Origin of the sequence: Sinorhizobium chiapasense, from assembly GCF_045277575.1 — a bacterium.
Taxonomy (GTDB): domain Bacteria; phylum Pseudomonadota; class Alphaproteobacteria; order Rhizobiales; family Rhizobiaceae; genus Ensifer; species Ensifer chiapasense_A.
Genome location: NZ_CP144205.1, coordinates 1,928,200 through 1,982,003, shown reverse-complemented (window position 1 = coordinate 1,982,003; position 53,804 = coordinate 1,928,200). Strand labels below are relative to the sequence as shown.

General features: G+C 63.4%; 58 protein-coding genes and 2 tRNA genes (1 of these 60 running past the window's edge). 33 read left to right on the top strand and 27 right to left on the bottom strand.

All coding sequences use genetic code 11. The features are described 5' to 3' along the window. Positions 1–1,597, bottom strand: partial view of a DUF3604 domain-containing protein gene (locus QM996_RS09680; protein ID WP_500267285.1) — the 5' portion only. 344 nt of this gene lie to the left of the window's left edge; only the first 1,597 of its 1,941 coding nucleotides appear in the window; it begins with the start codon at positions 1,595–1,597; the stop codon falls past the left edge of the window. Positions 1,598–1,878: 281 nt separating this feature from the next. Here QM996_RS09680 and QM996_RS09675 point away from each other — a divergent pair, with 281 nt between their 5' ends. Both QM996_RS09675 and QM996_RS09670 read left to right on the top strand, forming a co-directional pair. Then, positions 1,879–2,151 carry a DUF3302 domain-containing protein gene (locus tag QM996_RS09675; protein WP_500267284.1) on the top strand — a complete coding sequence of 91 codons (273 nt, stop codon included), beginning with the start codon at positions 1,879–1,881 and terminating at the stop codon, positions 2,149–2,151. Further along, positions 2,148–3,089, top strand: coding sequence for an HlyD family secretion protein (locus QM996_RS09670; protein WP_500267283.1), 942 nt, complete (start codon positions 2,148–2,150; stop codon positions 3,087–3,089). Before QM996_RS09675 ends, QM996_RS09670 begins: the two co-directional genes overlap by 4 nt. Before the next feature lie 84 nt (positions 3,090–3,173). Here QM996_RS09670 and QM996_RS09665 read toward each other — a convergent pair whose 3' ends face one another. Beyond that, positions 3,174–4,187 carry an aldo/keto reductase gene (locus tag QM996_RS09665; RefSeq protein ID WP_500267282.1) on the bottom strand — a complete coding sequence of 338 codons (1,014 nt, stop codon included), beginning with the start codon at positions 4,185–4,187 and terminating at the stop codon, positions 3,174–3,176. Between the two features lie 298 nt (positions 4,188–4,485). Between QM996_RS09665 and QM996_RS09660 the strand changes: the two genes are divergently transcribed. The 3 genes from QM996_RS09660 (at position 4,486) to QM996_RS09650 (ending at position 7,866) form a co-directional block, all read left to right on the top strand. Beyond that, complete coding sequence (locus QM996_RS09660; RefSeq protein ID WP_500267281.1) at positions 4,486–5,124, top strand: glutathione S-transferase family protein; 639 nt, start codon at positions 4,486–4,488, stop codon at positions 5,122–5,124. A gap of 260 nt (positions 5,125–5,384) precedes the next feature. Continuing rightward, positions 5,385–6,857 (top strand): nucleobase:cation symporter-2 family protein, encoded by a 1,473-nt coding sequence (locus QM996_RS09655; RefSeq protein ID WP_500267280.1) that lies wholly within the window; start codon positions 5,385–5,387, stop codon positions 6,855–6,857. A gap of 403 nt (positions 6,858–7,260) precedes the next feature. Then, a complete protein-coding gene (locus QM996_RS09650; protein WP_500270244.1) occupies positions 7,261–7,866 on the top strand; it encodes a tRNA-specific adenosine deaminase in 606 nt (201 codons plus the stop codon). Between the two features lie 99 nt (positions 7,867–7,965). Here the strand turns inward: QM996_RS09650 and QM996_RS09645 are convergent, their stop codons facing one another. Both QM996_RS09645 and QM996_RS09640 read right to left on the bottom strand, forming a co-directional pair. Beyond that, positions 7,966–8,616: a pyridoxamine 5'-phosphate oxidase family protein gene (locus QM996_RS09645; RefSeq protein WP_500270243.1), complete on the bottom strand. Its 651-nt coding sequence runs from the start codon at positions 8,614–8,616 to the stop codon at positions 7,966–7,968. Between the two features lie 310 nt (positions 8,617–8,926). Continuing rightward, the gene (locus QM996_RS09640) at positions 8,927–9,517 is read right to left on the bottom strand and encodes a TetR/AcrR family transcriptional regulator (protein ID WP_500270242.1); all 591 of its coding nucleotides are present in this window, start codon (positions 9,515–9,517) and stop codon (positions 8,927–8,929) included. A gap of 170 nt (positions 9,518–9,687) precedes the next feature. On the opposite strand from QM996_RS09640, the gene QM996_RS09635 reads away from it, so the two are divergent. Both QM996_RS09635 and QM996_RS09630 read left to right on the top strand, forming a co-directional pair. Then, positions 9,688–10,110 (top strand): RidA family protein, encoded by a 423-nt coding sequence (locus tag QM996_RS09635; RefSeq protein ID WP_500270241.1) that lies wholly within the window; start codon positions 9,688–9,690, stop codon positions 10,108–10,110. 164 nt (positions 10,111–10,274) lie between these two features. Beyond that, entirely contained in the window at positions 10,275–10,847 is a 573-nt protein-coding gene (locus QM996_RS09630) for a hypothetical protein (protein WP_500270240.1), read from the top strand. 56 nt (positions 10,848–10,903) lie between these two features. Here QM996_RS09630 and QM996_RS09625 read toward each other — a convergent pair whose 3' ends face one another. Together QM996_RS09625 and QM996_RS09620 are read right to left on the bottom strand one after the other, a co-directional pair. After that, positions 10,904–11,761, bottom strand: coding sequence for a sigma-70 family RNA polymerase sigma factor (locus QM996_RS09625; RefSeq protein WP_500270239.1), 858 nt, complete (start codon positions 11,759–11,761; stop codon positions 10,904–10,906). After that, complete coding sequence (locus QM996_RS09620; protein ID WP_500270238.1) at positions 11,761–12,228, bottom strand: carboxymuconolactone decarboxylase family protein; 468 nt, start codon at positions 12,226–12,228, stop codon at positions 11,761–11,763. The genes QM996_RS09625 and QM996_RS09620 overlap by 1 nt, the downstream gene beginning before the upstream one ends. A 175-nt stretch (positions 12,229–12,403) precedes the next feature. Between QM996_RS09620 and QM996_RS09615 the strand changes: the two genes are divergently transcribed. The 3 genes from QM996_RS09615 to QM996_RS09605 are packed head-to-tail and all read left to right on the top strand — an operon-like array spanning position 12,404 to position 16,208. Continuing rightward, positions 12,404–13,384 (top strand): ABC transporter substrate-binding protein, encoded by a 981-nt coding sequence (locus QM996_RS09615; RefSeq protein ID WP_500270237.1) that lies wholly within the window; start codon positions 12,404–12,406, stop codon positions 13,382–13,384. Positions 13,385–13,392: 8 nt separating this feature from the next. Then, the gene (locus QM996_RS09610) at positions 13,393–15,165 is read left to right on the top strand and encodes an ABC transporter permease (RefSeq protein ID WP_500270236.1); all 1,773 of its coding nucleotides are present in this window, start codon (positions 13,393–13,395) and stop codon (positions 15,163–15,165) included. Beyond that, entirely contained in the window at positions 15,153–16,208 is a 1,056-nt protein-coding gene (locus tag QM996_RS09605; protein WP_500270235.1) for an ABC transporter ATP-binding protein, read from the top strand. Before QM996_RS09610 ends, QM996_RS09605 begins: the two co-directional genes overlap by 13 nt. 8 nt (positions 16,209–16,216) lie before the next feature. Here QM996_RS09605 and QM996_RS09600 read toward each other — a convergent pair whose 3' ends face one another. Beyond that, the gene (locus tag QM996_RS09600) at positions 16,217–16,513 is read right to left on the bottom strand and encodes a hypothetical protein (protein ID WP_500270234.1); all 297 of its coding nucleotides are present in this window, start codon (positions 16,511–16,513) and stop codon (positions 16,217–16,219) included. A gap of 230 nt (positions 16,514–16,743) precedes the next feature. Here QM996_RS09600 and QM996_RS09595 point away from each other — a divergent pair, with 230 nt between their 5' ends. The 3 genes from QM996_RS09595 (at position 16,744) to QM996_RS09585 (ending at position 19,542) form a co-directional block, all read left to right on the top strand. After that, complete coding sequence (locus QM996_RS09595) at positions 16,744–17,352, top strand: glutathione S-transferase family protein (RefSeq protein ID WP_500270233.1); 609 nt, start codon at positions 16,744–16,746, stop codon at positions 17,350–17,352. A gap of 458 nt (positions 17,353–17,810) precedes the next feature. Beyond that, positions 17,811–18,845: a cell division protein FtsZ gene (gene ftsZ, locus QM996_RS09590; protein ID WP_500270232.1), complete on the top strand. Its 1,035-nt coding sequence runs from the start codon at positions 17,811–17,813 to the stop codon at positions 18,843–18,845. A gap of 364 nt (positions 18,846–19,209) precedes the next feature. Then, entirely contained in the window at positions 19,210–19,542 is a 333-nt protein-coding gene (locus QM996_RS09585; protein ID WP_500270231.1) for a hypothetical protein, read from the top strand. A 35-nt stretch (positions 19,543–19,577) separates the two neighbouring features. Here the strand turns inward: QM996_RS09585 and QM996_RS09580 are convergent, their stop codons facing one another. From QM996_RS09580 to QM996_RS09565, 4 genes are all read right to left on the bottom strand, one after another. After that, on the bottom strand, positions 19,578–21,173 hold the full coding sequence (locus QM996_RS09580) for an ArnT family glycosyltransferase (protein WP_500270230.1): 1,596 nt from the start codon (positions 21,171–21,173) through the stop codon (positions 19,578–19,580). A 407-nt stretch (positions 21,174–21,580) separates the two neighbouring features. Continuing rightward, entirely contained in the window at positions 21,581–21,964 is a 384-nt protein-coding gene (locus QM996_RS09575) for a hypothetical protein (RefSeq protein WP_500270229.1), read from the bottom strand. A 474-nt stretch (positions 21,965–22,438) separates the two neighbouring features. Beyond that, positions 22,439–22,561 carry a hypothetical protein gene (locus tag QM996_RS09570; protein ID WP_500270228.1) on the bottom strand — a complete coding sequence of 41 codons (123 nt, stop codon included), beginning with the start codon at positions 22,559–22,561 and terminating at the stop codon, positions 22,439–22,441. Between the two features lie 304 nt (positions 22,562–22,865). Beyond that, on the bottom strand, positions 22,866–25,148 hold the full coding sequence (locus QM996_RS09565; protein WP_500270227.1) for a mechanosensitive ion channel family protein: 2,283 nt from the start codon (positions 25,146–25,148) through the stop codon (positions 22,866–22,868). 477 nt (positions 25,149–25,625) lie between these two features. Here QM996_RS09565 and QM996_RS09560 point away from each other — a divergent pair, with 477 nt between their 5' ends. Then, positions 25,626–26,120, top strand: a complete 495-nt coding sequence (locus QM996_RS09560) for a nucleoside deaminase (RefSeq protein WP_500270226.1) — start codon at positions 25,626–25,628, stop codon at positions 26,118–26,120. Between the two features lie 635 nt (positions 26,121–26,755). On the opposite strand, the gene QM996_RS09555 is transcribed toward QM996_RS09560, so the two are convergent. Beyond that, complete coding sequence (locus QM996_RS09555) at positions 26,756–27,529, bottom strand: SDR family oxidoreductase (RefSeq protein WP_500270225.1); 774 nt, start codon at positions 27,527–27,529, stop codon at positions 26,756–26,758. Between the two features lie 278 nt (positions 27,530–27,807). On the opposite strand from QM996_RS09555, the gene QM996_RS09550 reads away from it, so the two are divergent. Beyond that, positions 27,808–28,710 (top strand): LysR family transcriptional regulator, encoded by a 903-nt coding sequence (locus QM996_RS09550; RefSeq protein ID WP_500270224.1) that lies wholly within the window; start codon positions 27,808–27,810, stop codon positions 28,708–28,710. A 339-nt stretch (positions 28,711–29,049) separates the two neighbouring features. Here QM996_RS09550 and QM996_RS09545 read toward each other — a convergent pair whose 3' ends face one another. The 3 genes from QM996_RS09545 to QM996_RS09535 all read right to left on the bottom strand — a co-directional run bounded on the left by QM996_RS09545 (position 29,050) and on the right by QM996_RS09535 (position 31,104). After that, the gene (locus QM996_RS09545; RefSeq protein WP_500270223.1) at positions 29,050–29,469 is read right to left on the bottom strand and encodes a DUF2750 domain-containing protein; all 420 of its coding nucleotides are present in this window, start codon (positions 29,467–29,469) and stop codon (positions 29,050–29,052) included. A gap of 30 nt (positions 29,470–29,499) precedes the next feature. Next, a complete protein-coding gene (locus tag QM996_RS09540; RefSeq protein ID WP_500270281.1) occupies positions 29,500–29,997 on the bottom strand; it encodes a GNAT family N-acetyltransferase in 498 nt (165 codons plus the stop codon). Positions 29,998–30,396: 399 nt separating this feature from the next. Next, positions 30,397–31,104 carry an SDR family oxidoreductase gene (locus QM996_RS09535; RefSeq protein ID WP_500270222.1) on the bottom strand — a complete coding sequence of 236 codons (708 nt, stop codon included), beginning with the start codon at positions 31,102–31,104 and terminating at the stop codon, positions 30,397–30,399. 125 nt (positions 31,105–31,229) lie between these two features. Between QM996_RS09535 and gcvA the strand changes: the two genes are divergently transcribed. Continuing rightward, on the top strand, positions 31,230–32,138 hold the full coding sequence (gcvA, locus tag QM996_RS09530) for a LysR family transcriptional regulator (RefSeq protein WP_500270221.1): 909 nt from the start codon (positions 31,230–31,232) through the stop codon (positions 32,136–32,138). 195 nt (positions 32,139–32,333) lie between these two features. Then, positions 32,334–32,816, top strand: a complete 483-nt coding sequence (gene greA / locus QM996_RS09525; protein WP_500270220.1) for a GreA/GreB family elongation factor — start codon at positions 32,334–32,336, stop codon at positions 32,814–32,816. Positions 32,817–32,841: 25 nt separating this feature from the next. Here the strand turns inward: greA and QM996_RS09520 are convergent, their stop codons facing one another. Further along, positions 32,842–33,330 carry a MarR family winged helix-turn-helix transcriptional regulator gene (locus tag QM996_RS09520; RefSeq protein ID WP_500270219.1) on the bottom strand — a complete coding sequence of 163 codons (489 nt, stop codon included), beginning with the start codon at positions 33,328–33,330 and terminating at the stop codon, positions 32,842–32,844. 154 nt (positions 33,331–33,484) lie between these two features. Between QM996_RS09520 and QM996_RS09515 the strand changes: the two genes are divergently transcribed. The 5 genes from QM996_RS09515 (at position 33,485) to dapA (ending at position 38,633) form a co-directional block, all read left to right on the top strand. After that, on the top strand, positions 33,485–33,880 hold the full coding sequence (locus tag QM996_RS09515) for an OsmC family protein (RefSeq protein ID WP_500270218.1): 396 nt from the start codon (positions 33,485–33,487) through the stop codon (positions 33,878–33,880). 236 nt (positions 33,881–34,116) lie between these two features. Further along, positions 34,117–34,572, top strand: a complete 456-nt coding sequence (locus QM996_RS09510; RefSeq protein WP_500270217.1) for a (2Fe-2S)-binding protein — start codon at positions 34,117–34,119, stop codon at positions 34,570–34,572. 4 nt (positions 34,573–34,576) lie between these two features. Next, entirely contained in the window at positions 34,577–36,730 is a 2,154-nt protein-coding gene (locus QM996_RS09505) for a xanthine dehydrogenase family protein molybdopterin-binding subunit (protein WP_500270216.1), read from the top strand. Between the two features lie 2 nt (positions 36,731–36,732). Beyond that, on the top strand, positions 36,733–37,374 hold the full coding sequence (locus tag QM996_RS09500; protein ID WP_500270215.1) for an Isoquinoline 1-oxidoreductase subunit: 642 nt from the start codon (positions 36,733–36,735) through the stop codon (positions 37,372–37,374). A 344-nt stretch (positions 37,375–37,718) separates the two neighbouring features. Beyond that, on the top strand, positions 37,719–38,633 hold the full coding sequence (gene dapA, locus QM996_RS09495) for a 4-hydroxy-tetrahydrodipicolinate synthase family protein (protein ID WP_500270214.1): 915 nt from the start codon (positions 37,719–37,721) through the stop codon (positions 38,631–38,633). A gap of 30 nt (positions 38,634–38,663) precedes the next feature. Here dapA and QM996_RS09490 read toward each other — a convergent pair whose 3' ends face one another. After that, a complete protein-coding gene (locus tag QM996_RS09490) occupies positions 38,664–40,115 on the bottom strand; it encodes a CYTH and CHAD domain-containing protein (RefSeq protein WP_500270213.1) in 1,452 nt (483 codons plus the stop codon). A gap of 422 nt (positions 40,116–40,537) precedes the next feature. Here QM996_RS09490 and QM996_RS09485 point away from each other — a divergent pair, with 422 nt between their 5' ends. The 3 genes from QM996_RS09485 to QM996_RS09475 all read left to right on the top strand — a co-directional run bounded on the left by QM996_RS09485 (position 40,538) and on the right by QM996_RS09475 (position 43,534). Beyond that, on the top strand, positions 40,538–41,644 hold the full coding sequence (locus QM996_RS09485; protein ID WP_500270212.1) for an endonuclease/exonuclease/phosphatase family protein: 1,107 nt from the start codon (positions 40,538–40,540) through the stop codon (positions 41,642–41,644). A gap of 2 nt (positions 41,645–41,646) precedes the next feature. After that, positions 41,647–42,387, top strand: coding sequence for an NUDIX hydrolase (locus QM996_RS09480; RefSeq protein ID WP_500270211.1), 741 nt, complete (start codon positions 41,647–41,649; stop codon positions 42,385–42,387). 229 nt (positions 42,388–42,616) lie between these two features. Then, positions 42,617–43,534 (top strand): PhzF family phenazine biosynthesis protein, encoded by a 918-nt coding sequence (locus tag QM996_RS09475; RefSeq protein WP_500270210.1) that lies wholly within the window; start codon positions 42,617–42,619, stop codon positions 43,532–43,534. Between the two features lie 76 nt (positions 43,535–43,610). On the opposite strand, the gene QM996_RS09470 is transcribed toward QM996_RS09475, so the two are convergent. Continuing rightward, a tRNA-Lys gene (locus QM996_RS09470) sits at positions 43,611–43,686 on the bottom strand. Between the two features lie 376 nt (positions 43,687–44,062). Here QM996_RS09470 and QM996_RS09465 point away from each other — a divergent pair. Then, positions 44,063–44,138: transfer RNA gene (locus tag QM996_RS09465), tRNA-Lys, on the top strand. 46 nt (positions 44,139–44,184) lie between these two features. Here the strand turns inward: QM996_RS09465 and QM996_RS09460 are convergent. Further along, positions 44,185–44,442 carry a hypothetical protein gene (locus QM996_RS09460; protein WP_500270209.1) on the bottom strand — a complete coding sequence of 86 codons (258 nt, stop codon included), beginning with the start codon at positions 44,440–44,442 and terminating at the stop codon, positions 44,185–44,187. 611 nt (positions 44,443–45,053) lie between these two features. On the opposite strand from QM996_RS09460, the gene QM996_RS09455 reads away from it, so the two are divergent. Further along, positions 45,054–45,314, top strand: coding sequence for a DUF1127 domain-containing protein (locus QM996_RS09455; protein ID WP_500270208.1), 261 nt, complete (start codon positions 45,054–45,056; stop codon positions 45,312–45,314). A 160-nt stretch (positions 45,315–45,474) separates the two neighbouring features. Here the strand turns inward: QM996_RS09455 and QM996_RS09450 are convergent, their stop codons facing one another. Beyond that, entirely contained in the window at positions 45,475–45,726 is a 252-nt protein-coding gene (locus QM996_RS09450; protein ID WP_500270207.1) for a hypothetical protein, read from the bottom strand. A 98-nt stretch (positions 45,727–45,824) separates the two neighbouring features. On the opposite strand from QM996_RS09450, the gene QM996_RS09445 reads away from it, so the two are divergent. Further along, a complete protein-coding gene (locus QM996_RS09445) occupies positions 45,825–46,196 on the top strand; it encodes an Imm8 family immunity protein (protein WP_500270206.1) in 372 nt (123 codons plus the stop codon). A gap of 144 nt (positions 46,197–46,340) precedes the next feature. On the opposite strand, the gene QM996_RS09440 is transcribed toward QM996_RS09445, so the two are convergent. Then, positions 46,341–46,607, bottom strand: coding sequence for a dynamin (locus tag QM996_RS09440; protein ID WP_500270205.1), 267 nt, complete (start codon positions 46,605–46,607; stop codon positions 46,341–46,343). A gap of 279 nt (positions 46,608–46,886) precedes the next feature. After that, positions 46,887–47,864 carry a glycosyltransferase family 2 protein gene (locus QM996_RS09435; protein WP_500270280.1) on the bottom strand — a complete coding sequence of 326 codons (978 nt, stop codon included), beginning with the start codon at positions 47,862–47,864 and terminating at the stop codon, positions 46,887–46,889. Positions 47,865–48,133: 269 nt separating this feature from the next. On the opposite strand from QM996_RS09435, the gene QM996_RS09430 reads away from it, so the two are divergent. From QM996_RS09430 to QM996_RS09415, 4 genes are all read left to right on the top strand, one after another. Further along, positions 48,134–48,841 (top strand): FkbM family methyltransferase, encoded by a 708-nt coding sequence (locus tag QM996_RS09430; protein WP_500270204.1) that lies wholly within the window; start codon positions 48,134–48,136, stop codon positions 48,839–48,841. A 130-nt stretch (positions 48,842–48,971) separates the two neighbouring features. Next, complete coding sequence (locus tag QM996_RS09425) at positions 48,972–49,322, top strand: hypothetical protein (RefSeq protein WP_500270203.1); 351 nt, start codon at positions 48,972–48,974, stop codon at positions 49,320–49,322. Positions 49,323–49,477: 155 nt separating this feature from the next. Then, on the top strand, positions 49,478–49,894 hold the full coding sequence (locus tag QM996_RS09420) for a hypothetical protein (protein WP_500270202.1): 417 nt from the start codon (positions 49,478–49,480) through the stop codon (positions 49,892–49,894). 470 nt (positions 49,895–50,364) lie between these two features. After that, a complete protein-coding gene (locus tag QM996_RS09415) occupies positions 50,365–50,520 on the top strand; it encodes an entericidin (RefSeq protein WP_500270201.1) in 156 nt (51 codons plus the stop codon). 150 nt (positions 50,521–50,670) lie between these two features. Here the strand turns inward: QM996_RS09415 and QM996_RS09410 are convergent, their stop codons facing one another. The 3 genes from QM996_RS09410 to QM996_RS09400 all read right to left on the bottom strand — a co-directional run bounded on the left by QM996_RS09410 (position 50,671) and on the right by QM996_RS09400 (position 51,824). Then, the gene (locus QM996_RS09410) at positions 50,671–51,075 is read right to left on the bottom strand and encodes a hypothetical protein (RefSeq protein WP_500270200.1); all 405 of its coding nucleotides are present in this window, start codon (positions 51,073–51,075) and stop codon (positions 50,671–50,673) included. Positions 51,076–51,201: 126 nt separating this feature from the next. Continuing rightward, positions 51,202–51,411, bottom strand: a complete 210-nt coding sequence (locus QM996_RS09405) for a hypothetical protein (protein ID WP_500270199.1) — start codon at positions 51,409–51,411, stop codon at positions 51,202–51,204. Then, positions 51,408–51,824 (bottom strand): hypothetical protein, encoded by a 417-nt coding sequence (locus tag QM996_RS09400; protein ID WP_500270198.1) that lies wholly within the window; start codon positions 51,822–51,824, stop codon positions 51,408–51,410. Before QM996_RS09400 ends, QM996_RS09405 begins: the two co-directional genes overlap by 4 nt. A gap of 257 nt (positions 51,825–52,081) precedes the next feature. Between QM996_RS09400 and QM996_RS09395 the strand changes: the two genes are divergently transcribed. Continuing rightward, entirely contained in the window at positions 52,082–52,330 is a 249-nt protein-coding gene (locus QM996_RS09395) for a hypothetical protein (protein WP_500270197.1), read from the top strand. A 221-nt stretch (positions 52,331–52,551) separates the two neighbouring features. On the opposite strand, the gene QM996_RS09390 is transcribed toward QM996_RS09395, so the two are convergent. Both QM996_RS09390 and QM996_RS09385 read right to left on the bottom strand, forming a co-directional pair. Beyond that, complete coding sequence (locus QM996_RS09390; protein WP_500270196.1) at positions 52,552–52,788, bottom strand: hypothetical protein; 237 nt, start codon at positions 52,786–52,788, stop codon at positions 52,552–52,554. Positions 52,789–52,864: 76 nt separating this feature from the next. After that, positions 52,865–53,515, bottom strand: a complete 651-nt coding sequence (locus QM996_RS09385) for a S24 family peptidase (RefSeq protein ID WP_500270195.1) — start codon at positions 53,513–53,515, stop codon at positions 52,865–52,867. Positions 53,516–53,804: the final 289 nt, after the last annotated feature.

Sequence of the window (53,804 nt, the reverse complement as noted above, 5' to 3'; positions counted from 1 at the left end):
AACCCTTGACGATCTGGTAGCGGTCGAGATTGGCGCCGATCGGATCCCTGAGCGCGGCAACGAGGAATGTCGGGGACTTGCCCTCGGGTGCCGCCGTCAGGTCGCCGCCCATCGGCACTCCCTTGGCATAGCCGATGGCGCCGGGGTTGCGGTTTTCGGCATCGGCCGGCCCGAAGTCCCAGCCGCCGAAGAAGCGCACCAGCATGCGCGGCCCGGTCGTCGCATAGGTCTCCTTGCGCTGCATGGCATCCCAGAGGGATTCGCGGGTATTCTCTTCGGCCCAGACGGCCGCGTAACCTGCCGCGCCGACCTCCCAGTCCATCACGGTGATGTTGGTCTTGGGGTCCTTGATGAAGGTCGCCGTCAGCCGTTCCGGGCTCGGCTCCTGCGGGGTGGTCTTGCCGAAGAAGTTGTCTTCCTCCATGGCCGTCAGGCCGGTATGGGAGTCCGAGCTTCCCACCAGCCCGAACTTGTAGGGGTTGGTGCCGAGTTGCGCCTCGAGCTTGAGGCCGTTCTTGAAGGCTGAGCGGGCATATTCGAATTCGAGCATGTCAGGTGTCTTGCGCTCGCTGGCATCGAGGTTGCCGAAGTCCCAGATCTCGAAGTTCGCGAACTCGTCATTGGGCGAAAGCGCCGGGTGCGCCTCGCCGGTGCCCTTGGTCTGGGTCGTCTCATAGAGCCGTTCCCAGCGGGCCCGTTGCTCGACATAGTCCTTGTCGACCGGTTTGCCGGTGAAGGATTCGATCATCGGGAACATGCGCCCGTTGGACAGGTTGCCGTTGTGGGCGATCGCCAGCACACTGCCGCCGGTCTTGTCCTCGTAGGCCTGCATCCACTTCCACAGGTCGCGGGGATTGTCGCTGCCGAGCGGCTTCAGCGTCGTATAGGGCACCACCTCGCTCGCCTTGTCGGCATTGTCGCGGAAGATGACGTTGCGGTGCAGGTTATTGCCCGCCGTGTTCGATGTCCATTCATAGCCGATGAAGGCGGTGAAGCGACCGGGCTCGTTATATTCCTCGGCCGCCTTGATCGTGTCCTGCCAGGCATTCTTGTAGGGGCGGGTGTCGGGTCCGTAGATCATCGACTGCGGCAAGGTACCCTTGCTGAAGCCGACAATGATTTCCAGCGCCGCCTTCCCACCCTGGCCCGATTTGATCATCTCGTACCAGGTCTTGGCCTGCGGGTCGGCGATGACGTCCGGCTTGCCGGCAAAGAGATCGGGGAACATGCCCATATTGTCGGAATGGTCGGCGACCACCAGGAAGTCGAGCGGGCGCGCCAGCTTGGCGGGCTGGCCGCTCGACGCCATGACCTCTTCGCCGCGGGCAAAGCGATAGGCATCGCGCGGTGTCAGTCGCGCGCCAAAGGCTCCGGCGTCGAACGAGGCTCCGGTGTGAAGATGCGTGTCGCCGAACAGCGGACGGGTCGGAAAATTGCGACCCGCATAGGGCGAATAGAGCGGCTTGGCGGCAAAGGCCCTTTCGGCCTTGGCGGCGTCCAGCGTGCCGGTATCGCCGTGGTCCTGCGCGGCTGCCGAAAGCGCCGGACCGAGGCTCAGAATGCTTGCAAGAAGGAATTTCGCAGACTTGTTTCTCATCGCATTCCCCTCCGTGCGGCACGGCCGCTTCGCGAAAGTCTGACTGCTGCGCGCAAACAATCGCACGGGGCAGCCGCGATTTCCTTGACATTCATCAATATGACCAAAGTGATTAGTCGGCGTAGCCTCCGGATCAGAGCAGCCGGAAAGGCGGACAAAGGTCCGCTAAAGCACGCTGTTGCTCGTTGCTCGCGTGCCTGGGCACGATGGTAACCGTTACGTACTTCCGTACGCTCGAAGTCCGGGTCTAGCGTCCCTGTCATGAAGGGGAGCGGAACGTCATGAGCTTCATCGATCTTTTCGCCTGGATCGTGCTGATCGTGCTCGTGGTGAGCACGGTCGCGGTTCTCATCTTTCTCGCCATGCTGCCGGGGTCGATCGCCAGGCGACGCAACCACCCCTCAGCCGAGGCCGTCAATGTCGCCGGTTGGGTGACGCTGTTCCTCGGTTTTGCGCTGTGGCCGATCGCGCTTGTCTGGGCCTATGTCGACGTGCCGCGGCCGAACACGGCGCATCCAGCCGAGGCCCGTCCAATCGAGGCGGGTCAGCCATGATCGTCTTCCTCTTCAACGTCTATCTGGCGATCCTCTTCCTGCTGGTGAAGCTCAGGATCGTCACCTTCAACCTTTTCTGGAAGATCTCACCGGCGATCGTGTTCCTGCTGCTCCTCGTCGGCCTGTTCATTCCGATGAACTGGGGGGCGCCGCAGGGCAAGGCGCTGGTGGTGCGCAATTCCGTGGCGATCGTGCCCGATGTCGCCGGCGAGGTGGTGGAAGTGCCGGTCGTCTCCAACAGCCCACTCAAGGCCGGCGACGTGCTCTTCCGCATCGACCCCGTGCCTTACAAAGCCAAGGTTGACGCGCTGCAGGCGCAGCTCTCGCTGGAGGAACTTCGGCTTTCGCAGATGACGCGGCTGCAGTCGCGCGATGCCGCGACCGAGTTCGATGTCCAGCAGCGGCAGGCGGATGTTGACAATCTGAAAGCGCAGATCACCAACGCCGAATGGGAGCTCGACAAGACGACCGTTCGGGCGCCGGCTGATGGTTACGTGACCAACCTTGCACTCCGGAAGGGGGCGCGCGTCGCGACCCTGCCGCTGTCGCCGGCCATGGCCTTCATCGACACGTCCGAAACGATCATCGGCGTCGAGATCAACCAGATCGACGCGCGCTACATTCAGCCCGGCCAGATGGTGGAGGCGACCTTCAAGTTTGCGCCCGGCGAAACCTATACCGGCAAGGTCGAAAGCGTGCTGCAGGCGATCGCCTCCGGGCAGGCCCGCGTCTCCGGTACGGCGGTGACGCCGGAGGCGGTCTCGGCCGCGCCGTTCGTCGTGCGGGTGAAACTTGACGATCAGGCCTTCGCCGCAAGGCTGCCGGCCGGCGCGACCGGGGATGCGGCCATCTTCACCGACCGGGTGAAGGCGGCGCATGTGATCCGCCGGGTGCTATTGCGCCAGATCGCGATCACCAACTACGTCAATCCGTTCTGACCCTTTGTCTTCCGCGGGCGGGCGGCACGGTGCGGCCGGCTGCCCCGCCCGCAGGGTGAAGGGCGGGGAGGCGGAGGTGAGCGCTCAGCCGGCGATCGGCAGCGGTGCCTCGGGGTTGACGAGACCGGCGGCCCTCAAGTCCCGCCAGAAGTCGGCCGGCACGGCCTCGTTCAAGGCGGCGCGGTCCTCGGCGATGCGGCTCGGCTGGCTGGCGCCAGGGATAACGGCGGCGACCGCGGGATTGGCGAGCGAGAATTGCAGGCCGGCCGCCTTCATGCTGATGCCGTAACGGTCGGCGATCGCCTTGATGCGCGCGACCTTGTCGAGGATTGCCGGTGTGGCCGGGGCATATTCGAAGTTCGGTCCGCCGACGAGCGCGCCGGAACTGTAGGGACCGCCGACGACGATGCCGAGGCCACGTTTCGTCACCTCAGGCATGACGCGCTGGAGCGCGCGGTCATGGTCGAGCAGGGTGTAGCGGCCGGCAAGCAGGAAGCCGTCGGGACGTGGGCCTTCGAGCGCCAGAAGCAATTCGATCGGCTCCACCCGGTTGACGCCGAGACCCCAGGCCTTGATCACGCCCTCGTCGCGTAAGCCGTCGAGCGCCCTAAAGGCGCCCTTGCGTGCGTTCTCGAAGACATCGAGCCATTCGTCGCCATAGAAATCCTGGGCAACGTCGTGGACGAAGGCGATCTCGATCCGGTCGGTTTTCAGGCGCTTCAGACTGTCCTCGATCGACCGCAGGGTCGCGTCATGGGAATAATCGTTGACGATCTTGTTGGGGCGGCCATAGCGGAAGACATCGCCTTTTTCGCCAAGGTCGCGGGCGCTGACATCCTCGATCTCGTCGAGGATTACCCGGCCCACCTTGGTGCTGATGACGTATTCGGCGCGCGGGCGTCCGGCGAGCGCCTCGCCCATGCGGATCTCGGCAAGGCCGGCGCCGTAGAAGGGGGCGTTGTCGAAATAGCGGATGCCGTCGTTCCAGGCAGCTTCGACGGTCGCAAGGGCCTCTTTTTCGGGGATTTCACGGAACATGTTGCCGAGCGGCGCGGCTCCGAAACCAAGCTTTCCGGGCAGAATATCCTTGAGTGTCATTGTCCTGTCCTTTCCTGTGCAATGGCAGGTCGTACGGGTCTGATGTGCGGTACTGCGATCGGTGAGGGGTATCGCTGTCGGGCAAAGAAATAGGTCGAGCTGCGGATCGGCGGTAGGCAGGCAGACTTCGCAGGATTTGAGAAACGAATTCACAGATGATTGGTTGGAAACCGCACCGTCGGCTTTTGATCGTCGGTTGTGAGCATTCGCCGCCGATCGCCGATTTCGCTTGTTTCCGGGTGTCGGCAAACGCCGCCTTCGTTCGTCTTCATGGAGTGTAACCAGGGAGCGATGTCGCATGAAGCTTTATTTCAGCCGCAACCCCAATCCGCGCCTGGCGGTTTCCGTCGCACGGTTTCTGAAGGCGGAGGTTGCCTTTGAATTTGCCGAGCCGCTGGCGCCGGGGCAGGCCGCGCGCTATCGGGCGCTCAATCCCAATCTGCTTCTGCCAATCCTGGAGCGTCCCGGCCGGCCGCTCTGGGAGACGGATGCGATTGCCTGTTATCTTTCCCGGCATACCGGCTCCAACTTCTGGCGCAGGGATGACGACGAACCGGAGATGATCCGCTGGGTGAGCTGGGGCAAGGAGAACTTCGTCAGAGCATGCGACATGGTGCATTGGGAGCGGGGCACCAAGCTGCGCTACGGCATCGGCCCGTGCGACGAAGCGATGGTGGAGGAGGGGCTCAAGGCCTTTCACAAGGCGGCCGGGATCCTCGAGGCGGAACTCTCCGGTCGCGCCTGGCTGGTCGGCGACACGGTGTCCTTTGCCGATTTCCGCATGGGGACGTTCCTGCCTTTCAATGATGCCGCGCGGCTGCCGATCGGCGACTATCCGGCGCTCACGCGCTGGGCCGGGCAACTCGACGAGATCGGGGCCTGGCGCGATCCGTTCCGCGGGCTGGCAGCACCGGAACTGCCACCGATACCGAGCTGAACGGGCGTTTGCGCATCGTCGCGCCCTGTTGCATGATGGCGCGCATCGGGCGCCAGCCGCGTCCCGTCACGCGCTGCAATCGGCGGTCCGGCCGGCGTTTGCGGAGGGTCGCAAGGGCCAGATGGCGGCCGCACCCATTCCCGGTCGAATCCCGAAAGGTGTTTCGCTTTTTTTAGGAAAGCGGGATTTGCCGTCCTTCAGTACCCTTTTGGTTGTCCCGCGGGAGACGGGGCAATCACAAAGGTATGGAGGAGATACCCTTGGCAAGCATTGCAGAGGAAAACGCACTACCGGAGAATCCCGAAGACGAACGGCTGAGCATCGGCGCCAATCTGGCCTATGGCCTGCAGCACGTCTTGACCATGTATGGCGGCATCGTCGCCGTTCCCCTGATCCTCGGCCAGGCGGCCGGGCTTAATTCCAGCGATGTCGGCCTGCTCGTCACCGCCTCGCTCTTTGCCGGCGGTCTCGCGACCATCCTGCAGACGATCGGCCTGCCGTTCTTCGGCAGCCGCCTGCCGCTGGTGCAGGGCGTTTCGTTCTCGGGTGTGGCGACGATGATCGCGATATCCGGCAATGGCGGCATTCCGGCGATCCTTGGCGCCGTCATCGCCGCCTCGCTGATCGGCCTCCTGATCACGCCGGTATTTTCGCGCGTCACGCGCTTCTTTCCGCCGCTGGTGACCGGCATCGTCATCACCACCATCGGCCTCACGCTGATGCCGGTGGCAGCTTTCTGGGCCATGGGCGGCAACAAGGCGGCGCCGAACTTCGGCAGCACCGCCAATATCCAGCTTGCGGCGGTGACGCTGATCATCGTTTTGCTGCTCAGCAAGCTCGGCAATGCCGCGATCTCCAGGCTTTCGATCCTGCTGTCGATCGTGATCGGCACCGGCATCGCCTATATCGCCGGCATGACCGATTTTTCGCAGGTTGCGAATGGCCCGGTCTTCGCGCTGCCGAAGATCTTCCATTTCGGCTATCCGACCTTCGAGCTTGCCGCGATCATCTCCATGCTGATCGTCATCATGGTGACGCTGGTCGAAACCTCGGCCGACATTCTCGCCGTCGGTGAGATCGTCGAGACCAAGGTGGATTCGCGCCGGCTCGGCGACGGGCTTCGCGCCGACATGCTGTCGAGCATCCTGGCACCGATCGTCGGCTCCTTCACCCAGAGCGCCTTTGCCCAGAATGTCGGCCTGGTGGCGGTCACCGGCGTCAAGAGCCGCTATGTGGTGGCAACGGGCGGCCTGTTCCTGGTGACGCTCGGCCTCCTGCCGATCATGGGGCGCGTCGTTGCTTCCGTTCCGACCTCCGTCCTCGGCGGCGCCGGCCTGGTGCTCTTCGGCACGGTCGCGGCCAGCGGCATCCGCACGCTTTCCAAGGTCGAGTACAATAACAACATGAACCTGGTGATCGTCGCCACCTCGATCGGCTTCGGCATGATCCCGATCGCAGCGCCCGGCTTCTACGAGCATTTCCCGACCTGGGTCGCGACGATCTTCCATTCGGGCATCTCGTCGGCCGCCGTGATGGCGATCCTGCTCAACCTGCTGTTCAACCACCTCACGGCAGGCAATTCCGATCAACAGTCGGTCTTCGTCGCGGCAACAGAGCGGACGATCCGCTACCAGGACATCGCCCGCCTGCACGATGGCGACTACTTCCTTAACGGCAAGCTCTACGATGCCAAGGGCATCGAGGTGCCGCTGGTTGCGGCGGAGGCGCATTGAGCCGGCTCGATCTTTGGAACACGCAATCCCGGACCACAAAACCGGGATTGCTTTGAACCTCGCAATCCCCAGGAAAACCGCTTCGCACTTTTCCTGGAATTGCTTTTGAAATACGCAATCCCGGACGGAAAACCGCTTCGCACTTTTCCTGGGATTGCTCTGAGACCCGCAATCCCGGACGGAAAACCGCTTCGCACTTTTCCTGGGATTGTTTTGAAACCCGCAATCCCGGACGGAAAACCGCTTCGCACTTTTCCTGGGATTGCTCTGAGACCCGCAATTCCGGACGGAAAACCGCTTCGCACTTTTCCTGGAATTGCTTTTGAAACCCGCCATTCCGGGCAGGAAGCCGCTTCCTGTTTTTCCTGGCGTTGATTGAAAACCCGACAAAAGGACATTGGGAATGACACAAGAGACCGACAACTACCAACTCCTCGACGCGCTGCTCGGCACCATGGAGCGCGGCATCATTCCGGCAACGGAAGCGGGCGTTGCCGCCGGCAACAAGATCTTCGGCGCGGCACTCATGCGCAAGTCCGACCTTTCTACCGTGCTCGTCGAGACCAACAACGAGACGGAAAACCCGCTCTGGCACGGCGAAGTGCACACGCTGAAGCGCTTCTACGAGATCGAGGGTACCGATCGGCCGGATAGCCGCGACCTCATCTTTCTCTCCACGCACGAGCCCTGCTCGATGTGTCTGTCGGCGATCACCTGGGCGGGCTTCGACAATTTCTATTACTTCTTCAGCCACGAGGATTCCCGTGACTCGTTCTCCATCCCGCACGATCTCAAGATCCTGAAGGAGGTCTTCACGCTGGAGCCCGGCGGCTACAACCGGACGAACGCGTTCTGGAAGGGCCAGTCGATCCACGCGCTGATCGATGGCCTGCCCGAGGCGCAGCGGAAGGAACTGAAGTCCCGCGCCGATGCGATCCGCGCCAAATATGACGAACTCTCGGCCGCCTATCAGGATAGCAAAGAAGGCAATGCCATTCCGTTGAACTAGAGCGCCGTGCATTCTTATGAACGCACCAAGGTCGCTCTAGCCCTTTGATTCTAGAGCATCTTTCCGCTCTCAAGTGATTTCACTTGAGAGCGGGATGCTCTAGTAAAGCGTTCTGCGATAATCCTCTTCCAGATCGTCGTCCATTTTGCGCATCTCATCCTTATCCGTGGGTGCGCCAGTTGTTTCGTCCAGAATGATTTTTACGAGTGACGGCATCTCGGCCCGATTTTGGAAATGATCCGGGTTCCACAAATGAGAGCGCCGAAAGGCCTTGGCGCAGTGCATGAAAACCTCACGCACCCTAACCACGATCGCGAGTTTAGGCGCGCGATCATTGACAATCATGGTCTTCAGAAGTTCAGGATCATTGACCAGAGTGGCCTGCCCATTCACGCGTAACGTATCGTCAAATCCCGGAACGATGAACAGCAGCCCGACGCTCGGATTGGCGATGATATTGACCAGGCTGTCGAGGCGGTTGTTGCCCGGTCGATCGGGTATCGCCAGCGTGTGCTCATTCAGGATTTTGACAAAACCGGCAGGGTCGCCGCGAGGACTGACGTCTGCTTTCCCATCCAGATTTTGTGTGCCGATGCACAAGAAGGGCGAACGCCTAATAAACTCTTGCGCGTGTTCCCCGAGAGTGTCCTGACATTTCAGTATTGCCAGACCATGTGTCGCATCAAAAAGACTTCTGAGAGATTGTTCATCCGTTATCGTGAATTCTTTATTGAGCTTGAGCCCCTTCATTGCCCTGCCTTTCGAAATTGGCTTGATCAGTCAGTTCCTCGGGATTCCCTAGCCAGCGCCCAGTTCCTCAACGTTTCCGATGCGCGCTTCATCAATGAGGTACGTACCTCATGTGCAGCAGTATCGTCAAATCTCGATGCGGTCAAGAAGGCCAAGTTTGACCGATTACTGAAGTTGCAGAGCCGATACAGACCGCATTTGTGCAAGCGTCATTCCGGCGCAACGCCGAAAACCTGTTACGGCTTTCTCGATGAAGGGAGGTCGTAGGGGCGCTGGGTCGAGCGCATCCTGTCCGAGACGCGCGGGCGCTTCAGCGTTCCGCCAGAAAGCCGGAAACCATCGACCGGAAGGCGTCGATCGCCTTCGGCAGCACGGCCTTCGGATCGTCGCTGGCAGCCACCCAGAGGGCGGCGTTGAGAGCGGCGCCGCTCAAGAGCCTTGCCGCGGCTTCCGGATCGACCGGCTTCAGGATGCCCTGTTCGAGCAGGCGCTCGACGGTCTGCCGCGTCGCCAGCAGGCAGCTGTTCTGGCTCGGCCATTTCGAGGGGTCGCCGAGCACCGCTGGCCCGTCGAGCAGCACGATCCGCTGCACCTCCGGATCGAGCGCCATCTCGATATAGGCTGTGCCTTCGGCGAGCATCGCCTGCCAGCCGTCTTCGCTGCCGCTGCCGATCTCCTTGGCGCGCGCAGCCATTTCGCTGTCGATCTGGTTGACGACGGCGGCGAGCAGGCCGCGCTTGTCGCCGAAATTGTGGTAGAGCGCGCCGCGCGTCAGGCCGACATCGGCGGTGAGTTCATCCATCGAGGCGGCGGCATAGCCCTTTTCCGCGAAGGCCTTCCGGCCAGCCGCGATCAGCTTGGCGCGGTTTTCTTCCATCGTCTCCTGGCGGCGTCTGGCCATGCGGTCCTCAAATTCATATACGGCGCGTATATGAATTTGACATACGCGTCGTATTTGGTTAGTTCATATACGCGGCGTATATCAAATGGAGCGGGTTTTGTGAAGTTCTGCCTGATCGGGCAGCGCGTGCCCGTCTCTGCGCCCTGGATTTCAAGAAAAGGACCAGACCGATGACTCCACGCGACGCAATCTTTCCTGCAAACCGCCACGCGCTCTACGAGGCGCACGGCTATTCCGCCGCGATCCGCTCCGAGGACCTGCTGTTCGTTTCCGGCCAGGTCGGCAGCCGCGAGGACGGCACGCCCGAGCCGGATTTCGCCCGCCAGGTCGAGCGCGCCTTCGACAATCTCGGGGCAACGCTGAAGGCGGCCGGCTGCAGTTTCGACGACATTGTCGACGTCACGACCTTCCACACCGACCCGGAAAACCAGTTCGAGACGATCATGGCCGTCAAGAACCGGATCTTCTCCGAAAAGCCCTATCCGAACTGGACCGCCATCGGCGTCAATTGGCTCGCCGGCTTCGACTTCGAGATCAAGGTGATCGCGCGGATTCCGGCGAGCGCGGGAGTTGGGCGCGATCGGGCAGTGTGAGTTCGCGCGCCATACGGAGTAATAGGGCGGCGTCGCATCCCTTGCGCCGCCGCCGGGCGCACATGAATTAGGCCGGCAAGAAGCCCTTTTGCGACGCTCTTGAGTCCACAACCTTCGGTATGCCAAAGAGTAGTTGAGGGATTTCTTTGGGCAAAGTGGGGCTCATGGCTGATGCAAACGAGGATATAGCGCAGAAGAAGCTGCCTGGCCGGGCCCTTTTTCTGCGTGCTGTCTTGCTGTTTTCCGCTGCTGCCCTGCCTATTTTCGCGAGGATATTTGGCCATCAGTTTCTGCCGTCGATCGAATGGGCGGCGAGGACAAACATTCCTGGGATCGCCACTGGCCTGATATTTGGGGTGACCTTCCTGTGGATCGCCTGCAGGAGCAACTATCGCGTTCAGGGCAGCGCGCTGAAGAGAGCCGTGGCGTTCGTAGGCTCGCCGTTAATCGGTTACGTCGTTGGAAGCAGTTTGGTTGTCCTTGCCGGCCCGATGGTCCTCGCGTCGATCGCGGGCCATCAAGTCGAGCTTCTTTTCACCGTGGAGGACGTCCCTCGCCATGGTTACGGTGGATGCCGATCGGTGATCGAACTGCACGACCTTCCGATGCTCTTCAACAGCCTATGCAGCGTTCCGGACGATTTCAGGCGCGGTCTCGAACCGGGCGACCGGATCCTTTTAATTGGCCGCGGCACCAGCTTGGGCCTGTATGTCGAGCGCCTTCGGCGGACCGATTGAAAGGCGTGACCGCTTTGGAGCAAAGCGGTCGAATGCTCTGCCGCCCAATCCCGAACCTAATGCAGATGTGCAAGCTTGTCCGGGTTGCGCACCACGTAAATCGCCACGACCTTGCCGTCCTCGATTTCGAGCGCGGTCGACTGCAGCTCGCCGTCCGCTTCGCGCGTGACGAAGCCGGGGAGGCCGTTGATGAAGCCGGTGCGCACGAGCGTCGACCCATGTTTGGCGAAGAGGGCGGCGAGTTGCTCGTGCACCTTCATCACGGCGTCGAAGCCGAGGATCGGCCGCATCGCCGCCGGGCGTTTGCCGCCGCCGTCGGAATGCACGCTGACATCGGCTGCGAGCATGGCGCCGAGCTTCTTCATGTCGCCGCTGCGGGAGGCGGCGTAGAAGGCGTTGGCGATTTCGAGGCCGCGCTGCTGCTCGATCTGGAAGCGCGGCCGCTCCTCGCGTACATGGGTGCGGGCGCGGGCCGCAAGCTGGCGGCAGGCGGCGGCGTCGCGTTCGATTGTCGCCGCGACTTCGTCGAAGCTCAGGCCGAAGACGTCGTGCAGCAGGAAGGCGGCGCGTTCCAGCGGCGAGAGCCGCTCGAGCGCCAGCATCAGCGGCAGGGTGACGTCATCCTCCGGCTCCTCCTCGACGACCGGATCGGGAAGCCAGGGGCCGACATAGGTCTCGCGCTTAAGCCGGGCGGATTTCAACTGATCGAGGCAGAGCCTGGTCACCGTGCGGCGCAGGAACGCTTCGGGTTCGCGCACCGCCGTGCGGTCGGCCCCCATCCAGCGGATGAAGGCCTCCTGCACCATGTCCTCCGCATCGGCGACCGAGCCGAGCATGCGATAAGCGACACGGATCAGCTTCGGACGCAGCGGGTCGAAAGCGGCCGCTGCGTCCTCCTGGGGCGAACTCCCCATCAGGCGGCGGCCTGCGCGGCCTTGGCTTCCGCCGGATCGACCCAGAGGCCGAAGCCGACCGCGAGGCGGTTCCAGCCATTGATGACGTTGATCATCAGCGTGAGCTTCACCTGTTCCTCCTCGGTGAAATGTTGCTTCAGCGCTTCGTAGGCCTTTTCGTGGGCGTGGCCTTCCGAAAGCCTGGTCAGCGCTTCGGTCCAGCCTAGCGCGGCGCGTTCGCGATCGGAATAGCAGGGCGCCTCACGCCAGGCGGAAAGCAGGTAGATGCGCTGCTCGGTTTCGCCCTTCTCGCGGGCTTCCTGCGTGTGCATGTTGATGCAGTTGGCGCAGCCGTTGATCTGCGACGCGCGGATCTTGACGAGCTCGATGATGGTCTGGTCGAGGCTCGCGGCGACGGCGACGGATGTACCCATCCAGTTCTTCATCAGTTGCGGTGCGGCGGCGAAAAGGTCGATCTTGGCAGTCATGGTTCCGTTTCCTTTCGTTGGTTCCGATACCATGACGAGCGAGCTACGGCCGGTGTGACATCGGCGCGAAATTTTTTGGATTTCTTGGGACAGGCTGCATGTAGTTCGGCCTGTCACACCCCTGTAAAAAGGCGGCTCTATCCCTCGGCGCCAGTTTCAACACGAGGGTATATTCATGAAATCGTTCGTTTCCGTCCTTGTCGGCGCGCTTACCGCAGCCCTGCTTTCGACCGCCGCTTACGCCGAAAACCTGGTGCTCTATACCAGCCAGCCGAACGAGGATGCGCAGGCGACCGTCGATGCCTTCCAGGCGGCCAATCCCGGCATCGAGGTGGAGTGGGTGCGCGAGGGCACGACGAAGATCATGGCCAAGCTGATGGCCGAGATCGAGGCCGGCAATCCGGTCGCCGACGTGCTGCTGATCGCCGATACCGTGACCATGCAGCGGCTGAAGGAAGCCGGGCATCTGGAAAACTACAAGTCGCCGGAAGCGGCGAGCTACGATGCCTCGCTCTATGATGCCGACGGCGCCTATTACTCCACCAAGATGATCACGACCGGCATCGTCTACAATACCTCCGCCGCGATGAAGCCCGCGGGCTGGCAGGATCTCAGCAAACCCGAAGCCAAGGGCCTCGTCACCATGCCGAGCCCGCTGACCTCGGGCGCGGCGCTGATCCATGCGCAGACGCTGACCGGCATCGACGGTCTCGGCTGGGATTATTACAAGGCGCTCGCCGCAAACGGCGCCACCGCCGCCGGCGGCAATGGCGGCGTCTTGAAGGCGGTGGCAACCGGCGAGAAGGCCTATGGCATGCTCGTCGATTTCATGGCGATCCGCGAGAAGGCCAAGGGCACGCCGGTGGAATTCGTCTTCCCCGCCGAGGGCGTTTCGGCCGTGACCGAGCCGGTCGGCATCCTGAAGACCGCCAAGAACGTCGAGGCCGCGAAGAAGTTCGTCGACTTCCTCTTGTCCGAGGAGGGCCAGAAGACGGCGGCGGAGATGGGCTACATTCCGGCCCGCAACGGCGTGGCGCTGCCGGAGGGCTATCCGGCGCGCGAGACGATCAAGGTGCTGCCGGTCAATGCGGCGGAAGCGGTGAAGAACTCCGACACGGACCTCAAAACCTTCTCCGGCATCTTCGGCACGAACTGATCGCTGGAATGCTCGAACGCAACGATTTTCGCAGCCGGCCCCGCTGGCTGCGCTTTCCCTTTCAAGGCCGGGCGAAGGGCGTGCCGCCGGTGCGGGCGGGGGCGAGCCCCGCTGCCGAGCCGCGCTGGCTGGTGCCCTTCGTTATCGCCTACCTGTTTCTGCTCTGCCTGCTGCCGCTGATCAGCCTGGCGAAGGCCGGCTTTGCGGGGCTCATCTCCGGTCAATCCATTGGCGTGCTCACCGAGCCCGCGACATCAGCGGCGATCCGCAACACACTGATAACGGCCACCGGCGGCATGGTCGTTTCTGTCGTCATCGGCGCGCTCTTCGCCTTCTCGGTGGCGCTGACCGATGTGCGCGGCAAGCTCACCCTGAGTTTTTCCTTCATGCTGCCGATGATGATCCCGCCGCAGGTGACGGCACTTGCCTGGGTGGAGATGACCGGGCCGGCAAGCCCGCTGTTAAAGACGCTTGGGCTCGCGCCGCCGCTCGGCAGCCCGCAGCCGCTCTATTCGCTTGGCGGCATTTCGCTGCTGCTCGGCGTCCAACACGCGCCGTTGGTTTTCCTGGCCCTGAAAGCGGGGCTCAACGCTTCCCCGCGCGACGGGGTGGAGGCGGCAAGGCTTGCGGGCGCTTCGCCGTTCCGCGTCATCAGCGACATCGTCGCGCCGCTGTCGCTGCCGGGGCTGATTGCCGGTGCCGCGATCGCGTTCGTTTCCGGCGTCGGCAATTTCGGCATACCGGCGATCCTCGGCATTCCCGCCGGGATCGAGGTGCTGCCGACCCTGATCTATACGCGGCTCGCGAGCTTCGGCGCCGACACTTTCGGCGAGATCGCGTTGCTTTCCAGCCTGATCGCTGTGATTGCCGCGGCCGGGCTGATTCTGCAACAGCGCGCCCTTTCCGGCCGGGACTATCGCATCATCGGTCTCGCCGGCGCGAATGCCGCCTTTTCGCTCGGCCGATTCCGCCCGGTCGTGGAACTGGCGCTGGCGGCGATCCTGTTTCTCGTGCTGGTGGCGCCATTGGCAGCCCTCGTCGCGAGTTCGCTGGTGCCGGCCTATGGCGTGCCGCTCAATTGGCAAACCGTGTCGCTGCGCGCTTACGAGGAAATCCTCTTCCGCCAGTCGATGACGCTGAAAGCATTTGCCAACTCGATGTTCCTTGCGATCGCTTCGGCCTTCGGCCTTCTCGCCGTTTCGGTGCCGGCCGCTTACCTGATGACCCGGCGCAAGGGGTGGCTTGCCGATGCGCTCGGCATCCTCATCGAAATTCCCTATGCGCTGCCGGGCATCGTGCTTGCCGTCGCCTTCATCCTCACCTTTGCAGCGCCGCTGCCACTCCTCAACGTCTCGCTCTACGGCACGATCTGGATCATCCTGATCGCCTATTTCTCCTCGTTCCTGGCCGTCAGCCTCAAGCCTGTGATGAGCGCCTTCCTGCAGATGGACCCGTCGCTCGAAGAGGCCGCACGGCTCTCGGGCGCCGGTTTCCTGCGGCGCATGGGCGACGTGATCCTGCCCTTGGTGGCGCCGGCTGCGGGGGCTGCGATCATCCTCGTCTTCCTGATCGCCGCAAACGAACTCACGGTCTCGGCGCTGCTCTGGTCGGCCGGAACGCAGACGCTCGGTGTCGCCATCTTCAATCTCGACGACAGCGGCTCTTCGGACCTTGCCGCAGCACTCTCCGTGCTCGTCGTGGTGATGGTCGTCGCCTTGATGGCCGCGCTCGAGGCGCTTGCAAAATATCTTCCCGAGGGCGTGCTGCCGTGGCGCAACTGATCCTCAACCACCTCACCAAAGATTTCGGCGGCGGCCGGCCGGCGGTTTCCGATGTTTCGCTGACGGTGCGGGAAGGCGGCTTCCTGGCGCTGCTCGGGCCATCCGGCTGCGGCAAGACGACGGTGCTGCGCATGATCGCCGGCTTCGAGCGCCCGAGCGACGGCTCGATCGATTTCGGCGAAAGGCGCCTTTCCGACGCGTCGCGGGCGCTGCCGCCGGAGCGGCGTAACATGGCGATGGTGTTCCAGTCCTATGCGCTCTGGCCGCATATGACGGTGGCCGAAAATGTCGGCTATCCCTTGAAGGTGCGCGGCATTTCCGGGGAGGCGTGGCGCAGAAGCGTCGGCGAGGCGCTGGCGCTGGTGAAGCTCACCGACTATGCCGAACGCCGGCCGGCCGCCCTTTCCGGCGGCCAGCGCCAGCGCGTCGCCTTGGCCCGCTGCCTGGTGACCTCGCCCGACGTGGTGCTGCTCGACGAGCCGCTTGCCAATCTCGACCAGCATCTGCGCAAGTCGATGGAGGAGACCTTCCGCATCTTCCACGAACGCTCCGGCGCGACGATGATCTATGTGACGCACGACCAGGCGGAAGCGATGGCGCTTGCGACCGACGTGGCGGTCATGTCCGAGGGGCGGCTGATGCAGATGGCGCCGCCGGCCGAAATCTACGCAAGGCCCGAAGGCGCCGTCGTCGGCGGCCTGATCGGCCGCGGCTCGGTGCTCAAGCTGGCCGTGCCGGAGGGGGCGCTAAGGGCGTTGGAATGGCCGATGCTGCGGGCAGCCCTTGGCGGCATCGGCGAGGCGGCTGCGGGCAATGGGGCAGTGCGCGACGTGCCAGTTCGCGACGTGCTCGTGCGGCCGGAGCATGTGCGCCGCGACGGCGAGGGGATGGCGTTTCGGGTCATATCCTGCGTGTTCGAGGGCGAACGTTTTGCGCTGACGCTGGCGCTCTCTGACGGGCAGGTGCTGAAAGCCTATGGCGAAAGCGCGATGAAGCCGGGGGAGATGGCGCGGTTCGTGATAAGCCGGGGCTGGCGGCTCTAGCTTCGGCCTCAATCGCAATCGGGCTTGTCGAGCTGGACCTCGAATTGCCGCGGGCCGACCAGGCCTGGCTTTGACGGCAGCCCGACGATCTTCGCGATGACCGTGCATTTTCCGGCGATGACCGCATAGCGGTCGCGGCCCTGGCTGATGACCTTGTCGATCGGATATTTGGGAACGGCGACGGCGACCGCGTTGATGACGGCGTTCAACTCGCGGGCGCGCTGATAGTTCGGCGCAAGGGCTGCTGCGGCTTGACTGGCGACGAGGAGGACGACGAGGCAAAGGGCGGCAGACCGGGCGAACATGGCAAGGCTCCTGTTTTACGGAGGCAAGCATGATGGCCGGCGATATTCAAGCTGCCCCGCTTCCGCTTCATCCTTCGTAATGGGAAACCGGGAGCAGAGTTCAAGAATTTCGGCCCTGCTGAAATGAACCGTTGAGTAATATGCAACCGGTTGCTATAAACAATCAGTATTCCGCTTGAAGTGCGGTTGAGGAGAAACGAGGCGGGTGACCTCATCGACAGGAGGATCAGATGAAGCTCTATCAGGGCATAGGACCGAATTCGTATCGCGTGCGCATCTTCCTGGCGGAGAAGGGGATTTCGCTGCCGATGGTGAATGTCGATTTCGCCAAGGGTGAGCACCGGGCGCCGGAGTTCCTGGCGGTCAATTCACTCGGCCAGATTCCGGTGCTGGAGCTCGACGACGGCACGATCATTACCGAGAGCGTCGCGATTTGCCGTTATCTCGAGGAGACGAAGCGCGAGCCGCAGCTCTTCGGTCACGATGCCGTCAGCCGCGCCAAGGTGGAGATGTGGAACCGACGCGCCGAGTTGGTGATCCTCGGCACCGTCGGCAATGTGGCGCTGCATTCGGATGCCTTCTTTGCCGAGCGGCTGACGCAGTTTCCGGCCTTTGCCGAGACCGAGCGGCTGGCGGTGCCGAAGAAATGGGGCTGGCTCGACGACGAGCTTTCGGACGGGCGGCCGTTCCTGGCGGGCGACGAATTCTCGATCGCCGACATCACCGCCGGCGTCACCGCCTGGCTCTGCGACGTCTTCGGCCTGGAGATCCCGGCTTCGGCGAAAAATGTCCAGCGCTGGCTGGAACGGGTGCGCTCGCGGCCGAGTTTTGAGGCGTAAGGCTCAACAAGCGCAGGCGGACTTCGTCTATGTGGCTCATGGGGCGTGCCCCTCATCCGGCCTGCCGGCCACCTTCTCCCCGTTTTGACGGGGAGAAGGAGACTCGCGGCGGCCGCTGGTTCTACCTCGGCCAAGCTCGGCCGCCGTCTTCACTGCCGGCACGTCTCGGTTTGGGAGCCGGCCGTCATCCGCGTCCCCTCTCCCCGCCTGCGGGGAGAGGGTTAGGGTGAGGGGCAGACGCGTTCTAAGCCTTTGATTGCTAATCTGATTTATTCATTCTGTGGCCGAAGTCCGGAGCCTGATTTCCCCCTTTTCCGGCCCCGCTAAAATACTTATGTGGATAGGTGTTCCGACCTTTTTTCTTGCCTTCTCCATGGCTTTTTTCAATTCCTAAAATAATAGCTGCCCGATTCGCCCGCCGTCGGCGCCTGCAGGGCGTCGGCTCTAGGAGACAAGCCATGAACGATTTCAAGAAGCCCACGATCACCGAAATGCGCCCGAAGATCACCGTCATCGGGGTCGGCGGCGGTGGCGGCAACGCCATCAACAACATGATCAATGAAGGGCTTCAGGGCGTCGATTTCGTGGTGGCCAATACGGACGCGCAGGCGCTCGCCATGTCGAAGTCGTCGCGCATCATCCAGCTTGGCGCCGCCGTCACCGAGGGCCTCGGTGCCGGTTCGCTGCCGGATGTTGGCCGGGCGGCGGCGGAAGAATCGATCGACGAGATCATGGATCACCTCGGCGGCACGCATATGTGCTTCGTCACCGCCGGCATGGGCGGCGGCACGGGTACGGGTGCGGCTCCGGTGATTGCGGCAGCGGCGCGCAAGGCCGGCATCCTCACCGTCGGCGTCGTCACCAAGCCCTTCAGCTTCGAGGGCAAGCGCCGCATGGAAACGGCGGAAGCTGGCATCGAGCGGCTGCGTGAGGCGGCCGACACCGTGATCGTCATCCCCAACCAGAACCTCTTCCGCATCGCCGATGCCAAGACCACCTTTGCCGATGCCTTCGTGATCGCCGACCGGGTGCTTTACTCCGGCGTCGGCTGCATCACCGACCTGATCGTCAAGGAAGGCCTGATCAACCTCGACTTCGCCGACGTGAAATCGGTGATGAAGGGCATGGGCCGGGCGATGATGGGCACCGGCGAGGCAACCGGCGAGGGCCGGGCGCTGAAGGCGGCGGAAGCGGCGATCGCCAACCCGCTGCTCGACGAAGTGTCGATGCGCGGCGCCAAGGGCGTCCTGATCTCGATTTCCGGCGGCATGGACATGACGCTGTTCGAGGTGGACGAGGCTGCGACCCGCATCCGCGAAGAGGTCTATGACGAGGCCGACATCGTCGTCGGCTCGATCTTCGACCGCACGCTCGACGGCACCTTCCGCGTCTCCGTCGTCGCGACCGGCCTCGACTCCGCCCGTTCGGCCAACAATGCCGCGGGTGCTGCCGCCGGCCAGCCCGCACCGGCCCCGACCCGCACGCTGCAGTAGCTTGCGGATCCATCGCCTCCTTCAAGGATCCTCCCGATGTGAACCCCATATCGGGGGGATTCTTGCGTTTGGAGGCTTGAATGAGGATGAGCCGGAACGCGGTGATTGGCCGGCAGGCAAGGCTTGGTGTAATGCCGAACCGTATCCAGGCGGTGCGATCTGGAGAAATGGACGGGTATCGCCGAACAGCACAGCTAGACTGAGTTCGCGCGAAGCGTCGTTGCCAAAGCGCTAACTATAAATTGCAAATACGAACGCAGGCAATCAGGCCAATAACCTGTTGGCATGAGCGCGCGCGGTAGACGCCAGCATCAAGACGACGGCCCAAAAGACCTTCTTCGAGGTTGGCCGGATTGGAGGGCGGATGGTGCGCGGTTTGATGTTTGTGTTGGGGTTAGCGTTGACCGTCGCCGGCGTTTTGCTTCGCCCTTTCTGGCTGTCTGAATGGGGACCATATGCCTTTATTTTGCTCCTCTGGCTAATCACGTCGCTGGTGACGAGCTACGGTGGAAGTGGGAAACCATGGTCCTTCCGGTTCGGGTTCATCTTGGGCAGCGGACTTGCGCTAGGTCTCTTGGTTACACTCCACACCAATGCGTATGTCGGCCTCGGTGTGATATTCGCGCTCGGCTATCTTGGTTTCAAAACCAAGTTCTTTGTTCGGCGAAGCGAGCAATTGCGCGACGCGGCCGAGTAAAGGGCCGGTGACGATCGCGTTTGACGGTTCGAACATTAGTTCGAAGCCGCCGCATCTACCCGAGGCGCCAACCGGTAGATCAGCATCGTGTCGTCGTCGACGACGCGCTCGGCCGTGCGGTCGAGATGCGCGATCAGGCCCCTGTTGTATTCGAGGAACCTGCGCCGCTGCATGTCGCGGGCGTTCTTGGTGATGCCGAACCAGGTGGCGTTGCGGGCGCGCAGGTCCTCCAGCGCCGCGATCGCGTCGTCGTCCTCCAGCAGCATCGACCATTCGGTCTCGCCGCCGCCGGGCGGGAAGACCCAGCCGCGGCGGCGGCTGTAATAGATCGCCACGGGATCGCCGATCGTCGGCGTCGCGGTGATGACGAGATCGCCGGGGCGGCTGAGCTCACTGAGCCTGGTGCCGAGCTTTTCGCCGTGGTCGGCATAGGGCGTCTTCATCAGCGTGAGGCCGGGGATGCTGCCGCCGATGACGACGACGGCGGCGATCGCCGTAAGCCGCAGCGCACGGGTGAAAAACCCCTGTTCGCGGCCGATGCCGACCAGCAGGATCAGCCCGCGGCCGGCAAGTGCTGCGACGGCCACGTTGAAGATATGGAAGTTCCAGGGGTTGGTCTTGATCTCGCGGGCGGCAAGCACATAGACGATAGCCGCCCCTAGGAACCAGACATGGAAGAACCAGGGCGCACGAGCGGACCCTGCCTGCGTCTCCGCATCGCTGGCCGCCGGCGGCGCGGTCAGGAGCGCGATGCCTGCCAGCACCACCACCGGCAGAGTGAAGAGCCAGTTGCTGGCGATCTTCCAGGTGGCGGGGATGTAGAAGGCTTCGTCGAAAAACCTCGAAAGCCCATCGCTCCAGAGATAGCCGCTGCCGGCGACATGGTAAGGCGGATAGTTGGTGCCGAGATAGTGGGCCCACCAGTAATAGCTGAGGATGAGCGCGCCGGCGGCGAGGGCGACCGGCAGGATTGCCAGGAGGCGGCCAAGGCTGAGCCTGCCGCGCCGCTTGAGGATGGCGAAGGTCGCGTAGCTCATCGGCACGACAACCGCGATGCCCGGCAGCTTCGCAAGCACGCCTGTGGTGGTGACGAGGCCTGCGATGATCAGAAGCGACAGGCGGTCGTTCTGCAGATAGGCGACATAGGCCCAGGCGCCGGTCGTCACCAGCGCCAGCATGGCCGGATCCGGCAGGAAGGAGCGGTCGATCATCACCGCACCCGGCATGATCGCCAGCAGCAGCGCGCCGGCATGGACGTGGGCCTCGTCCCAAAGCCGCGCGATCAGCCGATGCAGCGCCAAGACGCCAAAGACGCCGAAGGCGATGGCGACCAGCCGGCCCCAGGTCTCATCCCAGCCGAACACGGCATAGAGGAGGGCGGTGATATAGGAGACGACCTGGAGCTCGCGGCCCTGATAGGAGGGGTCGGGTCCGGTCCAGCTCACCTCCGGAAAGAAGATGTTCCAGCTGCGCAGGAAGAAGTTGTCGGCCATCATTGCCGTACTCGCCTCGCGCCAGCTGAAGGCATCGACGAGCGGCTGCCGGACATCATGCAGGCGGAAGAGGGCGGCAAGCACCAGGATCGCGGCGAGCGCCGCAGCATTCATGTGCCTGTGATCGAACCCCGACATATGCCTCCCCAGGCGCGCCGAACGACCCTGACGACGACCGCGAGCGAGATGGGTGCTTTGCGGAAGGTTTCCGCCGGGCACCGGTCCTGCGGCCGCCAGTCTAGGCGACTATAATTAAGTAATCGCTGATTGTCTTGGCGTGAAAAGCTGGAAACCGGCCCTGCTTTCCGGCCTCGAAATGTTGCCGAAACTAATCCCTGGCCTGTGCCGTAACCCAAAGGGACAGCTTGTCCAGAAACACGGCCGGTCCTATAAAGTTAATATAAGCAAACTGTTGAGCACGACGCTCGCAGTCGCAAGCTGCTTTCGACTTTGACCACGGATGTACTGGCACGAGTTTTGAGAGCGAAAGAAAAGGAAGGCCGGAGCCGCGCGCTCCGGCCTTCTTGTTGTGGGCGATCTTGCCGTCATCGCGGGAAGCGCGGCGGCCGGCGTTCGGCTTCCTCGATCACCGAGAGTGGAAGAAGGCCGGGGCGGTTGATCTCCTCGAGCGTGAGCCTGCCGTCGATCATCACCTTGAAAAAACGCCGGCAGAGGTCTTGCGCCATCTCGGCCCGGTTGGAATAGCGCGTTCCCTCAAGCTGCGACTCGGTGAGTGCGGCTTCGATGTCCGGCGCACATAGCTCTACGAACTCCCGCGCGGCACCGGGGCGCTTGCGCAGTGCGGGCAGTCCCCACTCGTACTCGGAATAGCTTATCATCGTTGGTTCCGTTCGAGGTGCGAACAGAATGATTGCGATTGCGCACAACAGCGCGATGGACATACCGCCGGCGACGAAACGAAGGCTCATGATGGCGATCGTATAAATTGTCTATCCTTGTTTTCTATCGCAACTTTACCGTTTGGCAAGGTGCCTGAAGATCCCTCGCGCGTCGCGCTCTTCCGGCTTCGCGCCTTGCGGTTTAAGCCTTTGATCTTTCGCGATCTCGTCATCGCAAGACCGCTGCGCACTTCTCGGACAACAGGGGCGAGGAGGCGTGACGCCGGGCCGGTCGACGGCCCGGTCTCGCATGGTTCGCTTTCACGAATTGTTCCTCACCCATTTGGGGAAGGCGAGTGAGATGAGACCGCTTTCGTGCTTGGAGCGTTCCCTCATCGTTCGTCGCGTATTAGCGGTTGCGCAATTGGGCGCGACCAATTTCGCGCACTGGGAGAGTGAGAGACGGGGGGGAAGAGAGAGGCGGATCTATTTTCGCGGGTGACGGATCGGGCGGTTTGAGCGGTTCCGCGTCATTGAGAGCTGACCGCTGCCGCGGGAGCGCGGTCAGAGGGCGGCAAGCTCTTCGGCGGTTGCGACGATCTGCGTGTTGCCGAGCGAATGATCGGCATATTTGAACACCAATATGCTCATGACTGACGCGACGAGGGCTACCAGGATGATACGCATGTGGGCGCTCCGAGCTCTTCCTGCCTGACCATGTTCCTTCTTTGGGCCGGGCGGTGGGTTGAACCGGAAACCGATGGTCCCGGTCGAAAGGCCTTCGGCCTTTGTGTGCTTCTTTTAGCAAGGGAGCCGGGCGCCTGTTGTTCCCGCGGGGACAGCGAAAGGCGCGTCTGTGCGCTTGAGGCAATCCAACAATGATGTCGAAACTGTAGTGGGTGCTGGCCGCCGGCTGCGCCTTTTACTTGCGCGGCCTTGCTTGACGCGACGAGCACAGGAAGTCTGTCGCTGCGTCGCGCCGGATTGATCGTTACCCTTCCGCGTCCGCCGCCTCCGGTGCCACCGGCTTCTTCGCCAGCGCCAGGTTTGCCGCCGCGGCTTCTGCTTCGGCGGCACCGGCCGGGCCGGAACGGACCGTGACGGCGTTGGAGGCGAGGTCGAGGCCGGCTTGGCGCAGGGCCGGCAGCAGGCGCTTCATTGCCTCACGCTGGAGGATGCTGGGGTTGCCGGGCCGCGCAGTGAACTTGAGGCGGACGACGAGGGAGCTTTCGGTGATGTCCTGGATGCCTTGCATCTTCAGCGGTTCGAGGAATTCTCCGCCGATCTCCGGATCTTCCTGCATGGCGAGGCCGACCTTCTTGATGGTCTTGCGGATCTGTTCCGGATCGGCGTCGCGCTCGAATTTCAGTTCGAACTTCACCGTGCTCCAGTCGCGGCTGTAATTGGTCACCGCCTGAAGCTGGCCATAGGGGACGGTGTGGATCTGGCCGTTCTGGTGGCGCAGCCTCAGCGAGCGCAGCGAGATGCGCTCGACCGTGCCCTTGAGCTTGCCGGTATCGACGTATTCGCCGACGCGAAAGGCGTCGTCGGCGATGAAGAAGATGCCGGAGACGACATCCTTCACCAGCGTCTGCGAGCCGAAGGAAAGGGCAAGACCGAGCACGCCGAAGCCGGCCAGCAGCGGCGCGATGTTGATGCCGAGTGCGGAGAGGATGACGAGGCTGGTGACGGCGAAGATACCGCCGAAGATGAGGTTGCGCACTAGCGGCAGGATGGTCGAGAGCCGGCTTGCCTGATGGGTCACCGTCTCGCTTTCGCTGTCGCCGGGCAGGGCGACGCGGGCCGACGGGGCGAGCGCCTCGAAGCTCAGCCAGAGGAAGCTGCAGATCACCCAGGCGGCCACGATCGCAAGGCTGATGCGCTCGAGGATGACGATCCAGCCGACGGCCGCGGCCGTGTCATCCTGGATCATCACCGGGCGCCAGAGTTCGATGATGATGTGCAGGCCGATCAGCCAGGTGGCGCCGGCGAGCGCCGTCTGGATGCTGCCGGAGATCGCCGCATGCAGCCTGGAGGAGGCGGGCGTGCGCCGGCGCTCGGCCGCCGCACCGGCGAGCGAATGGATGCCGAAGGCAAGGATCGGCAAGGCAAGCAGGATGATCTGCGTGACGCCGCCGGCGAAGCTCCAGGCCGCACTGTTGGGGCTGCCGGCGACGATGACGGTCATCAGCCAGAGCACGATGGCGCTCAGGGCATAGAACTCCGGCACGCCGAAGGCGATGGCGCGGCGCACCGGGCCGGGGTTCTCGCCGGTAAAGAGCGCGCGGATATCGGCAGCACCGGCGATGAACCAGTGGAGCTTTATGAGCGTGAGGATGCTGACGCCGATCAGCAGCCAGCCGTCGGTGGCGGCAAGCTCCAGCCCGCGCTGGTGGGCGAAGCGCAGGCTGGCGCCGACGACGGCGCTGAGCGCGCCATAGACGGCGAGCATGGTGGCGTGGAAGCGCGGATGGGCGATATCGAGCAGGCGGATCTCCGGCCGGGTCGGCGCAAAGAGGAAGCGGGCGCCGACGGCATAGACGGCCGAGACGACGGCGATGGTGATCAGGGCATGGGCCAGCTCGGCCGAAGCCGTGCCCGGCGTCAGGAACAGGCGAGCGAGGCTATGGGCGAGCGTGGCGAAGAGCACCAGATAGGCGATGTCGAAGCCGAGCCGGATCAAGGAGGCGCGCATGCGGTGCAGGAGGTCGACGCATTCGAAAGAGGCGCCGAACAGCCGATGGATGAGAAAGCGGCTGGCGAAGGCGGCGGCCAGGCCGATGGCAACCGCAAGCAGGGCGATAGCCGCGACCGAGACGACCGACCAGCCTTCGGCGCGGATGCCTGCCGCAACGTCAGCCATGACGCGGACGATCCCGGACATGCCCGCAAGCCCCATCTGCAAGCCATTGAGAAACCGGGCGGAAAGGGTGTCGAAGGAATCCTCCGGGTCGGCGGCTGCAGCGGCTGGCTGCGGCGTGCCGGCTGCGGTGGTCGCGGCGGCGGCCGGTGCCGAGGCGGGGCCGCTCTCCGATGTCGCCGCGCTGCCCGGCGTTGTGCCCTGATGTGTCGCGTCGCGCCATTCGACCGTGACCGGCCCGCCGGCCTTTGCGGCAGCGCGCAAGGTTTCCTCGATCTCGGCAGCACTTTGGCCGGGCGTGAGGATGACGGTGATCGGCGCTGGCGTGGTCTGGGCAGAAGCGGGCAGGGCGACTGCCAGAAGCAGCGCCAGGGCAATGAACAGATGGCGGCAGAAAAAGCGGATATATGCCATGAACTTCACCCATCGAGACCGTTCGCGCGCCATGCGCTCATCCGCATCACATTACATAACATTCCAAAATTCCAATCGTATCTTGAAGGCTGCGGCGGATGAGGCGTGGCCCCCGTGATCAAGGCTTGCGCAGTCCGGCCGCAACGGCCGCCAGCCCCCGATCCGTCCGCTGGCGGCGGGCGGCTTCCAGCGGCCTTGCTGACGAGGCCGAAAGGGATCAAGATCGATGGTTGAAACCTGTTCATCGGGGGAATGCCAGATTACTGGCGCCGGGAAACCGGCGACTTTCCGCTGCATGGTTCCTTTGATCGTCGCCGATTGGAGGATGGAACATGCAGCAATCCAAAGTGTTGCGGCGACCTTTGCGCCCCTGATAGGCGCGCGGCGCCGCAGGTGGCGAAGAACGCATGCTACCCGCTTCGTTGCTGGGAAGGATCAGTGGCGAACGGGTTGCGACAACCCTCAGGAGATGACGAAATGGCAAGCACCGGACGGCCCTATGACGAGTCACTCTTGCGGAAAGCCTTCGACGTGGCGCGGCGTTCGCGCGAAGGCGGGGATCACCCCTTCGGCTCTCTTCTCGCCGACCGTGACGGCAATGTCCTGCTGGAACAGTGCAACGGCTACAGTTCCGAAGGCGGCGACCGAACGGCCCACGCGGAGCGGCTTCTCGCCACGCGCGCCGGCAAGGCCTATGCCCTGGATTTTCTGGCCGAATGCACGATGTACACCTCCGCCGAGCCCTGCGCCATGTGCTCCGGCGCGATCTATTGGGCAGGCATAGGACGTGTCGTGTTTGGCCTCTCCGAGAAAGAGATGAAACAGCAGATCGGCGCAAGCGAGGAAAATCCGACGCTCGATCTTCCCTGCCACATCGTGTTCGCCGCCGGCCAGCGCCCGACGGAAGTCGTCGGCCCCTTGCTTGCGAACGAGGCGGCGAAACTCCACGAGGAATACTGGTCAAACCGCTGACGGTCTTTCGCCGGCCGATCTCGGTCCGCTTCGTCTTCAATACAACAGCCATGCGCGAACACTCCGTGGGATCGTGACGATCCGATGCGTTCCGAGATTGGAGCCCGGCGGCGGTGACTGCACGGCACGTGGCCGTAGCTGCCCCTCACCCTCGCCCTCTCCCCGCAGGCGGGGAGAGGGGATGCGTCGCGTGTGCCGCACGCTCGTCTTCCTGCCTTGGCCGCGGATACGGGCACCCGCGAACGTCCTGCGTCCACGCTATGCCGTCGCATGACGCCTCGTGCCGAAGCAGGTGCGGAGCGCGCCACACGTCCCTTCTCCCCGCAGGCGGGGAGAAGGTGCCGGCAGGCGGATGAGGGGCTTCCTCACCGCGGGGACGAGGGGCTCCACCCCATGCGTGCGGATGAGGTCCAGCGCGCTCGCTCGATTTGCATTTGCCCCTCACTGTCCTGCCGGACATCTCTCCCCGCAGGCGGGGAGAGAAACGCTGGGCGCGCGCTCCAGTGCCGAACGCGCCGTTTCAACTGCCGAAGCTCGAGCCTGGCGAAGCCGGCGCCGCTTGCTCCCTTCTCCCCGCAGGCGGGGAGAAGGTGCCGGCAGGCGGATGAGGGGCGTTTGTGTGAGAGGTAAACACCTTACTTCGTCGTGTAGCCGCCGTTGACCAGGATCGTCTGGCCGGTCATCCACCAGCCGTCGGAGACGAGGAAGCGGATATAGGGGACGATGTCCTCGATGTCCGTAAGGCCGGTCTTGGAGAAGGCCGACAGCGCGGAAGCGGTCTTGTGGTAGGCGACGGCGTCGGCCCCTTCGGCGGGGTAGAAGAAGGGCGTATCCATCGGGCCGGGGCCGATGGCGGCGACGGAGATGCCGCGTTCGCCGAATTCCTTGGCGGCCGCCCGGGTAAAGTGCTCGACCGGTGCCTTGGTGCCGGCATAGGCCGCGTAGAACGGCGTGAAGGCGCCGAGCAACGAGGTGACGAGCGTGCAGATCTTGCCGTTGTCGCTGACGTGCCTGCCCGCCTCGCGCAGGAAGAAGAAGGCGGACTTGGAATTGACCGCGCTCATCTCGTCATATTCCGCTTCGGTGATCTCGACGAAGGGCTTCTTCAAGACCTTGCCGACGGTGTTGACGGCAATGTCGATGCCGCCGAGCGCCGCCTTGGCCTCGGCGAAGAGCTTTTCGACATTGGCCGCGCTGGTGAGATCGCCCGAGAAGGCGTGGGCCGCGGCACCGGCCGCCTTGATCGCCGCGACGGTCTCGTCCGCCGAAGATTTGGTGGCGGCGCTGTTGTAATGGATCGCGACGCCGCGGGCGCCGTGTTCGGCGAGATCGCGCGCCAGCAGGCCGCCGAGGTTCTTCGCGCCGCCGGCGATGAGAACGGATTTACCTTTGATGCTGTGGTCTGCCATGGGTTTCTCCTGTTGTCGGCCGCCTGCGGGGCCGGTCTTTGAATGGGGCGGGATCAGAGCCGAGCGCGGCACCCGCTTACCCTGCCTCTGGCGCCGGCGGCCCATCTCGATGAGGCCGCCCGCGTTTCAGATAGCGCGCGCCTTGCCGCTGCCCATGCGAAAGGGACAGGGGCCGCGACAGGCATCGCAGGGTTGAGAATATCGTCCGCGTCTCTGGTATAAAGGGTCCGTTCGTGACATGACTTGTCAGGATAGGCGAACAATGGGCATGACCCGGCATGGACAGGATCGAGCTTTTCCGCATCTTCACCCGCGTCGTCGAAAGCGCGAGCTTTACCCGTGCGGCCGACACACTCGGGCTGCCGCGCTCCTCCGTTTCTGCGGCGGTGCAGACACTTGAAACCCGGCTTGGCACGAGGCTCCTGCACCGCACGACCCGCAAGGTGGCGCCGACGCAGGATGGTGCCGCCTTCTACGAGCGATGCCTGCGGCTGATTCAGGACGTGGAGGAGGCGGAGAACCTGTTTCGCCGCGGGGCGACCGGTCCGACCGGACGGCTTCGCGTCGACCTGCCGAGCCGCATCGGCCGGCTGATCGTGGCGCCGGCGCTGCCCGAGTTTCTGGCGCGCTACCCCGGCATCGACATCGATCTCGGCATGACCGACAGGGCGGTGCACCTGATCGAGGAGAGCGTCGACTGTGCGCTGCGCGTCGGGCCGCTCGAGGATTCCAGCCTGATCGCCCGGCCGTTCGGCACGCTCCGGCTGATCAATGTCGCAAGCCCCGACTATCTCGCCCGCTATGGCACGCCCAGGACGCCCGCCGATCTCGCCGGTCATTTCGCCGTCAACTATGCCTCGCCCTCAAGCGGCCGGGTGGAGGACTGGGAATGGATCGAAGACGGCGCGACGCGCACGATTACCGTTGCCGGCCGGGTCAGCGTCAACAGCGCCGAAGGCAGCATCGCCTGCTGCCTCGCCGGCCTCGGCCTCATCCAGATCCCGGCCTATGACGTGATCGACCACCTGAGGGAAGGTCGGCTCAAGGAGGTGATGCCCGACCACACCGCCGCGCCGATGCCGATGGCGCTGCTCTACCCGCACCGCCAGCATTTGTCTCGCCGGCTGCAGGTGTTCGCCGACTGGCTGGAGGGGCTGATGCGACGGGTGATTGCGGCGTGAGGGGAGTACCGGAAAAGGGAAACATGACGGACGAAAGACTGCTTGCGGCGATAGCCGACATTTTGGCGCAGACGGATCGGGAGGGGGGAAGATATCGTTTGCGCCACCCATATCGGGCATATCGCCAGGCGGGTTCACGACGCCGTATTGGACGTGGTGCCTTCGACCGAGCTCATACTTGTCGAACTTGTCGGTGTTCGAAGCCTGATATTTCACGCGATCGCGGACCGGCGCTTCTTCGATTGGGAGATGCCGACATTGACGGGATTTTCTGCGGACGGGTTCCGGCAGATCGCGGAGAAACTGCCGGTTCAGTAGCAGTATGGGCGTCTACCGAGTTTACATCTCTTGCAGCCACCGGCGGACGTCGGCGGGCGGGAGGTCGAAACCGGTCGCTGCGCCACTCCAGTTTATGCCGACCATTAGCTTGTCCTTTTCCAGGCCTGCCAGCCAACGATCGACAAAGACGTCCAGTGGCAGTTGATGCGGCGTGAAGCTGCGATGGGCGGGCATTCGATCGATTACCAGCCGGGCTCTGGATAGCGACGACCAGAAGGGCATTGCGGTTTCATTCGATTGGTTCGTCGAAGTCGGAAAACCAGCTTCGTCACGGATCGTCCAGACGAAGCCGGTCTCCAGGACCTCTTCGAAGAAAGCATGGGCATGAAGGGGCGCGACGCTCATCGCACGACGTAAGCAGCGTCGTCCGGCGAGTGCAACCCCTCGGTTGTTACTAATCGGAGCGAGATGTGGTTCCACATCCCACTCCGAAGCCTATCGTCAGGTCAATCAGCTTGCGTCAAACCCTTCGTGGTAGCTGACGCGGCCGGATGGCACGGGGCCTTCAAACGCCTTTGCCATGAAGTATTCGGCCGGTACGCCTTCCAGGCGCAGGCCCGCGTGGTTCTCGAAGCCGAAGCGCCTGTAGTAGCCGGGGTCGCCGAGGAGGACGCAGCCTTTGGCGCCGGACTTGGCGAGATGTTCGAGGCCTTCGCGGATGAGCCTGCCGCCGATGCCGCTCTTCTGGCGGTCGGGCCGGACGGAGACGGGGCCGAGCCCGCACCAGCCCTTGTCTTCGCCGTCGATGGTGACGGGCGAGAAGGCAACGTGGCCGATGATTTCGCCCTGGTCGAGGGCGACGAGCGAAAGCGTCAGCGCGCCGGCGGCGCGCAGGGCGTCGATGATCTCGGCCTCCGTCTGGCTGCTATAGGCCATCGGGGCGAAGGCGGCCTTGGTGATCTCGCGGATGGTCGCGATGTCAGTCGCTTGTTCGGAACGTATTTCGATGGTGGTCATGGTCAAACCTGTTCTTGAAACCCTGATCACGCGCCATCGACCGCGAACAACAGATCGTCCGCTGGCGGCGCGGTTTTCGCGTTTCGATCGAGCGAAACGCTTAGTGGGTGAGAACAAGCTCCAGCATCGACAATTCCTCTGCGCACTTCGGGCGAGCAGCTCCCCTATAGGTTCAAACCTTCACCACGGTCAACCGGACTCCGGAGGCTTATCCCAGGGCCGGTTTCCCCCGCCCATTTCCGCGTCACCCTCACCATGCCGTTGAGGACGCCTGCACCAGACCGTTTTCCCAATATCGCCATCCACCCCCAGCCGGCCGTGACGGCCTGAGCGGAGCGCGTGAGACGCCCTGGTGCACGCCCAGTGAGGCGGGCGAAGGCGGTTCGCCGCTCACACCGAGCGCATGAGCCCGCCGTCCACCTTGATGTTCTGGCCGGTGATGTAGCCGGCGCCGTCGGAGGCGAGGAAGGCGATCGTTGCGGCGATTTCGGCGCTGGTGCCGTAGCGCTTCATCGGCACGGCGTCGCGGCGCTCTTCGGTTGCCGGCAGGCTGTCGATCCAGCCGGGCAGCACGTTGTTCATGCGCACATTGTCGGCGGCGTAGGTGTCGGCGAAGATCTTGGTGTAGGAGGCAAGGCCGGCGCGGAAGACGGCGGAGGTCGGGAACATCGGCGACGGTTCGAAGGCCCAGGCGGTGGAGATGTTGACGATCGAGCCGGACTTCTGCTTCTGCATGATCGGCGCGACGAGGCGGACCGGGCGGATGACGTTCATCAGGTAGACGTCGAGGCCGGTGTGCCACTGTTCGTCCGTGATTTCGAGGATCTGGGCGCGCGGGCCGTGGCCGGCGCTGTTGACCAGCACGTCGATCCGGCCCCACTTTTCCATGGCCGCGTCAACGAGGCGCTTCAGATCGTCGTTCACCTGGTTGGAGCCGGTGACGCCGATGCCGCCGAGCTCGGCGGCGAGCGCCTCACCCTTGCCGGAGGACGACAGGATCGCGACCTTGAAGCCGTCGGCGGCCAGGCGCTTTGCGCTTTCGGCGCCCATGCCGCTGCCGCCGGCGGTGATAACTGCCACTTTTTCTACTACTGCCATGGTTCTGTCCTCTATGGTCGCGTTCAGCCTGGTGCCGATTGTGCTGGTATTGCAATTGAAATACCATCTTCCGGACGTAACGACGAAGCAGTTTCGCTTTCCTATGCCAGTAGAAAAACTATCGGATGAGTGACGCACCCGGAAAGCTCCCTTCGCTGAATGGACTGAGAGTGTTCGAGGTGGCCGCGCGCCATCTGAACTTTCGGCTGGCGGCCGAGGATCTGGGCGTCACGCAAGGGGCGGTCGCGCAGCAGATCCGCGGGCTCGAAGCCGAACTCGGGGTGAAGCTCTTTGAGCGGCTGCCGCGCATGCTGGCGCTGACGGGCGAGGGGCGCGGCTATATCGCCGATGTCAGGCGCGCGCTCGAGATCATCGCCCGGGCGACGGATGGGCTGAAGCCGCAGCCGGTGCGGCTGACGATCAGCACCACGCCATCCTTCGCCTCGAAATGGCTGATCCCGCGCCTGCCGGATTTCACCGCGCGCCATCCGGATCTCGACCTGCATATTCTCGCGACCGACCGCATGTCGAACTTCCAGGCCGATGGCGTGGACCTGGCGGTGCGTTACGGGCGGCCGCCCTTCGGGCCGGGGCTGGCGGTGGAACTCTTGTTCGAACAGGAGATCGTCGCGGTCTGCAGCCCGATGCTGATGGCCGGCCGGGCGGTGCCCGAGACGGCGGACGAGCTTGCCGGCTACACGCTGCTGCACGACGCGCACAACTTCTGGCCCGAATTCATCGAGCGGCATTTCGGCGAGAGCCGCCAGGCCTCGTTCAAGGGCATCAGCTTCAACCAGACCTCACATGCGATCGAGGCGGCGATCGCCGGCCAGGGCATCGTGCTCGCCAATGGCGATTTCGTGGCGCAGGACATTGCCGAAGGCCGGCTCGTCCGCATTTTCGCGGGGTCGATGTCCGGGCCTTCGGACTTCTATCTCGTCTGGCCGCGCTATCGCAAATCGCCGGCACTCCAGACGGTGATCGCCTGGATCAGCGAGGAAGCGGGCAAGGGGCGCAAGCGGGCTCTGGCGTGATCTCCTGCTCCGCCGCCGGGGCCGTCATCCCCTGAGGGCGGTATCGAGCCGGAACGCACCGGCCGGTTGCAAGAATTAGGGGCGAGTGACAGGCACGCACGACGGGCGAAAATGCGATAGGGTTGATTGGCCGGCGACGGACCGATATTGGACCCGGCGCCGAAAGCCGATTGCAGTCAGACGGAGTTCTTGAGATTGAGCGTTGCCTTCACCAAGGAAGAAAGTGCCGAAACCGCCGCGGAAACGCTGTTGCCGGATCGCCCGATTTCGCCGCATCCGAACATGGTGACGGAAGCAGGGCTGAAGGCGCTGGAGGCGCAGCTTCAGGAGGCGCGCGCGGCCTATGAGGCGGCGGCCGCGATCGACGACGTCAACGAGAAACGCCGCCAGCAGGCGGGCCCCTTGCGCGATCTGCGCTATCTGAACGAGCGGCTGCGCACCGCCCAGCTCATGCCGGAGCCCATCTCGGCCGAGATCGTCGCCTTCGGCAGCACGGTCACCTTCAGCCGCGACGATGGCCGGGTGCAGACGTATCGCATCGTCGGCGAGGACGAGGCGGATCCCAAGGCGGGATCGATCTCCTATGTCTCGCCGGTGGCGCGGATTCTCATGGGCAAGGCGGTCGGCGACGTCATGAGCGTCGGCGACCAGGAACTCGAGATCGTCGCGATCGCGTGAGCGGAGCCCCGGAATCGGGGCTCGGCTATTCCTTGCGGGGGCCAGGCTGGCCCGAGCGCAGCAGGTTGTCGCGCAGCCTTGCCACCGATTGCTGCACCGTTTCAAACTCGTCTCCGAGGCCGATGGCGTCGAGCAGTGCGGAGCCGGGATCCGCATCCACCAGTTCGCGGCCGGCCGGCGTGAGCGTGAGGCGCACCTGCCGCTCGTCGGCGGGATCGCGCCGGCGCTGCAGGTAGCCGTCGGCCTCGAGCTTCTTGAGGATCGGCGTCAGCGTGTTCGATTCCAGGAAGAGCTTTTCGCCGAGCATGCTGACCGTCTGGCCGTCTTCTTCCGAGAGGGCCACCAGGGTCACGTATTGCGTATAGGTCAGGCCCAGCTTGTCGAGCAGGGGCTTGTAGGCGCGGCCGAAGGCGAGGTTTGCCGAATAGATCGCAAAGCACAGGAAGGTGGAGAGCTTCTTTTCGCCCTTTGCCGGCGTGGTCTCAGGGGCTTTCGCTGTCTTGGACGTGGGCATGGGGGTGTCCTCTTTTTTCTCTTTCCGTTTCTGCACTTAATATAAATCGTATCCGATTAAATCGCAATGGTGTTGACGCTGCGTTCGGCTTCATCTATATACATCGCATCCGATTGAAACGGATACGATTAAAACAAACAGAGAGGAAAACGACATGACCGAGAAGCTCCTTTTCACCGGCACGACCCACAATACCGGCGGCCGCAACGGCGGCACCGTGAGCCGCGACGGCACGCTGGAACTGAAGCTGTCGCAGCCGCATCCGGCCGCGGAAAACCTGTTCGGCGCCGCCTGGTCGGCCTGTTACATCGGCGCGATCGAGCTGGCTGCGCTCCAGCGCAAGGTCAAGCTTCCGGCCGGCCCGGAGGTCGATACCGAGATCGACCTGAACGTCGACGATGGTTCCTACTTCCTGCGCGCCCGGATGAACGTTCGCCTGGAGGGCCTCGATCGCGACGTCGCCCAGGAAATCATCCACGCCGCCCACGAGATCTGCCCTTACTCCAAGGCGACACGCGGCAATATCGATGTCGAGACCAATCTCGTCTGAGATCGCCTGAAAAATTCTCCTTGATTATCATCGGGATGTGCCGGACCTGGGCCACCAGCCGCGGCGCATCCCGATATTGTTTCGGGGCCCTCGTCCCTTGAAACGCGCGACGCGCCGCCGATCGCGGCGGCGGCTTCCGACGTGGACCTCACGGGAATGTAATTTGGCCGACAGCCACCCTTGCTGGTACTTTCGCGCCTTCGCATGTACAGGGGACGGCTCCGGCCGGTGGACACATGCCTTACAATCTCACGGTCAATGGAAAGAACTATGCCGTCGATGTGGACGGCGACATCCCGCTGCTTTGGGTCCTGCGCGACACGATCGGTCTTACCGGAACCAAGTTCGGTTGCGGCATCGCCATGTGCGGCGCCTGCACGGTGCATGTCGACGGCCAGGCGGTGCGCTCCTGCGTGACGCCGGTTGCCGACGCCGCCGAAAAACAGACCACCACGATCGAAGCCATCGGCGATACGCCCGAGGGCAAGCGGGTGCAGCAGGCCTGGCTCGATATCGACGTGGTCCAGTGCGGCTACTGTCAGTCCGGGCAGATCATGTCCGCGACCGCGCTGCTCGCCGCCAACCCGAAGCCCAGCGACAACGACATCGACGCGGTGATGGCCGGGAACATCTGTCGATGCGGCACCTATCCGCGCATTCGCGCCGCCATCAAGCTGGCAGCACAGGGGTGATGAGATGTCCGTTTTCGACAGGGCCAACCTTGCCTTATCGCGCCGCCAGCTTCTGATCGGCGCATCCTTGACGGGTGCAGGACTGGTGATCGGCCTCAGGCCGCAGCCGTCGGCCGCAGCCACGGAACTTTTCGCGCCGAACGCCTTCATCCGCATTCCGCCGGAAGGCAAGATCGCCTTCATCATGCCGTCGGTGGAAATGGGGCAGGGCATCTATACCGCGGTCGCCATGATGCTGGCCGAAGAGCTGGAGGTCGGCCTCGACCAGGTGGTGCTGGAGCATGCGCCCGCCGATCCCAAGCACTATGCCAATCCGCTGCTCGGCGACCAGATCACCGGCGGCTCACTCGCCATTCGTGGCGTCTACGAGCAGATGCGCAAGGCCGGTGCCACGGCCCGTATCATGCTGGTGAGTGCCGCGGCCGCCGACTGGGGTATTTCGCCCGACGCCTGCAAGGCCGAGGCCGGACACGTGGTCGAGACCGGCGGCAGCCGGCGGGCCGCCTATGGCAGCCTGATCGCGGCGGCGGCTTCGCAGGCCGTTCCGCAGGAGGTACCGCTGAAACCGGCATCGAGCTACCGGGTGATCGGAAAGCCGGCGCACCGTCTCGACAGCCCGGAAAAGGTCAACGGCACCGCGAAATTCGGCATCGATGCCCGGCCAGAGGGTGTGTCCTACGCGGCGATCGCGATCTGTCCGCACTTCAACGGCAAGCTCCGCGCGGTCGACGAGGCTCCGGCCATGGCGGTCAAGGGCGTCGCCCAAGTGGTTCGCATCGACGAGGCCGTCGCGGTCGTCGCCAACAATACCGGTGCGGCGCGCAAGGGGCTTGCGGCGCTTTCGATCGAATGGGATCCGGGGCCGAGCGTCACGGTCTCACAGGCCGAGCTCGAGCGCCGCATGGACGCGGCAATCGACGGTGAGGCCTTGCGGCACATCAACAAGGGCGACGTGGCGAAGGCCGAGGCTGAGCACGGGCCGGTGCATGAATTCATCTACCGCATGCCGATCCTCACCCATGCCGCCATGGAGCCGATGAACTGTACGGTGCATGTTCGCCCCGATGGCTGCGAGGTCTGGGTGGGAACCCAGGTCATGGGGCGGGCGAGGCAGGTTGCCGCCGACGTCACCGGCCTGCCGGTCGAAAAGGTCGTCGTCCACAACCATCTGCTCGGCGGCGGCTTCGGCCGGCGGCTCGATGTCGATGGCGTCATCCTGGCGACGAAGATCGCCAAGCAGGTCAACGGTCCGGTGAAGGTGACCTGGAGCCGCGAGGAAGACATCCGCCACGACTGTTATCGCTACCTCAACTACAGCAAGGTCACGGCGACGCTCGGTCCCGACGGCATGCCGGTTTCCTGGCGCCACCGGGTCATCGGGCCCTCGGTCATGGCGCGCTGGTTGCCGGCCTTTACCAAGGACGGCATCGACCTCGACCAGATGGCGGGGGCGGAATCGCCCTATCAGATCCCCAACCGGTACACGGACTTCGCCCGCCACGAGGCGCCGGACGGCATGCTGACCGGCAACTGGCGCGGCGTCGGGGCGACGCGCAACATCCCGCCGATCGAAGGCGCCATCGATGAACTGGCCAACGCCGCGGGCATCGATCCGCTCGACTATCGAAGACGGCTGCTGCAGCACAAGCCCCGGCTTCTCGCGGCGCTGAACCTTGTCGCCGAAAAGGCCTCTTGGTCGACGGCGCTTCCCGAAGGCAAGGGAAGGGGCATCGCGCTCACGGAGGATTTCGGCAGCTTCGCCGCGACGATCGCCGAGGTCAGCGTTGGCGAGGACGGCCGGTTCCGGACGGACCGGATCGTCTGCGCGATCGATTGCGGCCAGGTGATCAATCCGGACACGGTGGAGGCCCAGATCCAGAGCGGCGTCGTCTATGGCCTGAGCGCCGCGCTCTACGGCCGCATCACCGTCGAAAACGGCGCGGTGGTCGAGGGCAATTTCGACGATTCCCCTGTCCTGCGCATCCATGAGACGCCGGCGATCGAGGTGCACATCGTGCCGAGCACCGAGGCGCCCGGCGGCATCGGCGAGCTCGGGACGCCGGGTGTGGCGCCGGCGCTCCTCAATGCGATCCATGCCGCGACCGGCAAGCGGCTCAGGACTTTGCCGATCGACCAGACCGGCCTCAGGAGGGTGTGACCGTGACCAAGCGAACGCTCGCCCTCTCGCTTGCTGCCGCCCTCGCTGCGGCCGGTCTCGTTGCCGCCCTGGCGCCCATCACCGGTTATGCCGAAACTTCCGGTGGCGGCGCGTTGAAGGCGGTCTCCGAATTCTCGTCGATCGCCGATGCCAAGGAGCGCTCGAAGGCGATTTTCACTGAAGCAAGCCGCGTGCTGACGCATCCGCGCTGCATCAACTGCCATCCGGCGACACGCAGCCCGACGCAGGGCGAGGACATGCACCCGCATGTGCCGCTGATGATCGCCGCCGACAGTTCGATGGGGCTGGCCGGCCTTGCCTGCAGCACCTGTCACGGTGCGGAGAACCGCGGGATCGTCGGCAGCCGTCTCAAATCCATTCCCGGCAATGCCCATTGGCAACTGGCGCCCGAAAGCATGGCCTGGCAGGGCCTCACCGTCGGCGAGATCTGCCGGCAGGTGAAGGACACGGAACGCAACGGCAACCGCTCCCATGCCGATCTCATCAAGCACATGGGCGAGGACCATCTCGTCGGCTGGGCCTGGCATCCGGGCGAGGGCCGCAGCCCGCCGCCCGGTTCCCAGCCGGAGTTGGCCGCGCTGATCGCCGCCTGGGTGGACACGGGTGCGGAATGCCCGGACTGAGCCGCGGCTCATGTCCGGACTGAGCGGCAGCTCATGTCCGGAGTGAGCGGCGTCTGAGATCGCTGAGGCGTTTCGCGGCGTACGGCAAGCTCCGCCTGATGGATGCTGTCGCCTGTCGGGCCGATGCCTTCCGTCGCGGCTTGACAAAGATTCAGGACTGTTCGACCTTCACGCCATGACCTGCCGCCTCGCCAAACTGACGACCTCGAAAAAAGCCCCGTGCCCGGGGCTTTCGGTCGTTGCGCGCAGAGCATAGCAAGTACAAGGATCAGATCGACCCCGCCGGTTCGGACGGGGTTTTTGCTTGCGCTCCGTCTCCGGTCCTTTGAAGGAGATGGAATTTCATGGAAACCACAGGTTCAACACGACCGTCGGCGCTTGGCGGTCTCTGGCTGCCGCTGATCACGCCCTTTCGTGACGGCGAACTCGATGAGCGCTCGTTGCGCCGGCTCGTAAGGCACTATGCCGGCGAGCCGATCGACGGTTTCATTCTCGGTGCGACCACGGGCGAGGGCATGGCGCTTGACGAGGCGGAATGCGAGCGGCTGGTTGCGGTCACGAATGAGGCGCTGTCTGCGACGGGCCGGTCCATGCCTGTCTATTTCGGCCTTTCCGGCAGCGATACGCTGAAGACGGTGAAGGCGCTTGCGCGTACCGAGGCGTGGAATGTCGCCGGCTATCTGATTGCCTGCCCCTATTACACAAGGCCGTCGCAGCGCGGGCTGTTCGCCCATTTCTCGGCGCTTGCCGATGCCACCCGCCGGCCGATCCTGATCTACAACATTCCGTACCGGACCGGCGTGAACCTCGGCAACGAGACGATGCTGCAACTGGCGGAACGGGAAAACATCGTCGGCGTCAAGGATTGTTCGGCGGATGCGACGCAATCCTTCGATCTGCTGCGCCACAAGCCCCGGGATTTCGCGGTGCTGACCGGCGAAGACCCGCTGTTCTACACGGCGCTGACGCAAGGGGCGGAAGGCGGGATTACGGCGTCCGCCCATGTGCAGACGGCAGCCTTCGCCGCTGTTCGCAACAGGCTGATATCAGGCGATCAGGCCGGCGCGCTTAGCGACTGGCAGCGTCTTGCCGATCTGCCCAGGCTGCTGTTTGCCGAGCCGAGCCCGGGGCCGATCAAGCACTGGCTCTGGCGTTCAGGGCTGATCGACAGCCCGGAAATGCGCCTGCCGATGGTGCCGGTGAGCGACGGGCTGGCAGCACGGATCGACCAGGCGATGGCGGCACACCGGCAGGGGTAGCCACGCCATCGGGCACGAGAGGGCCGATGGTCAGCGCCAGAAGCGCTTGGCGTCGATCACGTCGTCGAGCGCGTTCTGCGCCTGGTCGATCAGCCTGTCCTTGTCCGTGTGCACGACCAGCGTTTCGGCGTCCGGGTGATCGTCGAGGCCGATCTCGCCGAGCACCAGCGGCCCGGACACGAGATCGTTCAGCGTGCCGAGCCGGTCCTGCAATCCGGTCATGGCATCGATGAAGCGCTTGTGGCGCCGCGTGCCCCGCTTGTCGTCAAACAGCGCGGCAAAGAACTCGGCAGCATAGCGCAGCTTCTTCGCATCCTTGCGGGCCTCGTGCCGCTGCTCGTCGCTCACCTTGGCCAGCGCCCGGCCGTGCTTCTTCAGCTTCCGCCGCGCCCGGTCGAGAACGGCTTCGGCAAAATCGGTCACCGGCCGGTCGCGAAGCTCGGCGGGCGGCGTCGACAGGTAGTCGCCGCAGTGCAGCCATTGGTGGAGATCGAAAAGAAGGGCACGGCCGCGTGCGCCGTCGAGCGCCTCGAAGGCTTCGGCATAGCGGGCGGCCCGCGCCGTCTTCAAGTGGTCGCGCAGCTCCGGCTCCGGATCACGCGTCAGGAGAACGTCGACGTCGCGGGCCTTGCCGAGGACGCCGGTCAGCCATCTCAGCTCGTCCTTGATGCGCTGGCTCTCTTCGTCGCCAAGCAAATCCTTGTAGAGCGAGATGGCCGAGCGCAGGCGGCGAAGGGCAACGCGCGCCTGGTGCAGCGCCTCGGGGTTCCGGCGTTCACGCAGCACGTCCTCGTTCAGGCGGTAGTGGCGGAGACAGGCAAGCGCGATGGTGCGGAAGCTCTTCGTCACCCGCATCTCGCGGTCGAGTTCGACCGGCTCCGCCTTGAAGACGACCGGCTGGGCGTCGATCAGGCGGAAGCCGCGCTCGGCCTTGGAGAGAACGCCGAAGCGGATGGGAACGATCGCCTCGATGCGGCGGGCGAGGGTGAAAAGCGCCTTCGGGTCGCCATCCTTCAGCTCGAGTTCGATTTCGCCGACGGCGGTCTGGCGGCTGCCGGCGGTGACCATGCCGCGGTCGAGCACCACCTCGATCCTCGTGCCGTCCTGCTCGACCTCCCAGGTGCTGCGCTCGACCTCGACGGCAAAGTGCGGCTCCAGGTCATCGGGCTCCAGGTCAAACTCGGCGGCAAGCGGGGTGGTATGATCGACGACCGGCTCGTCGGCGGAAAGCGGCCGCTCCCATTCCGGACGGGCAAAGACCGAGGCGCCGGGGCCGGTCGCCTTGATCGTCTGGATGCGCGCCGCGCCGACCGTGCGGATGCGCAGCGTGAAGCCCGACTGGTAGAGATCACGGCCGCGGGTATCGAAATAGACGGACCGTTGCTGCTCTATGCGCGCCGGCTCCCCGAGGAGGTGGGACTCGGCGAAGCGGGCAAGATCTTCGGCAGAGAGCTCGAGCTTGAGTTCGATTTCCGTTTTCAAACCATCCTCCATGAGCGCTGCTGCATGCCTCCTTAAATCGAGCTCGATTTAAGGACAAAGACATGCAGCAAATCAAAGTGCTGCAGCGACCTTTGCGCGTCTCACAAGACGCGCGGCGCTGCAGGGCGATGTACCCAACCCCATTTGAGCACAATGGTTCATGGTTTGAATGACATGGATCATATCGAGGGTGCAGAGACGGAAAGTCGATCGGCCGGGTAAACGCGCTCGCGAGACGTGACTGGACTGACAAGGAAATCAGGCTCGACAACTGATTGGAGTGCCGCAATTCCAAACGGAAAACCGCTTCGCACTTTTCCTGGAATTGCTGTTGTAAAGCCGCAAATTCGGACGGAAAACCGCTTCGCACTTTTCCTGAATTTGCTCTAAGCTCCCGGCACTTCATGCCACGGAATTGATAAATGTCGCTTCGCCTTGCCACCTTCAACATCGAAAACCTGTTGAGCCGCTTCGATTTTTCCGGTTTTCGCAACCAGCTCAAACAGGACCGGGTGCTGAGGCTCTTCGATGTGAAGAGCGAGGCGGAATACCAGCGGCTGGAGGAGGCGCGCACCATCGCGCATACGGATGATACGCGGCAGATGTCTGCCTTGGCGATTGCCGATTGCGATGCGGACATCCTCTGCCTGCAGGAAGCCGACAACATGGCCTCGCTGCAGGCCTTCGAATACAACTATCTGTTCCGCATGGTCGGCAACGGCTACCGGCAGAAATACCTGATCGAGGGCAATGACTCGCGCGGGATCGACGTCGCGGTGCTGATGCGCGAGGAGACGCGCGACGGCCAGCCGATCGAGTGCCTGGACGTGAAGAGCCATGCGGGCCTGACCTATGAGGATCTCGACCTCTTCAACGACCAGATCGCGCTGACCAACCGGCCGTCCGACCGCATCTTCAAGCGCGATTGCCTGGAACTGGATCTCAGGATCGGCGGGCGGCCGCTGACGCTCTATGTCGTGCATTTCAAATCGATGGGGCCGGCGCGGGAAGGGCTCGACGGCCGGCAGGCGACGATGCCGCTGCGCGTGGCCGAGGCAAGCGCCGTGCGCCACATCATCGAAAGCCGCTTCGGCCGCGGGCGTACCGCCGACAAGATGTTCGCGATCTGCGGCGACATGAACGACTATCAGGAGAAGGTGAACATTCTCGGCGACCGGCGCAACGGCTACCAGTTCGTGCCGCAGGAGGAGGAGACGAGCTCGCTCGACGTCTTCAGCCATGACGGCTTCGTGGAAAACCCGATGCTGCGCCGGCCGGTGATGGACCGCTGGACGCTGTTTCACAGCCGCGGGCCACAGGAGCGCCATCTCTGCCAGCTCGACTATATCTGGCTGTCGCCGGCGCTGGCCAAGCGCAACCACGCCCAGGTGCCCGAGGTCATCCGCGGCGGCCAGCCCTTCCGCACGATCTTCCCGCCGGGGCTGGAGGTGGAGCGCTATCCGCGCACCGGCTGGGACCGGCCGAAGGCGTCGGACCATTGCCCCGTGGCCATTACGCTGGACGTGTGACCATGGGCGCTCTTGAAAGCAATACGGCTCTCTGGCCGCCCGAAGGCGTCATCATCCCGATCGACGACGTCGAAATCCGCGTCAACGGCGCGGCGCATCCGTTTCATCTTGGTGAGGTCGAGCGCGCGCAGCAGAACTGGCAACGGGAAATCGCGGCCAATCCGCATCTCTTCGATGGCCGCATGGTGCTGCAACGGGCGCTGAGGATCGAGGACGGGCGGATCCGCGGCGAGGGGCATGTCGTGCCCTATTCGACCTTTCTCTGGTGGCGGAAGACGCGGGCCGAGAGCGCCTTCCATCTCTTCGCCATGCCGGCGATCCTGTCTTCCGACGGTGCCTTGATCCTGGTGCGCATGGGGTCGCACACCGCCAATCCGGCCCGCGTCTACAGCCCTTCCGGCTCGCTGGAACCCGAGGATATCGTCGACGGGCGCTGCGACATTGCCGGCAACATCCGCCGCGAGGCGCTGGAGGAAACGGGCATCGATCTCGCGCTTGCGACAGTCGAGCCGGGCTATCACCTCTTGCATATGGACCGCGCCGTGACCGTCATCCGCGTCTACCGCTACCCGGAAACGGCGGCGGCGCTGGTTGCGCGCGTGGCGGCGCATATTGCCGCCGATCCCGAGCCGGAGATCGATGAGGCGATCGCGATTTTCGGTCCGGACCCGGGCGCCTACAACTATCCGCCGTTCATTCCACCCATTCTGGAGTGGCTGTTCGGGCGAGAAACGTCGCTGTGATTTTGAGTCAACGGGACGTGATATCCCTTTGTATTTACAAGCCTATAGTCTGCGTCGGCTGATGGGCGCCGGGTGCGCGCCGGCCGGAAGCAGCCAAGGGAAGAGGCGTCTTGGCACATCCGGGGTTAAAGAAATCGTGATCCGCGCCGAACTGTGTACCTTTGCTTTTAAGCCTTGCCGCACGCGTCACGACGCTGCAAAGTTTCGAGATATTCGCAAGGGGACATGAATGGCGCTGAGCTACGCGATCTACGACGTCTTCACCGACCGGCAACTCGAAGGCAATCCACTGGCTGTGGTCTTCGGCGCCGACTGGCTGGACGACGCGGCGATGCAGGCGATCGCGCAGGAATTCAACCTGTCGGAAACGGTGTTCATCCGCAGGCCCGGCGGCGCCGCGCATACGGCGAAGCTCCGCATCTTTACCCCCGGCCAGGAGCTGCCCTTTGCCGGACATCCGACGGTTGGCGCGGCGATCGCGATTGCCGAGGCGCAGCACGGCACGATCGAGGAGGGGATCGATCTCGTGCAGGTGCTGGAGGAGAAGGTGGGACCGGTGCGCTGCGCCGTCCGCCTCAAGCCCGGTGCCGCGAGCTTTGCCGAGTTCGACCTGCCGCGCAAGTCGGTGCGGCTCGATGCCCGCTTCGACCGGCAGGCGATCGCCGACGCCCTGAGCCTGAAACTCTCGCAGATCGGCTTCGAGAACCACGTACCTTCGTTCTGGAGTGCCGGCGCACCCTTCGTGATGGTGCCAGTGCACGATGTCGGGACGGTTTCCTCGATCGAGTTCGATTCGCTGCGCTGGGAACAACTGACGCCGATGGCCGAGGGGCGGCTGGCATCGGCTTACGTCTATTGCCGCGGCGGGGTGAACCACACGGCGCGCTTCCATGCCCGCAAGTTCGGGCCCGGCGCCGGCAGCCTCGAGGACCCGGCGACCGGCTCGGCCGTGGCGGCTCTCTCCGGCGCCATCCATTATTTCGACCAGTTCGTCGACGGTCATCACCCCGTGCTGGTCGAGCAAGGGGTGGAAATGGGACGGCCGTCCTTCATCCACCTGCATCTCGATATCACCGGCGGGGAGATCAGCAACGCCCGCATCGGCGGCCAGGCGGTGAAGATCGCCGCGGGCGAACTCTACGTCTGAGGCGTGGAGTCCTCATTAGAGGCGTGCAGTCGTTCGTCCAGGAAGTTTCAGCTTAATCAGTGCTTTAGGGGAAATTTGGTGGGTGATCACGGGCTCGAACCGTGGACCCGCTGATTAAGAGTCAGCTGCTCTACCAACTGAGCTAATCACCCATCCGCGACCGCTTCGGAGTGTCCCGTCGCTGTCGTGAGGGGGCGTATAAAGGCGTTCGATTGGCTTGTCCAGCGCCTTTGTGAAAATCTTTTGAAAAAATTTCGCCGGGCTGACGTGGCTCTGTGGAGAAGCTGTTATCCACCATCAGCGCGCGCATTCCCTTGGGGATCGACACCTCTTCTGCCTCTCACGGAGGGAAGACGCAATGCACTGGGACGCGCTCCGGAAACCGGGAGCTCAAAGCGCGAGCACTCAAAGAGGGCCGCCGATTTCGAACGCTCCGGCGGTTTTGGAAACGGGCCGTAATTTAAATGGCGACAGACAAGATTACCCCTTGAGTGTCATCGGGCCGTGCGCTAAAGCGACGCCACGGATGGGTGATTAGCTCAGTTGGTAGAGCAGCTGACTCTTAATCAGCGGGTCCACGGTTCGAGCCCGTGATCACCCACCAAATTTCTCCTAGAGCGCTGATTAAATTCCGTTAGTTTCGGAGCTCGTCAATTGACGAAGCGGGGGCTGATATTGGTGAGAAGCATCACCACCTTGTCTTCTATCGCCTGGCAGTTGCTTTCATAGACGACAGTCAGAGGCTCATCCGACATCGCGTGCTCTCTCAGTTCGTCACGCGTGATCACAGCGACGCCGTAAGCCGCCATCAGGTTGTTGAGCGCCAGGAACCTCAACTCTGAAATCTGTTTCCGGTGCCTTGGTAGTCGCAGCATGAGCCGTGCCCGACCGATCTTCTCGAAGTCCATCGTTTCACCTCGAATGCCCTGTGAGGTGTAGTGTCCCCCACAACCAGGCAGGTGGCAACAGACGGTGGCCGTGTTTCTTCAAGGGCTATGCCCTTTGGTGGCGAGGCTCGTTGCGAACCGGGCAGGGGCGCCGGGTCGCCAAAGCCATTGCCGGCGGGTCGGTGACGATGTCGAAGATCGAACCTGCGGTCACGGGTGCCGAAGAGCGGCAGCCCGGATGGTCCCCGGTTTCGCCGCGTGACGCATGACAGGGCCGCAACCACCACCTGTTGCTTCCGTGCAACAGCCGTTTCGTCATTCCGACAGTCTGCGATTGTGCTCTTGCCCGGAAAGTAAGCTTGTGTAATTTTCGCCAAATCGGAGCTCAAACCAGAGGAGGCATACGATGAATCATAATTTTGTGCAGATGCTCGCCTCTGGTGGAATGGCATGTTCGTCACGACGAGTGCGTCATAATTGTCTGGGTTACTTCGGCGCATAAGCGCGACCCGAGCTCTGCCTTTTCGTATTTTCCATTTTGACTTGATGTGACCGGTCCCCGGAACGCGATTCCGTGTCCGCGTGCATCTATAATCTAGAGGACCCGGCCGCTCGCGGCGGCGGGATCAATCATGCACGAATTGCAACTTACCTCCGCCGGCGCCTTGCCGGCGATCATGGACGACCTGTTTCGAACGTTCGGCTTCCGCCGCACGGTCGGCGCTTTCCTTGTTGCTGCCTGGAGGCGTCGCCGGACGCTCAACCAGCTCAGCCATCTCTCCGATCGCATGCTCCGCGATATCGGCGCGGAGGAAGCGGTGAAGAAGCCTGAGATAGCCGATATTTCGCTTTGGCAAATGCCGGTCGGCTATCCGGTTACCAGGCACAACTGAGGCCCGCTCTACAGCGCCGCGCGTCTGATCAGACGCGCAAAGGTCGCCGTAGCACTTTGATCTGCTGCATGTCTTTGTCCTTGAATCGAAGTCGATTGAAGGAGACATGCAGCAGCGGGCCTCGTGCCTGTCATCGATCAAGCCTGTCATCGATCAAGGCTCACGATTTGGGTTGTCCGGACCGGGGATCGTCCTGGTCCGGCACCGCCGTCGCCGATTGCCGTTCGGCGGCGAGCTTGGCGGCGCAGTTATGCCTTATCATCGCCGCGGCGAGGTTCGCGCGGCCGGTACCGGTCGCTTTGGCCTTCGCCGCCGCCATGTCCCTGCACCAGTTTGCGTCGAGAACCTCCTCCGGGATGTGCGGCATGCAGGACGACAGAAGCAGCAGCGAACAGAGGAAGACGGCGCGCATTCGGGGCTCCATGGGCGGGTGCCGGATTCATAGCATCGGCAAGCCGGAAGGGAAGGGCACCCATCCCGCAATCGTCAGAGATGGACGGGTGGCATCCGATGTTCAGAGAAATCGACCTGAAGTCGGCCTTTAGCAGCGACCTCGAGCGCGGCGCGGAGTTCGACTTCGATGACGACACCGGTCCCGAACGCGCCGCGCCGGATGACGTGTGCTTCCTGCTGCAACTGGACATCGGCACGAAGGAAGACTGCTGGGCGGAGTGTTTTTCCGTTTGGGTCGTCACCCCGAATAACAGACCTCGCAGAACCCCGGACACGCGATACATCGAGGTTCCGCGATATAGTTTCCCTGTACTTAGGGATCATGTGACCAAGGCGATCGCGGCTTGCCAGCGCGACAGCTGGGAAGAAAGCCTGAAAGAACTGCGCAAGCGCTTTCTTTGGGAATACGAACCCGGTCGCTCCCGATGAGGCACGGCACCTTTGGTGGCTTGCCAACAGGCGGCCGGCGCATGGCCGCTTGGCCGCGATAACGCCACAGCGTCTCGGCCGTCTTGTCTGATGCGACCACCCGCTGCCCGCCGGTGCGGCAGGGGTGGTCGCGTTTTTGGGCCGTTACTGGCTGGTAGACGGCTGCGTTGTTGACGGCTGCGTCGTGGACGGTTGGGTCGTCGACGGCTCTGTGGTCGACGGCTGAGTGGTCGAGGGCTGAGTCGTCGACTGGTCAGGCGTTGCCGGCTTTTGCTCGGTCGTCGAAGGCTGTGTCGTCGTCGTTGCCGGCGGGGTCTCGGTCGCTTGCTTGGCCCCCGGTTTCAGGAACACGACGCCAAGAACGATGAGCACGATCACAACCACGATGCCGATGACTGTGTTTCGATTCATGCAGGCTTCTCCTCAGGTTAAGTGCCTCAGAGCTGTAAATGGAGCGGTCGGTCGAATTATCAACGGCCAAGCTCGCGGGTCGGTTGAAAAACCAACGATGCGGCCGCGCGGCGATCGGGCGCCCGTTCGTCTCACTATCGGAGGCATTGCCGGATGCGGCGCAGGCTTTAGCGCTTGTCGCCGGCGGCGTCCTACAGCGCCGCGCGTCTTATGAGACGCGCAAAGGTCGCTGTAGCACTTTGATTTGCTGCATGTCTTTGTCCTTAAATCGAGGTCGATTTAAGGAGACATGCAGTAGGGCACGGGCGTGATGAAACCGAGCCGCAGCAATTGCTTCGAACCACCGAATTTCACCGAGGATTGGGAGAAGAGCTGCAGCGCGCCGGTGCTGGCGAGCGCTTGCGTCATCTTTGCGTAAGCGGCCGAACCATCGAAATATTGTCCGTCGGCAACGGCGTCCTCGAAGACCTTCTCGTAGTCGGCGAAGAACTTGAAATGCAGGAGGGCGCCGAGCACCGGGGAGAAGTTGCGCTGATAGGGCAGGGGCTGATGGATGCTGGCGCCGAAGCGGCAGTTCCCGTCCCAGAAGATCAGCGGATACTTGATCAGTTCCAGATCCGCGTCGAATTCGCGGTGGCGTGCGCCGCCCTTGACGGTGATGGCGCGCCGGGTCGTCGCCAGCGAATAGCCGCGGCTGTCGAAATGATCGGCGATTTCCCAGGGCGGGCGGGTTTTGAGCTGACTGACGTCCGCGGCGCCGAGATCGACCGGATACATGTCCAGCATCGGCGCCGGCAGCCGCGAAATCTTCAGATCCTCCAGCGCATGGATGACCGACCACAGCGTGCGGCTCTCGTACTCGTCGTAGATCAGGAATTCATCGGAATCGACGTTCACGTACCAGCGGTCGCCGCCATAGAGCTGAAACAGCACCTCCCGCCAGAGGCGGCCGCGCCGGGCTTCCCTGTAGCGCAGCGCAGACGCCCACAGGTCGACATCGGGCTGGCTCAGCAGATAGTCGCGCGTGCCATCGGTCGAGACGTCGTCGACGCAGATGAAGCGGGTAACGCCCAACGACCGGTAATGCGCGAGAAAGCCGGGCATCAGTTTGGCGTCGTTATGCGTGAGGAAAACCAGCGGAAGATCATCGGGATAGAGCGATGTCTGCCCGTGCGGGCTGACGCAGCGCAATTCGACGTCGCGGCTCGCCGACCGTTCGCGACGCTCGACCTTCGCCGATTCATACCAGGTGATCAGGCGATCGAACAGGTTCCGATCCGCGATCATCTCGGCGTCGGATTGATCCCTGAAAGGATAGGTAATGGCTTTCATTCCCATTCCGATATGTATTCTTCATGAATAATATAGCGGGGGCTTAGATCAAAAATGCCGGTGAAGCAAATGCGGACCGCCATCGTTCCGGCTGTCGCGGCCGGCGGTGCATCAGATGTCGAGAATATGCAAACCCTCTTACGCCGGGCGCAAAATCGTACTAACTGGCGGTGAGCAGATCCTTGGGACAGAGCATGAAACGCCTTCTTCGTTCGATTCGGAAGAAAATCCGCTATCTTACCAATGCGCGCACGATGACGATCGACGGCATTCGGCTGGTGTCCGACGGGGCGCGTGTTCCTGCCGTCGTGCGCGACCTGATGTACCGCGAGGTCTACGAGGACACGGAGCGCAACATCCTGCTTCGGCTGCTGAAGCCCGGCTCGAAGGTGCTGGAGGTCGGAACCGGCGTCGGCTTCATCGCGCTGCTTGCGGCAAGGACCTGCGGCGCTTCGAACGTGCTGACCTATGAGGCCAATGCGACGCTGGAGCCGCTGATCCGCGAGAACTTCCGGCTGAACGGCATCGAGCCCGCCTTGCGGCTCAAGGCGATGACGGCCGACGGGCGCAAGATCTCCTTCTTCCGCAGCGAGAACATCATTTCCTCCAGCGCCTATGACCGCCAGCTTCCGGGCGCTAAGGTGGAAATCGAAAGCGACATCTTTTCCGAGGTTCTCGGAACCTATCGTCCCGACGTGCTGATCATGGACGTCGAAGGCAGCGAGGACGAATTGCTGCGCGTCGCCGATTTCGGCTCGGTCAGGGATATCCTGGTGGAACTGCACCCGCATATCATCGGCGAGGCGAAGGTCGAGGAATTGAAGGCGATTCTCGCGGCCAAGGGCTTCCGCCAGGGCGAGACCGACCGCAAGACCTTCCATTTCCACCGGAATCGCGCTTGAAACCAGCCGATTTCCCACCCCGCCAACGCGACCGCGCAACTTTTTGGCGGGTCGTTTGTTACTCCTGCATTCATGTTCACTTCGCTAACCTTGGGGTCCACTCAACGGGTAGCGAGTGGAGGAGAAAGATATGACACACACAATCAGCAAGCTTCTGGCCATGGCCGTGATCGCTGTCGGCGCCGTTACCGCGCTGCCTTCGGTATCGCCGGCGCAGTCCCTGGACCTCTATATCGGCCCGCGCGGCGACGACGGCGATTATCGCGACTACCGCCGCTATGACGACGACGACGACTACTATAGACCGCGGCGCGGCTGCAGCCCCCGTCAGGCCATCCGCCGCGCCTATGGCTACGGCATGCGCGATCCGGAGATCGCCGGCATGAGCCGCAACCGGATCGTCGTCGAAGGCATCGGACGGCGTGGTGAATACGCCAGGATCGATCTCGCCAACCGCCGCGGTTGCCCGCGCATCCGCTAAGGCGCCTCCTTGTCGCGACCGCGCATCCACCGCGGTCGAGGCGCTGTCGGCGGCGGCGTGATGGCCGTGCCCGGGCCAGTGCCCGGTTCAGGGCGATGCGGGAAGTCTGCCGATCCCTTCGCCTGCGCAGGGGCAATGTGTTATAGCGTCCGCCGATGATCACTCCGGCCTCTTCGACATTCACGCCGCTCGGCGAGCGCGCCTGCGGCACCTGCACCCTTTGCTGCCGGCTGCCCGATATCGACGCGTTGGCCAAGCCGGCGAACGACTGGTGCCGGCATTGCATCGACGGTGAGGGGTGCCGGATCTACGAACAGCGGCCGCAGCTCTGCCGCGATTTCCTCTGCCTCTGGCGTACGGATGCGGCGCTGGGTGATGCCTGGGATCCGGCGCGCTCGCGCATGATGATCTATCGGCAGGGGCCGCAGATCACCGTCCTCGTCGATCCGGATTTTCCGGAGATCTGGAAGCAGGGGCCCTATGCCGAGACGCTGCGGCGCTGGGCGCGCGAGGGCGAAGGCGGGCAATATGTCATCGTCTTTGTCGGCGACGCCGTGTTCAAGGTCGATTGAGGTCAAGGTCGCCCAAATTCAGGGGCGGCTGAGTTCAAGGCCGACTGGCCTGCCGTCACAGGCGGCCGAAAAAGAGAGCCCCGCACGAGGGCGGGGCAAGCAGGCACCCAAAATGGCTCGGGGTGCGGGGAAGCGCAGTCCAGAAAGAACGTACTGCGCGGTACGGAAGCTAACGCGCATCCGCCCGCCGGGGGAAGGCCTGATTCGGCGATTCCGGTACGCTTGCCAAAATAAATCCCGAGACGGGGCGGGGCCGGCGGGGCAATCGCCGTCGCGCCCGCCGCGCCCGGTTTTGGTGAGGGCCGATTGACTTTGTCATGCTGCGCCGCATTTCCGTTCCTGGATGTCTCCTTGAATCGACCTCGATTTAAGGACGAAGACTTGCAGCGAATCAAAGTGCTACGGCGACCTTTGCGCGTCTGATGCGTCTGATAAGACGCGCGGCGCCGTAGGAGGAACCGACGGAGACGATGATGTCAAAGACGATGCTCATGGTCCTCTGCCTGGTGCTTCTTGCCGTGACCGCCTGTGGCAACACGGCCCGCGGTTTTCGCCAGGATAGTGTCGAGACCGGCCACGCACTCGACGACGCGACGCACCGGGTGCTGAAGTCGACCTCGAAGTAGGGCGCAATGCAGGAAAGGACACTTCCGCCTGTCCTGCATTGACCTTCCGCCTTCGAGCGGATTCGCGTGAAAGCGGAAAGATGCTCTGGAATCAAAGTGCCAGAGCGACCTTGGTGCGTTCGTCCGAAAGCACGGCGCTCCGGCCCGGCGTTATCGCGGCCGCAATGCGCTCGGCTGGGCAACCGTTTCGCCGCTGGAAAAGATCACGACGGCAAAGAGCAGCACGCCGATGAAGGCGACGATCGAGGCTGCGGCGACGATGGGTTCGATCTCGGGCCTGCCGGTGACCATCAGATAAAGCGAGGGAACGAGCACGGCGACGCCTGACGTGTAGACGTAATACTGGATCATCGCCAGCCGGCGCTCGGCCTTGGCCGGGTTGAGCGCATAGTAGATGCCGAAGATCGCCATCGTGACCCAGCCGAGCAGGTTCGTATGGGCGTGCGCCGGCGTGGCAGCGTGGTCCTGGCTGATGGCCATGTGCAGACCGATCGTCAGGCCGATGATCAGGAAAATGATTGCGGTCTTGAAATAAAGATGGGCAAGGCGCGGCATCGAATCTCTCCTCTTTGTGCTCCCCGCTCGCTTTATTAGCATTTTTGCAAATTAATGATGATTGCCAAATTTGGGTATTTTTGCTCCGTCGCAATTCCCGCGAGCGGATCTGGAGCGCCGTGTCTCTTATGAAACGCGTGGCGCTCCAGGAGGCCGCGCGGTTGCCGCGGCCAGTTCGGCGCGCTTGCGCCTGGCCATGTCGTTGAAAGCGGTGAGGTTGAGGCGCTGCAGATAGGCCGATATCGCGGCTTCCACGCCATGCTCGTTGCCGCCTTCGGCTTCCCAGAAGGCTTCCATGGCGGCGAAGAGGGCGGATTTGTCGAGCGTCGCGGTCATCCGAGATCGCAACCGAACTGCTGGCGGTGGTTGAGCGTGCCGTGCGCGGCCTGGCTATAGGGTGGCCGCTGCGCCGCGAAATCCGCGCACCATCGATCCCAGGCGTCGGAGGTGCGGACAAAGGCCGGCAGCCTGTGTTCCTCCTCGGGAGTCAGGTCGTAGCCGTCGAGCCAGGCGTCGGCGACCGTCTCGGTGACGTCCTCGCCGTGGAGCGCGTCGAGATCGAAGCGGATCAGCCTTGCGACATGCTCGCCATCATGCGTCCGAAGCCAGTCGGCAGCGGTCCTGTAGGTCGTGCCGAGGGTGTCGGTTTCCTCGCAAAAATAGCCGGCGCCGAGTGTCATGACGGCGAGAATGATCTCGCGTCCCTGAAGGAACGGCGCGGTGCCCCTCATGGCGTCCGCGATCAACACGTCAGGCATCCTTCACCTCGGTCCGTTCGAGGTGCGCTCAGGCGGCCCTTTCGGGTTGCCGTCGGTCCCTCCGGTTTCGTCATGGTGAGAATATAGGAAAAATCCTATTTGTCGGTCAATAGGAAAGGCACGGCCGGCAGGAATTTTCTTCGCGACCGCCGCGGCGAGTTGTCGATAGGTGATTATTTGTTCTTGTTTTGTTCGGATGATTGCGCCACCTTGGGGCCGCCATTCCAGGTGGCGGAAAGGAGCATGGGATGATCACCTATTTCGTCGTTCAGAGCTTCACGCTGGGGAGCCGCGGGGCGCTCATCGCCGACAATCCGGTGCAGGCAACCGGGGCCGAGCAGGCGGTGCGGCTGGCCGAAAGGCTGGCGGCAACCAAGGTGGGCGTCGTCGCCTTCAGCCGCTCGGGCGATCTTGCGACCGGGGAGTTCGAGGACGCCACGCTGCTCTTCATGTCGGGTGATCTGCCGATGGAGATCGAGGAGGGGATGGCGGCGTGAGGTGCCGCGGCGGTGGGCTCCGTGGTTACGAAGCCAAGCCGCCGTAGCACGGACGGCGCTATGATGTGTTGGTGTGTGGAGCGGTCCATTGGACCCCCTCAATATCGCCGTCTAGAGTGCCGTGCGTTCATATGAACGCTATGAACGCACAAAGGACACTCTAGCACTTTGATTCTAGAGTATCTTTCCGCTTTCAAGTGATACCACTTGAACAGGATGCTCTAGCCGGAAGGGCTATCCCACCCTCCGTCATCCTCGCCCTTGTGGCGGGGATCCAGCCACGCGAAGTCTTTCGCGTGAAGGAACTCTTTCGCGCCGTAGATACGGCGCTGCTGGATTCCTGTGACAAGCACAGGAATGAGGGTGGTTTTGACAGGCGCCGTATTTCCCGTCCCTGTCGGCGATTGGGGGGTGTCGGCCAGGTCCGGTCGCTTGTCGTTTTTCTCCTGTGCGATCATCGAGGTTCGCATCATTTGCCGGTGAACGACATAACGCCTTGAATAGGCGGGAATATTTCCGCTCTGGCCTGGTAGGCTACCGGGCGCTGTACTTGCCGACGACCCGGTGGCAGAAGGACCACTCGACCCGGCTCTCGGTGAATTCCAGGAAGGGGTTGTACTGCCGGAGCGTCCATTCGCGGTCGTTGAAGGAGACCAGCCGCTTGATGATCGCTTCGGCGTCGTTGGCGGGCGGCACGTGATAGAGCACCACGTCCTTGTCGCGCGCCGGCGGCAGATGCGGGTGGACGAGCGCCATGTCGCCGGGTTCATAGGCCGGGATCATCGAGCTGCCGGTGAGGTAGATGCCGTAGGCGCCCCGGACCCCTTCGAGTACCGAGGGGCGCTTGACATATTCGACCGCATCGAAGGTGACGATGACGTGGCCGTCGCCGCCCTGCGCGGCGGCGAAGATCGGCAGGTCGCGATGACCGACGAGCTGTTCGCCGGGCACGATCTGCGGTGCGAAGCCGGGCGCGCGCCTCGGGGACGCCTCGCCGGCGGCCGGTGCGCCCTGGATCAGATCGACGATCGTGCGGGCGTCGCGCTCGCGCAATTCCCGCGGCGTCTCGCGCTCCACGAACTGCTGGATATAGGCATGGTTCTTCGCGATCGCGATCGACAGATCCTTGTAGGTCGTCTTCTTCGCTTCGACTGCTTCCCGGATAAGGCGGCGCAATTCGTCCATGGCACTGGCATCCCAGATTCCGTTTCTGACGTCCAATAGGAAATTTCCTCTTGATGAATCTAGGAAATCCTACTACGAATAGGATGTCAACGGAAATGAGCGGGGTCCGCCCATCAGGGCGGCGGTAAGAAGATAACCGCATTGGCGCGCAAGCGCGATGGAATGGCCGTGCCGGACGGAGCGGCCAAACGCGAACGCATGGGAAAAGGCATGGTGCAGGACGGTCTCAAAAGGGTTGCAGGGCAGGGCGGACTTGCCCGGGAAAGCAAGGGCGATGGTGCCCCGCCGG

What these genes read in the sequence shown, in the direction of transcription:
- QM996_RS09675 (WP_500267284.1), top strand. Translation starts at nt 1,879, where the DNA reads ATGAGCTTCATCGATCTTTTCGCCTGGATCGTGCTGATCGTGCTCGTG.
- QM996_RS09670 (WP_500267283.1), top strand. Translation starts at nt 2,148, where the DNA reads ATGATCGTCTTCCTCTTCAACGTCTATCTGGCGATCCTCTTCCTGCTG.
- QM996_RS09665 (WP_500267282.1), bottom strand. Translation starts at nt 4,187, where the DNA reads ATGACACTCAAGGATATTCTGCCCGGAAAGCTTGGTTTCGGAGCCGCG.
- QM996_RS09660 (WP_500267281.1), top strand. Translation starts at nt 4,486, where the DNA reads ATGAAGCTTTATTTCAGCCGCAACCCCAATCCGCGCCTGGCGGTTTCC.
- QM996_RS09650 (WP_500270244.1), top strand. Translation starts at nt 7,261, where the DNA reads ATGACACAAGAGACCGACAACTACCAACTCCTCGACGCGCTGCTCGGC.
- QM996_RS09645 (WP_500270243.1), bottom strand. Translation starts at nt 8,616, where the DNA reads ATGAAGGGGCTCAAGCTCAATAAAGAATTCACGATAACGGATGAACAA.
- QM996_RS09640 (WP_500270242.1), bottom strand. Translation starts at nt 9,517, where the DNA reads ATGGCCAGACGCCGCCAGGAGACGATGGAAGAAAACCGCGCCAAGCTG.
- QM996_RS09635 (WP_500270241.1), top strand. Translation starts at nt 9,688, where the DNA reads ATGACTCCACGCGACGCAATCTTTCCTGCAAACCGCCACGCGCTCTAC.
- QM996_RS09630 (WP_500270240.1), top strand. Translation starts at nt 10,275, where the DNA reads ATGGCTGATGCAAACGAGGATATAGCGCAGAAGAAGCTGCCTGGCCGG.
- QM996_RS09625 (WP_500270239.1), bottom strand. Translation starts at nt 11,761, where the DNA reads ATGGGGAGTTCGCCCCAGGAGGACGCAGCGGCCGCTTTCGACCCGCTG.
- QM996_RS09620 (WP_500270238.1), bottom strand. Translation starts at nt 12,228, where the DNA reads ATGACTGCCAAGATCGACCTTTTCGCCGCCGCACCGCAACTGATGAAG.
- QM996_RS09615 (WP_500270237.1), top strand. Translation starts at nt 12,404, where the DNA reads ATGAAATCGTTCGTTTCCGTCCTTGTCGGCGCGCTTACCGCAGCCCTG.
- QM996_RS09610 (WP_500270236.1), top strand. Translation starts at nt 13,393, where the DNA reads ATGCTCGAACGCAACGATTTTCGCAGCCGGCCCCGCTGGCTGCGCTTT.
- QM996_RS09600 (WP_500270234.1), bottom strand. Translation starts at nt 16,513, where the DNA reads ATGTTCGCCCGGTCTGCCGCCCTTTGCCTCGTCGTCCTCCTCGTCGCC.
- QM996_RS09595 (WP_500270233.1), top strand. Translation starts at nt 16,744, where the DNA reads ATGAAGCTCTATCAGGGCATAGGACCGAATTCGTATCGCGTGCGCATC.
- ftsZ (WP_500270232.1), top strand. Translation starts at nt 17,811, where the DNA reads ATGAACGATTTCAAGAAGCCCACGATCACCGAAATGCGCCCGAAGATC.
- QM996_RS09585 (WP_500270231.1), top strand. Translation starts at nt 19,210, where the DNA reads ATGGTGCGCGGTTTGATGTTTGTGTTGGGGTTAGCGTTGACCGTCGCC.
- QM996_RS09580 (WP_500270230.1), bottom strand. Translation starts at nt 21,173, where the DNA reads ATGTCGGGGTTCGATCACAGGCACATGAATGCTGCGGCGCTCGCCGCG.
- QM996_RS09575 (WP_500270229.1), bottom strand. Translation starts at nt 21,964, where the DNA reads ATGAGCCTTCGTTTCGTCGCCGGCGGTATGTCCATCGCGCTGTTGTGC.
- QM996_RS09570 (WP_500270228.1), bottom strand. Translation starts at nt 22,561, where the DNA reads ATGCGTATCATCCTGGTAGCCCTCGTCGCGTCAGTCATGAGCATATTG.
- QM996_RS09565 (WP_500270227.1), bottom strand. Translation starts at nt 25,148, where the DNA reads ATGGCATATATCCGCTTTTTCTGCCGCCATCTGTTCATTGCCCTGGCG.
- QM996_RS09560 (WP_500270226.1), top strand. Translation starts at nt 25,626, where the DNA reads ATGGCAAGCACCGGACGGCCCTATGACGAGTCACTCTTGCGGAAAGCC.
- QM996_RS09555 (WP_500270225.1), bottom strand. Translation starts at nt 27,529, where the DNA reads ATGGCAGACCACAGCATCAAAGGTAAATCCGTTCTCATCGCCGGCGGC.
- QM996_RS09550 (WP_500270224.1), top strand. Translation starts at nt 27,808, where the DNA reads ATGGACAGGATCGAGCTTTTCCGCATCTTCACCCGCGTCGTCGAAAGC.
- QM996_RS09535 (WP_500270222.1), bottom strand. Translation starts at nt 31,104, where the DNA reads ATGGCAGTAGTAGAAAAAGTGGCAGTTATCACCGCCGGCGGCAGCGGC.
- gcvA (WP_500270221.1), top strand. Translation starts at nt 31,230, where the DNA reads ATGAGTGACGCACCCGGAAAGCTCCCTTCGCTGAATGGACTGAGAGTG.
- QM996_RS09520 (WP_500270219.1), bottom strand. Translation starts at nt 33,330, where the DNA reads ATGCCCACGTCCAAGACAGCGAAAGCCCCTGAGACCACGCCGGCAAAG.
- QM996_RS09515 (WP_500270218.1), top strand. Translation starts at nt 33,485, where the DNA reads ATGACCGAGAAGCTCCTTTTCACCGGCACGACCCACAATACCGGCGGC.
- QM996_RS09510 (WP_500270217.1), top strand. Translation starts at nt 34,117, where the DNA reads ATGCCTTACAATCTCACGGTCAATGGAAAGAACTATGCCGTCGATGTG.
- QM996_RS09505 (WP_500270216.1), top strand. Translation starts at nt 34,577, where the DNA reads ATGTCCGTTTTCGACAGGGCCAACCTTGCCTTATCGCGCCGCCAGCTT.
- dapA (WP_500270214.1), top strand. Translation starts at nt 37,719, where the DNA reads ATGGAAACCACAGGTTCAACACGACCGTCGGCGCTTGGCGGTCTCTGG.
- QM996_RS09485 (WP_500270212.1), top strand. Translation starts at nt 40,538, where the DNA reads ATGTCGCTTCGCCTTGCCACCTTCAACATCGAAAACCTGTTGAGCCGC.
- QM996_RS09480 (WP_500270211.1), top strand. Translation starts at nt 41,647, where the DNA reads ATGGGCGCTCTTGAAAGCAATACGGCTCTCTGGCCGCCCGAAGGCGTC.
- QM996_RS09475 (WP_500270210.1), top strand. Translation starts at nt 42,617, where the DNA reads ATGGCGCTGAGCTACGCGATCTACGACGTCTTCACCGACCGGCAACTC.
- QM996_RS09460 (WP_500270209.1), bottom strand. Translation starts at nt 44,442, where the DNA reads ATGGACTTCGAGAAGATCGGTCGGGCACGGCTCATGCTGCGACTACCA.
- QM996_RS09455 (WP_500270208.1), top strand. Translation starts at nt 45,054, where the DNA reads ATGCACGAATTGCAACTTACCTCCGCCGGCGCCTTGCCGGCGATCATG.
- QM996_RS09450 (WP_500270207.1), bottom strand. Translation starts at nt 45,726, where the DNA reads ATGCGCGCCGTCTTCCTCTGTTCGCTGCTGCTTCTGTCGTCCTGCATG.
- QM996_RS09445 (WP_500270206.1), top strand. Translation starts at nt 45,825, where the DNA reads ATGTTCAGAGAAATCGACCTGAAGTCGGCCTTTAGCAGCGACCTCGAG.
- QM996_RS09440 (WP_500270205.1), bottom strand. Translation starts at nt 46,607, where the DNA reads ATGAATCGAAACACAGTCATCGGCATCGTGGTTGTGATCGTGCTCATC.
- QM996_RS09430 (WP_500270204.1), top strand. Translation starts at nt 48,134, where the DNA reads ATGAAACGCCTTCTTCGTTCGATTCGGAAGAAAATCCGCTATCTTACC.
- QM996_RS09425 (WP_500270203.1), top strand. Translation starts at nt 48,972, where the DNA reads ATGACACACACAATCAGCAAGCTTCTGGCCATGGCCGTGATCGCTGTC.
- QM996_RS09420 (WP_500270202.1), top strand. Translation starts at nt 49,478, where the DNA reads ATGATCACTCCGGCCTCTTCGACATTCACGCCGCTCGGCGAGCGCGCC.
- QM996_RS09415 (WP_500270201.1), top strand. Translation starts at nt 50,365, where the DNA reads ATGATGTCAAAGACGATGCTCATGGTCCTCTGCCTGGTGCTTCTTGCC.
- QM996_RS09410 (WP_500270200.1), bottom strand. Translation starts at nt 51,075, where the DNA reads ATGCCGCGCCTTGCCCATCTTTATTTCAAGACCGCAATCATTTTCCTG.
- QM996_RS09405 (WP_500270199.1), bottom strand. Translation starts at nt 51,411, where the DNA reads ATGACCGCGACGCTCGACAAATCCGCCCTCTTCGCCGCCATGGAAGCC.
- QM996_RS09395 (WP_500270197.1), top strand. Translation starts at nt 52,082, where the DNA reads ATGATCACCTATTTCGTCGTTCAGAGCTTCACGCTGGGGAGCCGCGGG.
- QM996_RS09390 (WP_500270196.1), bottom strand. Translation starts at nt 52,788, where the DNA reads ATGATCGCACAGGAGAAAAACGACAAGCGACCGGACCTGGCCGACACC.
- QM996_RS09385 (WP_500270195.1), bottom strand. Translation starts at nt 53,515, where the DNA reads ATGGACGAATTGCGCCGCCTTATCCGGGAAGCAGTCGAAGCGAAGAAG.